This window comes from Gracilibacillus sp. D59, from assembly GCF_052246695.1.
Classification (GTDB): Bacteria; Bacillota; Bacilli; order Bacillales; family Amphibacillaceae; genus Gracilibacillus.
Window position 1 is genome coordinate 1 of the sequence record NZ_JBQQCK010000003.1, and the last position, 57,671, is coordinate 57,671.

Below are 57,671 nucleotides of genomic sequence, written 5' to 3' on the forward strand. Positions count from 1 at the left end.
AGATGAGACTTCCCATCTATTCGATAGAGTAAGATCCCTCAGAGACGATGAGGTAGATAGGTTCGAGGTGGAAGCATGGTGACATGTGCAGCTGACGAATACTAATCGATCGAGGACTTAACTATATGATTTGTTTGATCTTGTTGATTCACTCTTATCTAGTTTTGAAAGTATATTAAATTTTTACTTGATTTTTTGAGAATACATAGTATAATATTCTTTGTCACTAAAAATAACAGTACAAGCCTGGTGGCGATAGCGGAGAGGTCACACCTGTTCCCATGCCGAACACAGTAGTTAAGCTCTCCAGCGCCCATGGTAGTTGGGGCTCGCGCCCCTGCAAGAGTAGGACGTTGCCAGGCACTTTTCTTCCATTCCACAGTAGCTCAGTGGTAGAGCAATCGGCTGTTAACCGATCGGTCGTAGGTTCGAATCCTACCTGTGGAGCCAAATGGAGAGCTGTCCGAGTGGCCGAAGGAGCACGATTGGAAATCGTGTGTGCGGTCAACGCCGTACCGAGGGTTCGAATCCCTCGCTCTCCGCCACTTTTAATATAGGCCCGTTGGTCAAGTGGTTAAGACACCGCCCTTTCACGGCGGTAACACGGGTTCGAATCCCGTACGGGTCACCAACAAGAATAAGTAAAGGAAGACATGTTAAGTTTACAACTTCCTGTATTATGGAGGATTAGCTCAGCTGGGAGAGCACTTGCCTTACAAGCAAGGGGTCGCAGGTTCGAGCCCTGCATCCTCCACCATTCACAAATTAATACATTTCATATTATCGCGGGGTGGAGCAGTCTGGTAGCTCGTCGGGCTCATAACCCGAAGGTCGCAAGTTCAAATCTTGCCCCCGCAACCAAATTTGGTCCGGTAGTTCAGTTGGTTAGAATGCCTGCCTGTCACGCAGGAGGTCGCGGGTTCGAGTCCCGTCCGGACCGCCACTATAAACTTATCAATTCTTGGCTCGGTAGCTCAGTCGGTAGAGCAACGGACTGAAAATCCGTGTGTCGGCGGTTCGATTCCGTCCCGAGCCACCACTTTTAAAGATTTCTCTTTCTTATTTAATAGGTTTTATAATTATGGAGGGATAGCGAAGTTGGCCAAACGCGGCGGACTGTAAATCCGCTCCCATCGGGTTCGTAGGTTCGAGTCCTACTCCCTCCACCATTTTATTAATTTTATATTGTATGATAAACGTAGGGGTATAGTTTAACGGTAGAACAGAGGTCTCCAAAACCTCCAGTGTGGGTTCGATTCCTACTACCCCTGTTTTTTCTCATTATGGCGATCATGGCGAAGTGGTTAACGCACCGGATTGTGGTTCCGGCATGCGTGGGTTCGATCCCCACTGGTCGCCCCATTAAAATATTGGGCTATAGCCAAGCGGTAAGGCAACGGTTTTTGGTACCGTCATGCGCTGGTTCGAATCCAGCTAGCCCAGCCATTCATGCGGAAGTAGTTCAGTGGTAGAACATCACCTTGCCAAGGTGGGGGTCGCGGGTTCGAATCCCGTCTTCCGCTCCATTTGTATTTAACATTTTCATTTAAATATCATATAATATGTATATCGAGGCGGCATAGCCAAGTGGTAAGGCAGAGGTCTGCAAAACCTTTATCACCGGTTCAAATCCGGTTGCCGCCTCCATTATTATTATTAATGCCTGAGTGGTGGAACTGGCATACACGCGGCACTCAAAATGCCGTGCCTTCGGGCTTGTGGGTTCGAATCCCACCTCAGGTATCATCTGAATTCTGACTTTCAACGTTCGTGTTGGAGGTCTTTTTTAGTAGATTAATTCCTATAGTTCTTGTCCCTAAACAGTTGCGGATCAATGTTCAAAGAGCTTGCAGTTGAGGTGCTTTCTAAACGGTTTTATTCTCCTCCTCTATAGCGATAACCTCCCTTGCTGCTTCTATGAAAGACAATATGATTGGTGAAAGCCATTTTTCTTTATGCCAAGCCATATGAGTATATACTTGTAGGTCCGAAAGTTGCCATGGAAGAGCAACAAGATCACCCCGTTCAACTTCTGCTTCCACTGTGATTTCAGGAAGAAAGGCAATACCGATTCCAGAAATTGCACATTGTTTAATGGCTTCGGCATTTTGAAACTCCAAATAAGTAATACTATCAATGCCCTTTTTCTCAAATGATCGGTCAAACATGGTTCGATAGGGACAGCCTTTTTCATTAACCAGTAATACTTCTCCGTGAAAATCTTCCTGTTGCAGTACAGGTTGTTTCGCAAGTGGATGATCAGGAGCAACGAACAAGCGGAAAGTTTCTTCCAGTAACGGTTCTACAGCAAGTCTCGTTGAGAGAATGGTTTCGTCCAGCATAAAGACGACATCCGCGGTTCCATCAAAGAGTGTTTGCTTGAGTTCCTGATTTGGAACAGAGCGGAAAATAAGTCGAACTCCTGGATGGCGGGAACGAAATAGCTTAAAGACAACTGGGAGGCGATAGGCGCAAAGAACCTCGTTGGCGCTTATTGTAAGGGTGCCTCTAATATCTTCGTTGTCATGAACGCTATTGCGAGCTTCGTCTAATTTGTCTAGAACGCTTTGGATATGAGTTAAAAAGCGTTTACCCGCAGTGGTGAGAACGAGCTGCTTGCCCAAGCGGTCAAAGAGAGGAACACCAAGCTCATCCTCCAATGCTTTTATTTGCATCGTAACGTTGGAGGGGACGTAGTTCAGCGCGTCCGCAGCCCGACTAAAATTTAAGGTGGAAGCAACTGTGCGAAACGTTTTCAGTTGGCGCAATTCCATTATACTTTCCCCCTTTTATTTTCAATATTATTGAATGCTGATTTGAATTTTATTCACTTTTATTGAGAGTACCATGGGATTATACTTAGTACAAGAAATACATTCTAGATGTGTTTCATTTTTGAAGGGGGCGACAATAGAATGGATTATGAGATTTTTGATTTGGGTGACGTAACCTTGCAATCAGGAGTAACGTTACCGAACGCATTTCTAGCATATAAGACTTATGGAGAATTGAATGAAAAGAAAGATAATGTGATCGTCTATCCAACTGCTTTTGGCGACCATCATGTTCAGAATGAATGGTTGATTGGAAACGGCATGGCACTAGATCCGAGGAAATATTTCATTATCGTTCCAAATCTGCTGGGAAACGGGTTATCTTCGTCTCCTAGTAATACTCATGCTCCATTCGACAAGGCTAATTTTCCTCAGGTAACCATCTATGATAACGTTAAATTTCAGCATCGACTGGTGACCGAAAAATTCGGCATTCAAAAGATCACTCTGGTAGTTGGATGGTCAATGGGAGGTGTTCAATCATTCCAATGGGGGGCAAGCTATCCCGACATGGTGGAACGAATTGCCCCCTTCTGTGGAGGTGCAAAGACTTGGCCGCAAACTTATATAGTTCTGGACGGAATGAAAGCTGCTCTCATGGCTGCAGTTGGCCATGATTTAAGTAAACTAAACCAATTGATTTCAGCAGACATGCGCGCTGTTGGTCGTGTCTATGCGGGATGGGGCTTATCTCAGACCTTTTACAAAGAGGAACTTTATCGTGAGATGGGATATGATTCATTGGAAAATTTTGTGGCTGGAGTCTGGGAAGATAGCTTTATGAGGATGGATCCACACAATGTCCTAGCTATGTTATGGACTGGACAAAATGGAGATATTAGTGCAAACTCCGTCTATAACGGAGAGTTCGATGTGGCGCTTAACAGCATTAAAGCGCTTGCTATCATCATGCCAAGTATCACGGATCTCTTCTGCACGGCGGATGATAACGAATATGAGGCTAAGCATATCCCTAATGCTGTTTTTAATCCTATCGAGTCGATCTGGGGTCATTTTGCTGGCCGTGGAATCAACAGTGTTGATAATAAATTTATTGATGACAACCTAAAGCGCTTATTGGAAACTTAAATTTGCTTAAAAAGAAACCATTTTAATCAAAGATTCTTCAAAATGGTTTCTTTTTATTTATCGTAAAATATGGGGCTGCTAGGTATTTTGATTAATCTTAAGAAATGACAGTGACTGAGTGGGATGCTTTAGCAAATATAAGTATCCTGCTTCCTCACGTTTAATATATGTATTTGGATCATGGAATTGCGTGAAAGCAGCCTTAGGATTGAGAGGTAACAAAAGAAGATACTCAGAAAAAGAACTAATAAATATTGCAAAAGAGCATAAGAAACATTTTACAAGCAAGAGAAACTGGATAGAGTATGCTCTTGAAAATAACCTGCTAACTGATATTGTTTATATTAATCACTTTGAATTTTGGAACAATGCAAAGAAAGTAATAGATATACCAATTACAAAAGGAACCAATACTAAAAAATATAAGAAAGAGGATATTGAGAAAAATCATAGACAAATAGCAACTGATGTTTAACACGAAAACTCCTTTTTAAACGCGCTAAATTAACTATTTAATTACATAGTAGACGCTTACTGTGCAACAAATGTCTTCAGAATGTCTTTAAGCTAACCAAAACATTAGAGTATACGAAGAGGTGATCCTTCAGTGAAAAATAAAAATCGCCTTGTGGAAGTGATTTGTTAAAAAGGCGATTAATTCTTTTTCACTTGTTTTATTATTTTTAAAATTAAAAATCCTATCAATAAACCTGGTAACGTGAAGAGTATTGGTAAAAACACTGGTCCAAGTAAAATCCCGAATATTTTAATTTTAGAAGAGTAGATTAACCCTATCGTCACGAAATAAGCTGCAAATACGAGAGGAATAAAGCTAAAGGGGGGAATTTTACCTTTAGCATCTTTAATTGCATCCCACATAGCAAAAAAGTATAAGCAAGGATAAAACATAAGCCATTGATAATTGGCGATTTCAATAGCAGTTAAAATATCTCCATGAAAACTAAACATAATAGCTAAGTTGAAATTCGAGTTAACATTTACAATAACCTCCAATATTATAAAGGTAATTCCTTTTATATATTTTCGGTTTAAGAGTTGAGCAAATCCTGGTAGTGCGATTGACCATAGTAATTTTTCTATCTGATCGTTGCTCATTTTATAAGCATCATCTTTCTTCTAGAGTATAAAAGGTATACACATTAATCTTTTGCTAACCTTCTATGATCTGGTATTTGTGGAGGCTGTTCTAACCAAGCATTTTTAATCATTATATCGACACCGTTTTTTGCAAACTGAGCAATCTCTGTTGATAGACGAACGTAAGACGTTGCGATATCTATTCTTAAGCTGGCTGCTGAGGCAGTTGCATAATTTGAAATACTTGAACCAATGAGCAATGATGTATGAAACATAATTAATTTATCTGAAAATGGTGACACTGTTGAATCAGTTACTTCCAAATCCCATGGCATTGGCGAGGGAAGGTCATCATCCGTTAACATAGTAGTAAAGACTTGCACATGTTTTGTTGCTATTTCCTTCCCTTTTAAACAATAGTTTCGAACTTTTTTTGACTTAGCAACCTGGGCAAAACCTGCCATAAGAGCTTTACCTACGGCGTTCGTTTCAACGTTTGCTTCGATATGAGTAATTTCTACAACATTCAAAGGCCGATTATTGTTGTTAAAATTTATCACTCCACCTAAATAGCTCTTTTTGTCAACAAAGTCAATATGATCGGAAGTTGTCACATAAGGGGATCTTACAAATAATCCTTTTGATAATAACACTTCAGCTGTTTTATTATATAACTCTGTTGAAATGTGTATCGCTTGGCTTAAGAATTGACGGACATCAGAGTGTGCAGCAGTTGCTAAAGCTACACCATAAACAGACAATCCAACTTTAGACATATTCTTAAGGTAATATAAATAATATGAATCTGAAAACAAACGTGGGGCGTTTGGACTCACATCTTCATCAGTAAATCCAATTGGCAACGTTTGGTTATCGTTTTGTAGTATTTCTTTAGAACGATTAAAATTTTCAACTGATATATCGAATGCAAATTGTAATACTGACTTTATTTCGGGATTATCAACATTGGCTAAAAAATATTTCAAAATACAAATAGAAAAACTGTTATTTTGATAGCTGCTCCAAACCACTGAAATCTCAGAAGATGTTAACCTTAGATTTTTTTCTTCTCGCATATAGTAATCCTCCATATGTATTGTTGTTAAATATTATCTGCTTATTTAGGACATTTATTCAGTTTTATTAAAAAGTGATAACTTAGCTATCTTCTAATTGGTATTGAATCATAAAGAACAGGGAGGCTTTGAAAAAAGATATAAATAAATTTGTAAATAAAAATACTTAATAAAGTAGAGAGAGCGTATTTTGAAGAGGTACATCTAACAAAACAAAGTCATTTACTGTACAGTACAACGATACTATGACATAGAAAAATGATTTAACCATCAGGGGAATTATGGAATAGTGTAAACAGCTTTGATGTTTAAGTGAATAGGAATATTGAAGAAGTTCTAATTTCCTAAAAAGAGAGCAGGTAATAAATTAAAACCTACTCTACATAATAATATAGTTAATTTACACATTTTTCACACAATACATCTAAAAAATCTTATTAAATCAGCATTTCACCTACTATTTCGACCCCGATCACCGGTATTTTATAAACGTTGAAATAAAGCGATTTGGACGAAAATCCAAGTCGCTTTTTTGCGTTTTTATGCACGTTTTAGACGTGCGAACCAAAATGCGTCAAAGACGTCTATTGTTCGAATATTAATCCGAAAGGGGTTTTTCGAATGGTACGACGTAAGAATAAACTTTCCCCGAAAGTCCTTCAAACATCAAAATCCGAAATTGATTCATTCGAATATCTCTACAATGTCTCAATAACCGTATCAAAAGCATATTGTCAAAATTTACATAATTAACCCTTTTTGATACTCTTATTTCAAGAGAATAATTGAGGAGGAAACTTATGAAGTTTTGGTAGAGATATTTTATCTGAGCGTACTAAAGCAGGGCTTAAAGGTGCAAGAGTCAGATGTCGCTCTGTGGGTAGACCCAAGAAGCCCAGCTCAAAGGTTCAACAAGCATGGGGGTAATCTCACAGATACACAGCGACATTTTTCTCAAACATCCTTATTCAGTTGCTCAAAAGTCCGCAATACTCAAATTTTCCTTAATTGTGCAGATGATAAAAAGTTTAATGCATCTTATACAATATTAATAAAAAGGGACTTTGCATAACCTCGACAATATATTATCATTCTATTGATTATTAAAAGGGGTCAGTTTTGCTCCGCTTTGATCCACTCTCTGTACCAGTCAATATTATATAATTTATGATCGAAATTCTGACGGAGTTTTACCATAATATTTTTTAAAACTTGCACTAAAGTAATATTGATTAGCATAACCCACTAGTTCACTAATATCTTTTATTTTAAGTTGTGGATTTTCTAGTAATTCTTTTGCTCGCTCCATTCTGATTTTCGTAATATATTTTGGAATGTTTGTGTTTGCCGCTCTTTTGAAGATTGAACCAATATACGATGCATTGAGATTTATTTCTTCAGCAATACTATTAAGGTTTAAATTATAATCCATGTAATGGTTATGGATATAGTTTTTAATTTCCTCTGTAACAATCTCTGTCCTGTTTGAAATGGATTGATCAAATTTACTACACAACTTTTCACACAGAATATAAAAATGATTTGTTATTTGTTCAAGTGTTTCCATTTCATGAATATCAACAAAAAACAAAGATACTTGTTGGCTCCATTTATTATCAATAATGTTCGTATCCTGTGAGAATTTCATTATTCTGGAAATTAATTTATAAATATGAGCATGAATAAAATTTTTCGATGCACCTTGATCAGTCCAATGCAATCGCAAGTTATCAATAAATTGTTTGATTTCTTCTAAATTATTGGTTGAAATCAATCGAACTAGTAAATCTTCCTCTTCATCGGTAAAAATGAGCGGAGATTGTTGGCGATCATCTAATTCTTTCGCAATAAAGATATTTGTTTCAGGGTATATGAATTGATGTTCAAGAGCCTGTTCAGCTCTATTAAATGAGATAGAAATGTCCCAAATATCTTTTACAATGACTCCAATTCCAATTTTATAAGAAAGTATTGTTTGAAAAAAGTTTGAAAACTTTTCTAAATCCCGATTTAGTCTCTTATACTGATCTTTCTGTGTTCCAATAATGAAAATAATATTATCTCCTTGTTGAAAAGAGTATATTGAACCCATTGTAATAAAAGAATGATAGAAAGCATTTTTTAATTGAATAAGAGAAATATGACACTGTTCAATATTATGACTTGTCATTAATGTACGCAAATTTTTGATATCAAAAATAATACAAACATATGCTTCATCATTTGTGTTGATTTCCAAAAATCTAGCTTGTTCAGCTAAATAATAGGAAGCATACTTTGGACTGGATTCAATTAAGTCAATAAAGAATTTCTCTGTTAATAGTGGTTTGTTTTCTTTGATTTGATATAAAATATCATTTTCTTCATCAATTTTTTCTACTGTAGAATTTAATAATTTATGAAGATATTCGAAATCTATCGGTTTTTCAATATAATCACATACATCTAACCTTACAGCTTCTTGGGCATAACGAAATTCATCATAGGCACTAATAAAAATTACTTTTATCATAGGGTTTAGCACTAAAGCTTTCTTAGTTAATTCTATGCCATTCATGGAAGGCATATTTATATCAGTAATAATCAAATCAATACTTTGCTTTTGTAGGCAGTTTAAAGCTTCTTCAGGATTGGTGAAAATATCAACAACTTCTATATTTAATTGCTCCCAATTTATTTGACGAAAGATACCTTCGCTTGTTTTATAATTATCATCAACGATTATGATTTTCTTCATGGTTGTCATTCTCCTTCTGAATCTAACTCGTTTTCAGACAGCATGGGATTCATTCTCATTTTTATTGTCGTTCCTTTATGCAAGTGACTGTAAATTTTCAAAGGTTGGTTTTGATTCGTAAATCTTAATAATCGAAAGTTAACATTACTAATACCAAAGAATTTATTGGAATCAACTTCTTTTGTTTTTAAAGCATTTGTTATTTTTTGTAAAATCGCGCACTCTATTCCAACCCCATCATCTTGTATTTGAATAAGTATGTCGTCCTCGTCGTATAGGATATTAATTTGGATATGAAGTGTAGTTTTTCCATTATATAGTCCGTGTTTAATAGAGTTCTCAATTATCGGTTGCAAAACAAACTTTGGTATCAAGAAATTTTCTATCATTTCATCTTTCTTAATATTCCAAGAGAACGTATTTTCCTTATTAATACTCTCTATCTCCAAAAATAATTGGACAATTTCTAATTCATCTTTTATTGGAATTAGCTCCTCTTCTTTACGTAATAATAAACGATAGAATCTAGCTAATCTTGTGATCATTTCATTAGCTTCTGATATGTTTCCTGAACTTTGACAGCTTTTAATCGAGTCTAAAATATTATATAAGAAATGTGGATTTATTTTAGCTTGTTGCAATTCAAACTGCATCTTTTCTTCAATTTCTTTCATTTCAATGATTTGTTCAAAATCTTCCTTCATCTTCTTCGACATATCGTTAAATACTTGTGAAAGCAGGTCAAATTCATCATGGTATTCCGTCTGTTTTGATACTGGAAGATTTATATTGGTAAGAGCAGCCTTACTGCTATTAGATTTGTATCTTTTCAATGTAGACGCTATTTTATTCACTCTTTTACTTAAATTCACAGAAATGAATAAACTACTAATAATAGCTGCAACAATCGTTAAAATAACAGTAATCCATAGTATATTGATTAATATTTGTGTATTATTTCGAATGTATTTATTCGGAACTTCTGTGATCACATTCCACTGAGTGACAGGATTTTTAAGCGTAATAAGGGTAGTATCCCCTCTCTCCAGTACTGTGACGTTTTCTGTTGTGCCTTTCTGTATCGCATCAGTAATAGTGGTTTTATTTACAAAATTGGGGTTGCCTATAATAGTTTTTCCGAATTCATTAGTAATAAATATATTAATCGAGTCTTCAAGTTCTCTTTCTTGTAATACTTTTTTGATTTCATCTGTGGGTATATCTATAAAATAAACATACTCAATCTGATTGCTGTTAGCTAGTTGAAACGCTTTATAGGTAGAGATGTAATTTTGTGGTGTGTTTGAATTATATTTTACAAAAGGTTCTGTTATATCTGACATTACTCGCCAATTGTTTTGGTTCGTCTGTGACTTTAACTGATCTATTGAGAGATTTCTATTTTGTAAATCATCATAGGAAAAGAAAGTAATCCCTTCACTACTAAAGATGTAATTCTCGTTTGTGTATACACTGATATTCCTGAAATTAAATGTACTACTTAAATTAAATAAGCTATTTCGAACATTACTATATGTATTTAATTGACTTGTTAGAGAAGTATTTGGTTGTAATATTAATGAATACATATGATATTCCATTACATCTGCAGCATTTTGCATTTGATTAAACCTTTCTGATAAAGAAGCGTTTAATTGCGTACTTGAATAAGTTACGGAATCAATTATTTTATCTTTGGCAATACTGTAAGCCAATACATAGGAGGATACACCAACTATAATTATAGGGATAACAGCAATAATTAGAAAATTAACCATAATTTTATTTCTGAATTTAGAAAAAAATGATTTTATGTTTATTAGTAGAAACCGCAAATCTATTCACCAACTTTAGTGGATTTGTTATTACTTAATATACTATCTTCTAGGGGAAAATTTAAGTGAACCTAGAATTTTTATAAAGAAAACCTATAAAATTTACATTTTCTATTTCTTGTCGACACTCTATAATGCAAAGTATAGGATCCTTAAATTGATGTAAGCGCTTATAATAAAAGTGGGAGGTTTTCGCAATGTTAAAAAATAAGTTTCGCTCTAGTTTATTGTTAATGGTCGTTGCAATGTTCATGTCATTATTAATAGGTTGTGTTGGTGTAAATAATTCAAGTGAGGATGATCAAGATTCGAATAATGCTGGAGAAACAAATTCAGAAGAAGGGTCTGAAAATGTAGAAGGTGAAACCATTACTTGGATGACAAATGATTCTTCGAGAGAAGGATGGGATGATTTAGAACAAAAAATATTAGATGAAACAGGCGTAGGAATCGATGTAATTGTTACTCCTACTAATCCCGATGATATGGTAGCAAGAATGACAACCATTCTTTCTTCTGGCGATACAGAAGTTGATATTATGCATATTAATGATGAGTTGATGACGGCTTTTTCACGGGCGGGCTATTTAGAGCCACTTGAGAATGATGTAATGACAGAAGATGTTATATCAAATTATGCAGAACAATATATGAATGATATACCTACGTATGAAGGAAGCGTATATTCTGTTCCTAGTTATTTAGAAATATTAGCATTCTGGGTAAACAACCAATTTTTAGATGAAGCTGGAATGGAAGCACCAACTAATAAAGAAGAATTTCTAGAATATGCACGTGCAGTTACTGATGTAGATGAAGGTGTGTATGGATACGGTGGTGCATGGGAAAGAAGTTATGTATTTAATGAAATAGGTACATTTATAAATTTATTTGGTGGAGATTATTTTGACTGGGAAAATCCTAAAACCCAGGAAGCACTACAGTTTTTACATGATCTAGCACATGAAGAAGAAGTAACACCAGTTAGTCAATTGGCGGATATTTATGACCCAATGATTCAGAAATTTATCGATGATAAATATGGTATGTTGTTTATGTATACAGGGGCTATTCCAACGTTTGATGAAGCAGGGGCTTATGGTCCTGATCAGTTAGATATTGCTCCGATGCCTACGTTTGAAACGAATGATGCTTATATTGCTTCTTGGCACCATGTCATTAATGGTTCTTCTGAGAAAAAAGAAGCATCGAAAAAAGTGTTGGAATACTTGGCTTCACCAGAAGGTCAAGTAGCGTATTATGAAATGTCTGGACGTTTACCAGCGAGATTAGATGTGTTAAATGATCCTGATTTTTCTGCTCCAGGCTTAGAGCATGTACAACAATATATTGAACAAAGTACGTTAAGAGGGCGACCTTTAGTTCCACAATCTATGGAGTTTGTAACTGGAATCGGTAGTATATTCCAAAATTATGTATCAGATGAGATTACATTAGATGAAGCTGTTGAACAAGCACAATCCGAAATTGACCGACTAGCTAATCAATAGCATATTACTTATCGGGAGAAGATAATCTTCTTCCGATAATTTTTAAAAGAGAGAGTGATCAAAATGCAAGGAACAATGAAGAAATCAGTAAAGTGGAAAATTGCCTGGTTATTAATTTTACCTGTACTGCTTGTTAGAGGTTTTACTATTGTATATCCCTTGATCGTAACATTTATTAATAGCTTTTTTGAAATTAATATGTTTAAAGGTGGGGAAGCAACGTTTATAGGTCTCGAAAATTTTTTCTATATATTCCAAGACGAAAAAATACAATCTTCTATTAACTTTACCATTATCTTTACTGTAGTCTCTATGGTTTTTCATGTGATTTTAGGCGTATTTTTAGCTTTGATGCTTAATATGAAATTCAAAGGAAAAAAGTTTTTAAGAACGATTACTTTAATTCCTTGGGCAATGCCCATGGTCGTTACTGGTATAGCTGCTAAATGGGCATTTAATGATAGTTATGGATTAATCAATGACTTAGTAAGAAGAATTAATCCTGATTTTCATTTTGATTGGCTTATACACCCATGGTCAGCACAGTTGTCTGTTATATTAGTAGATTTATGGAAGGATATTCCGTTTTTCGCGATTTTAGTGTTAGCAGGTTTACAATTTATTCCTGAAGAAATTTACGAATCAGCAAAGATTGATGGTGCTAATGGATTAAAATCTTTCTTTAAAATAACGCTCCCGATGATAACGCCTACTTTATTAACTTTATGCATCTTCTTTACAATGTGGAGAATAACCATGTATGACTTAGTGTATGCAATGACTTCTGGTGGTCCAGGCGATTCAACTAGTCTATTGGCATACAGGATTGCTGTAGAAGCATTTACAAATTTAAATATTGGTTATGCATCTGCATTAGCTTTAATGTTGTTCTTTATCATGATTGCGTTTAGTGCCATAAATCTATTATTTATTAAAAAGGCACAGTACTAGGAGGGATTTTATGAATGCAAAACAAAAGTATATTTTGCAATTTTTTGTAAGGTGGGGATTAACATTTGGTGTTGCATTTATCATTTTAGTTCCTCTATATTGGATATTTGTTTCTTCAATCACACCTAGAGGAGAGTTATTTTCAACGCCAATTAATTATTTTCCAGAGAATTTTACATTTCAAAATTATGTTGATTTATTTATTGACTTAGATGTAGAAGTAATGGCATGGAACACATTAGTTGTAACAGCGTTATCCTTAATTTCTACAATTATTTTGGGGACAGCTGCAGCCTACGCTTTTGCTAGATTCGAAATATTTAACAGCGTTAGTTGGGCTTTTAGGTTATTATTATTTTCAGCATTAATACCACCTGTCATTACAGCTAGGCCACTGTATGATTTTATGAAGTCATTCAATTTAGTTGATACGTATTTAGGCTTAGTTATTCTCTATACCAGTTTATTATTACCATTTTCAGTTTTGATTTTATATAACTTTGTTAAGCAGATTCCAACATCTTTAGAAGAAGCAGCGCAAATCGATGGTGCTCATTTTGGTCATATTTTATTTAGAATATACTTTCCACTTATGAAGCCCGCGATAGCAACTGTTTCGATTATTAATTTTATTCTTAGTTTAAATGAGTTTTTTACCCCACTATTTTTCACATATAAAATTAAAATGTTAAGTGTGGGAATTACAACAGTACCAAGAGAGAGTAACTTTGAGGTGCCTTGGGATCTAATCAGTGCAATGGGCTGGTTTATCATATTACCTATTATCTTATTTGTACTATTTTTTGAGAAAAACATTATGGAAGGTATTACGCAAGGTGGCGTTAAACAATAATAACAAACTGTTTGAAGGAGTGAGAAGTTATGATGCAAGATATGTTTTTAAATAGTCTATCCACATTACCATTAACGAATAATGTAAAATCTAGAGCTATTACAGCAGAAAATCCTAAAGGAGAGAAAGGTGCTGGTGGCAAAGCGGCGAGTCATTTAGGGCCGTCTCGAAAAGGATCTCCTTGTTTAAGAGATGTACAACCTGGTGAAACAGTCACTTTATGTGATATAGAAGGGCCTGGTGTCATTCAACATATATGGATGACCGTAACAGATCAAACGGATAAAAACTTCTTTGTGTTACGAGATTTAGTATTACGTATGTATTGGGATGACGAAGAACATCCATCGGTAGTAACACCTTTAGGTGACTTTTTCTGTAATGGGTTTGGAAGAGGCTGTCAAGTGAATTCATTACCGATTGCTGTGAACCCTACGCGTGGTTTTAATAGTTACTTTGCTATGCCATTTCATAAAAAGGCGAAAATTACCATTGAAAATCAACATGAGGGACCAATACCTGCTCTGTTTTATCAAATTGATTATGCTCTACATGATGAATTACCGAAAAATACAGCTTATTTCCATGCGAAATGGAATCGCCAAAAAATTACGAATAAAGCAGAAGACTATGTGATTATTGATGGAATTAAAGGAAAAGGACAATATATTGGTACGTATATAGGTCTAGCAACTTTAGAGAGATATTGGTGGGGAGAAGGAGAAGTGAAGATGTATCTGGATGGAGATACCGATTACCCTACTATTTGTGGTACAGGCTTGGAAGACTATTTTGGCGGAGCATGGAGTTTTGCTTCTCAAGAAAATGGGAGAACGGTGGAAAACACGTATTGTACGCCTTACCTAGGTTATCCGTATTATTCACGGCATGATGAAATGGTTCATAATCCTTACCATAATGATGATGTACCACCTATGCGAGGTTTTTATCGTTGGCATATTTTAGATCCTATTCGATTTGAAGAGGAACTTAAAGTAACTGTGCAACAAATCGGTGTCTATAAAAACGGGCTTTTTGAAAGGCAAGATGATGTATGTTCTGTTGCGTATTGGTATCAAACGGAGCCACATCATCCATTTGAACCTATAGTAGATGCGAAAAAGAGATGGCCTAGGTAGTTTATTTGTTTAAAAGCTGTGCTTTTTTAAGCACAGCTTTTGTATAAGTTTTATTATAAAAGTATTTTTGCTGGAAGAAAAAAGTGCAATTTATAATAACTCGTATGATCGTCATATTACCTGCTACTAGATATAGAAACATTAAAGAATGATGGATTATTTTGAAAAAAGTATTGACTTATAAATCAAAAAATATTACAATTTGGTTAATCGATTACGTAAACGATTACAATATAAGATGTTGGATTGGTGAGGGAAATGGAAGGCAATAACTCAAAGAAAAACATTAGAATTAAGGATGTCGCTGAAAGTGCAAATGTTTCTACAGCAACGGTATCACATGTGATTAATGGAACAAGATATGTTTCTCCAGAAGTTACCGAAAGAGTTGTACAAGTAATGGAGGAACTAGATTATCGTCCTAATTCAGCTGCTAGAAGTTTAAGAAGTACGAAGACCAATACAATAGGTTTTTTAATTCCTGTAAAAAAAGATGATACATCTAAATCATTTTTTATGTCAATTGCTGAAGGGATTGAAGCAAATTTAAACAGAAAAGGATATAACTTGATATTAAGTAACTCTAAAGAAGATATGCAAGAAGAAATAAATAGAATAAAAATGTTTAACACCCAATTAGTAGATGGATTAATATTAGCACCAACAAATGATGATTTTGTCCATATCCAGGAAGTATTAGACAATCACTTCCCAATAGTAATGATAGATAGGTTACCGATTAATTATAAAGGTGATTATGTATTGGTTGATAATTTCCAAGGAACATATGACGGTGTGGCGAAATTAGTGACTTCAGGGTATAAGAAAATCGGTTTTATCAGTTCTGAATTAGGTATTACAACAACTAATGAAAGATTTGAAGGATACAAACAAGCACTGAAAGATAATCATATCCAGTTTAACGACAAGTTTATTGAATTAGGACTTTCTTCTTTTCAATCTGGTTATGAATTAACAGAGAAGCTTATTGGTAACAATATTGACTCATTATTTATTGCAAATAATATTATGACGATGGGGGCAGTTAAATGTATACAAGATAATGGTTTGCAAATGCCAGAAGATATTGCAGTGGTTGGATATGATAATTATGATTGGACTAAAATAACTACACCACCATTATCAGTGGTAAACCAACCAGCCTTTGATATCGGATTTAAGGCTGCTGAATGTATTTTAAATCGTATCAATAATAAAAATCAAACAAAAGCTAATCATATCAAATTGAAAGCTCAACTTAAAGTAAGGAAATCTATTTAAAAGATTTTTTTACTTTAATTATTTAATCGATTACGTAATCGATTAAATATCCGAAATGAAATGAAACGGCCTGAACATGTGCTTTGGGATAAATAAAAGGTAGGAAGTCTAAAAATAAAAATATTTTGTGGGAGGTTTATAATATGAATAAGAAATTATTATTTTTAATAACTCTATTATTTGTTGGATTGTTGTTATCCGCATGTGGAGATGATAATGAAGTTGTAGAGGAAAATAACGAAGATAATACATTGACAGTACTAGTTGAGGGTGGAAGTCCTGCAGAGACAGTTGCCGAAGAAACACGTGATTCTTTTAAAGAAGAGACTGGTTATGAAGTAGTAATCGAATCTGTACCATATACAGGTGTGTATGATCGAATGAGAACAGAATTAACAACAGGTGCAGGCGCTTTTGATGTTGCAACCATTGATACAATTTGGCTCCCAGCATTTTATGAAGGGTTAGAACCTATTCAGGATATCGTAACAGATGAAATGAGCGGAGACCTATTTCCCGGATTAATAGATGGATCAACAATTGAAGGTAACGTTTATGGATTACCAACATGGACAAACTCCAAAATATTATTATATAGAAAAGATCTATTTGAAGACGAAAACAATAAAAGTAAATTTGAAGCTGAATTCGGCTATGAATTAGCGCCACCAGTGAATTGGCAACAATATAAAGATGTCGCAAGCTTCTTTGGCAATAATGAAGATTATCCAGAGCTTTACGGAACAACTGTTTTTGGTGCAAGTTCCGGTGACTCAGTGGCAAGTTGGTTAGACCACGTGACACAAGCTGGAGCAGATAATTTGGTATTGGATGATAAAGGAGAAGTGGTTGTTAATGACCAATATCATGTAACGGCATTAAATATGTTAAATGATTTAGTTTCAACGGATGGAATTGTTCCAGAAAATACTATGGAAACGGCTTCAGCAGAAACGGCAGAATTATTTTATAACGGAAACTTAGCAATGATGTTAGCTTGGGGACATTTCTATGTGCCGGCAAATGACCCCAATACGTCTGATGTAGCTGGAAAAGTTGGAGCTGCACCAATGATTGCAGGTGAAGCGGGAATCGGCGTTGTGCCAGGACCTTGGTATCAAGTTATTCCAGCTTCGTCAACTAAGAAGGAAATGGCAAAAGAATATCTTAAGTTTATGTATGAGAAAAATGAGCTTTATACAGATGCGTTAGGTGTAGCCGCAAGACAATCTGTGTTTGAGGAGTATGGACAACAAGATAAGTATTCGCATTTGACGCCATTAGCTACAACATTAAATGCAGCTCAAACACAAAATAGACCATCAACTGCTCAATGGCAAGAAATAGAAAGTGAAGCGTTAATTCCAGCAGTGCAAAAAGTACTTGGTGGAGAGGCAACAGCTCAAGAGGCTTTAGGTGAAGCAAAAGAAATAATCGAAGGTATTGTAAATTAAACACAAAGCTGAAAAAGGATAGGTTTACTTCCTATCCTTTTCTCAATCAAATCATCTTAGAAGGAGAGTGGTTTTATGACAAAAGAATCAAAAATATCCTTTTTGTTTTTCGCACCAGCAGGTATGTTTATGCTTATATTTCTATTTTTTCCTGTAATGCTTTTGATAAAAGATAGTTTCTTTCAAGTAGATATGATCTCGCAAGATTCAGGAACATTTGTAGGTATAAGTAATTATATAGAATCTATTAAATCTGAACGTTTCTTGGGGGCAACAACTAACACACTGATTTATGTTGTAGTTGCAGTTAGTGCTGAACTATTGTTGGGGTTATTTTTCGCTATGCTATTAAATACTGGTTTTAAAGGACATGGATTAGTAAGAACAATTTTGCTGAGTCCATTAATGATAGCACCATTAGTGTCTGGTTTAATATGGAAATTCATGTTGAACAGTCAATTTGGTATTGTTAATCAATTATTGTATGACTTTAATATCACTTCGAGTAGGCATGCTATTCAGTGGTTATCAGATGATAGGACGGCATTACTATCGACTATCATTGCTGATATTTGGTTGACTACACCATTTATGATGCTAGTATTACTTGCTGGTTTACAAGGAATTCCAAATACTTTGTATGAATCAGCTAAAATTGATGGAGCAAATAAATTCAAAACATTTTTTTATATTACACTACCATCATTACTACCAGTAATGGTTGTAGCGATATTAATTCGAACAGTAGATGCAGCAAGAACATTCGATATTGTTTGGGTTTTAACACAAGGTGGTCCTGCTAACTCATCGGAAGTGTTAAGTACCTATATGTATAAAACATTAACTAGATATGGTGAGGTTGGTGAATCAAGCGCTATGGCAGTGCTGTTTATCATTCTTCTATTGTTACTTAGCTCTTACTTCCTTGTAAGTATGTTTAAAGCAAACAAAAAATAGAGAGGAGATGGAAAATGGAATCTTTAAGTAATACAACTCAAGAAAAAAAATCACTGTTTCAATGGATTAGGAAATATAATAAACAGTTTATAGGTTTTATCACGACCATACTAGCACTGTTGTTTATAAGTCCGTATATATTTATTATTTTTACATCTATTAAACCATCTTCAGAAGCAATAAGTAATTCTCCAACGTTTTTTCCAAAAGAACTTTCAATAGAGAATTACATTTCTATGTTTGATCAGATGCCAATATTAAGTTACTTTTTTAATAGTTTTATTACAGCTTTTATTAGTACAGTATTGTCTGTTTTTTTGGGTGCATTAGCGGCATATGGGCTAGCAAGATTTTCATCGAAATTAGGAAATGTATTTCTTTTAATTACTTTATGTATTCGCATGATACCTATGATAAGTATTGCGATTCCAATGTATATTATTATTAATTCAATGGGGTTAATTGATACTCATGCCGCCTTAATTATAACCTATACAAGCATAAATGTTCCTTTTGCAATTTGGTTAATGATGGGTTTTTTTAATAATATTCCGAAAGAATTTGATGAAGCGGCGAGAATAGATGGATGCAATATTTTTACATCTTTTTTAAAAGTAATATTACCAGTATCTTTACCGGGTTTAGCCACTACCTCAATATTTTGCTTTATGCTGGCATGGAATGACTTTTTATTTGCTTTATTATTAACTAGTACAAATGCTAAAACAGCTACTGTTGGAATTTCTGAATTTTTAACAGCATATAACTTAGATTTGGGTCCCATGACAGCTGCAGCAGTTAGTTTTAGTTTACCAGTAATGATATTTTCCATACTAGTGCAAAGATACATTGTTAGTGGAATGACATTAGGGTCTGTTAAAGGATAGAGAAATTTATTGTTACAACAAAGTAAAGGGGACAACTTCATGACACAAAATCATAGTGAACATGTTAATCAAGCAACTAATTATATTAAGCAACAAGAAAATAAAGTAAGAAATACAAAATATCGATTGAATTATCATATGATGCCACCTGTAGGTTGGATGAACGACCCGAATGGACTTGTTCAATATAAAGGTGAATATCATTTGTTTTATCAACACTACCCTTATGCTCCAAAATGGGGACCGATGCATTGGGGGCATGCAAAAAGTAGAGATTTAGTCAATTGGGAACATCTTCCCGTGGCATTAGCACCTTCTGAATATTATGATAATGGTACAATGGATGACCATGGCTGTTTCTCAGGAAGTGCTATAGAAAAAGATAATGAATTGTATTTACTTTATACAGGGCATTCTATTGAACGTGAATCTATGCAAGTACAATGTATAGCGAAAAGTGGAGATGGAATACATTTTATCAAAGAAAATCAAAATCCTGTAATTGACTATTTCCCGGAGGATGGGTCAAAGGATTTTCGTGATCCTAAGGTTTGGCAATATGATAATCAATATTATATGGTAGTAGGTTCTAAAAAAGACGGGAAAGGAAAAGCTCTCTTGTATCAATCATCCGATTTAATAGAATGGGGATATAGAGGAGTAGTAGCTGAAAGTAACGGTAAACAAGGAGATATGTGGGAATGTCCAGACCTATTTCCATTAGAAAAAGAACATGCTCTTATATTATCACCGATGTATGGGGAGAAAAATGAAAAACCTATTATTATTTTTGGTGAGATGGATTACAAAGTCGCAAAATTCTCCCAAGATAGAAGTATACTCTTGGATTATGGTCATGATTTTTATGCCCCCCAAACATTGAAAGATGAAAAAGGAAGACGAATTATGATTGGGTGGATGGATATGTGGTTCTCAAAACGACCATCTGAGGAAGATGGTTGGGTTGGAGCTATGACCATTCCTAGAGAATTAACCTATAATCATAACGGGATTTTTATACAGCAACCAATTGAAGAATTAAAAGCCTTAAGAAATAATCATCATCACATTCAGGATTTTGAAATACATGGAGTGCACAGGTTTCCCAAGTTAGATGGAATTGCAACTGAGTTATGCATTGACTTTGATATCGTTAATTCAGATTCACCTGTATTTGGTCTTCATTTAAGATGCTCTACAGATAGATCAGAAAAAACAATTATTAAAGTAGATACGATTAATAAAGAAATTATAGTGGACCTAACCTCAGCAGGTAAAGGAAAAAGTGGGGTTTACAAGGCACCATATAATTCTAAAACTGATGGAAAATTGAACTTAAGAATATTCCTTGATACTACATCAATGGAGTTATTTGTGAATCATGGTGAGCAAGTTATAACAAACAGGATATATCCTCACTCTTCTAGTAACGAAGTAGATTTATTTGCTGAAGGGGGAAAAGCAAGAGTATTAAAGGCAGATAAATGGTCTTTAAGATCAGTATGGAAATGATAGTTATTTGCAGGTTGCGAAAGAATTACAGGAGAAATATCCGGATATTGGTGGTGTTTTCTCTGTTGATTTAGTAGCAATCGCCTTCTTAAGGGAAGCGATGAAAAAAGGAATAAATGTTCCAAAATTATTGCAACTTGTTGGGTATGATGGTTCTTTTGTTTCTCACATGACGTATCCTTCATTTCCAAGTGTTGTACAACCTTATGAAGGATTGGCGCAACAAGCCGTTAGCGTATTGTATCAACTAATGAATAAGGGAACATTGGCAAGTTAACCTATTAACTGGATGTTTATATGAATGAAAAAAAGTAACGCTCTAAGAGGAGTTTCATAGTAATGAGTGAAAGAAAAGGAGCAAAGTTGTAATGACGGAGAAATTATTAGGCTCGATTGAGGCAGGAGGGACGAAGTTTGTTGTTGCCGTGGCGGATTTCGATTTCAATGTGAAGGAAATAACACAGTTTCCAACGACAAAACCGGAAGAAACGCTGGCAAAGGTGGTCAATTTCTTTAAACAATTTGAGGTAGCGTCTATTGGCATTGGTTCCTTTGGGCCGGTCGATGTGAACGTAGAATCGAAAACTTATGGACATGTGCTGAATACCCCTAAAGCGGATTGGTCTGGATTTGATTTCTTAGGAACCTTGAAAGTCGCCTTTGATATCCCGATGTATTTCACCACGGATGTAAATTCTTCGGCTTACGGAGAGTATACGAAGGGTTCTGCGCGTAGTGCTAATTCGGTGGTTTATTTCACGCTTGGTACGGGTGTCGGTGGTGGCGCTCTCCAAGATGGGCGGTTTATCAGCGGAATCGCCCACGCTGAAATGGGTCATGCGACGGTTATCGCGCACCCTGAAGATACGTATGCGGGAGGTTGTCCTTTCCACAGCAATCATTGCTTTGAAGGCCTTGCTGCTGGTCCAACACTAGAAGGGCGCACGGGGATAATAGGAGAAAAACTCCCTCGAGATCACAAGGTCTTTGATTTTATCTCCTACTATGCAGGACAAATTGCCTTCAATACCTTCGTGAACATGGCACCAGAGAAAATTGTTTTCGGGGGTTCAGTCCTCCATGAATCGGATATGCCAAAGGTTCGCGAGTATTTCAAACAATTTAACAATGGCTACGTTGCCACGCCAGATTTAAAAGAACTCATCGTTCGACCAAGCATTGAAAACAACGGTTCCGCAACAATCGGTAACTTTGGATTGGCCTTGAAGGCGTTAAAAGATAATAAGAATTGAGTGAGCTCATAAAGTCTTTAGGAAAATACTGATTTTTCTTGTAAAGTAATTATCCTTCTGAGCGAAAATAATCAGAAAAGCTGCAGAAAAAGCACGAATTCGTAAGGCTTTACTTCCAGCTATATCAAGGAAAAAGTAGTTTATGGACAAACATACTAAATTGATAGGAGAATTTATTTATGGCTAGTAAAAATTATTACGACGTAACAGAGTGGCCTGTCGGTAATCCTTATGAGGATATTGGTGAGGTAATCAATAGCATTATAGCAGATATTAAAGGTAGGCAAACGGACACTGATGTGAATAAAGGTGGAAAACCGGGTGCAGTTATCTATATACCACCGGGAGATTATCATCTTGTCAGTCAAGTAGTTATAGACATCAGTTATCTTAAAATTATGGGTTCTGGACACGGGTTTACATCTTCGAGTATTCGTTTCAATACACCTGAAAATGAATGGGCGGATTTGCATGAATTGTGGCCGGGAGGAAGTCGCATACTTGTAGATACCCCCCTAGCAGTAAATGACGAGGAATATAAAGGAGCTGCATTTTTTATTGAACGAAGTGGAAACCCCCGAATAAGTTCGGTAGAATTTGCTGACTTTTGTATTGATGGTTTGCATTTTATTGAAGATGGTTCAGGAGAAACAACTCCGGAAAACTCTTACACTAATGGGAAAACGGGTATTTATGTAGCAAGTGCTTGTGACTCATTTCGAATTACAGGCATGGGTTTTGTGTATTTAGAGCATGGAATTACTATTTATCATGCAGATGCACTGACTATACATGATAATTTCATAGCCGAATGTGGTAACTGTATAGAACTACGAGGTTGGGGACAGGCTTCAAAAATAACCGATAACTTGATAGGAGCCGGTTTTAAAGGATATTCAATTTACGCTCAAAATTTTGGTGGACTATTGATTACAGCGAATAATGTTTTTCCACGAGGTGCGAGCAGTATCTATTTTGATGGTGTGACACGTTCTAGTATCACAAATAATAGACTTCATTCATTTTATCCAGGAATGGTGGTATTCAGGGGAAATTGTTCGGAAAACTTGGTTTCTTCAAATCACTTTTTACGTGACCATGAACCTTGGGCACCTTTTCAGGGAACAGACAATGGTTTAGATGATTTGTATGGTCTCCTCTATATCAGTGGCAATAATAATTCTATAATTGCTAATCACTTTTCTAAATTAATTAATACTGAGAACATCAAGCCGGTAGGTGTTACACCTGTAATCATACGGATTGTTTCGGGTAATGGAAATTATATATCTAATAATCATGTTGTTGCCACGGAGGTTCATGCCAAAATAAGTGATTCTTGTTTCTCTGCGCAAGTAGACGCTTTGTTGACTACCGAAGCATCAGAGCGGATTACCGTAACAACAGTATTGGTGGAAAAAGAATCGCTTCAAAATACGATTCTTGATTCGGGAAGTGATGCGCAGGTTGTTATGGACAAGACTGTAAATGCATTCAGAGCCACTCCAACGGCAAGAGCATAAATAATATACTCAACTATATTCTTGTGGTAGTTTTTTGTTCCAAAGTTTCAATTGCAAGTCGGACACTTGAATTAATTCGATTGGCATTTAATTTTTTTGGTGCTTCTAGCGATGGTAGTGCCTCTTTTTATAGTGTTCCCCATATTTTGATAAATGCCAATAAAGTAAGTAGATAGAAAAAAGGAATACTTTTTTAAAAAGACTTCCAGAAAATGTCTCCTTTTAATTTGGGAGAAAGTATGAATTAAACTCTATGTAGAGCTTAGAAGAAACTCAATGTGACAAAGAACGTCACATTGAATCTCTTCCTATTTGCCCGAGGATGATCAAGGCACCCCGAGTTTTTGTTCTTATTTTCTTCTAGTTATGTCCCATCCTGTGTTTAAAAGAGCTTTTTTAGGACAGCCACTTTATATTACGTCCATTGAGCACCCCATAATTTCATTTCTTTAATGATTTTATGTAAGGCATGCCCTTTTTTGGTTAATGAATATTCAACCGTTACAGGTACGGTTGGGTAGGCCTTTCTGATAACGATTTCATTTTTTTCTAAATGACGCAACGTATCTGTTAATGCTTTTGGACTAATGTTATGAATCGCTTTTTGTAATTCTCCAAATCGTTTCGTTCCTTCAAATAATTCTCGTAACACTAGAAATGACCATTTCCCCCCGATAATATTAAGTGCTTTTTCAATGGAACATTCCATGTTTTGTTCTACTACATTTTCCACTTAAATCCCTCCCCCACACTGGTGATAGTTACTATAAATTTTATATTACATAACCTATTTATTATTATATCAAAAATAATTCAGTACTTTAAATGGATAGCTTTACTATTTATACTTAAAATACAAGGTTATTAATTTACTTAATAATCAATAGAATGAATTAGGAGGATAAGAATGAAAAAAGTTGTTGTAACAGGTGGAAGCGGCCTTCTTGGGCCATGGGTAATTAAAGAGTTTTTAGATCATGGTTATGAAGTAGTAAATGCAGACGTTAAACATCCAAAAGAAGCTTTATGTAAGACCGTAATCACAGATTTAACGAACCTTGGTGAAGTATACGGGGTATTAGCGGATGCTGATGCAGTCGTTCACACTGCCGCTATTCCAGTAGCTTATTCTCATCCGAATGAGGTGACATTTCAAAATAATGTGATGTCGACCTATAACATTCTTGAAGCAGCCGGCAATTTAGGAATTAAAAAGGCTGTAATCTCTTCTAGTGAATCCTCCTATGGTATTTGTTTTGCAATAAATGAGCTAGAACCACAATATGTTCCAATGGATGAAGCACATCCTCAATTACCACAGGACAGCTATGGACTGTCTAAGATTGCAAATGAAAAAACTGCTGAAATGATACATAACAGAACTGGAATGCAAGTAGTTTCCATGCGATTAGGAAACGTCATTTCTCCGGAAATGTACGATAACTTCCCTGGGTTCATCCATGATCCAGAACAACGCAAGCGGATCCTTTGGAGCTATATTGATACAAGAGACGCTGCCAGTGCATTTCGTTTAGCTGTTGAAACAGATGGTTTAGGGGCAGTTCCATTAAACATTGCTGCTGATGAAACGAGCATGGATATTGAAAGTAAAGAATTAATGACAAAGGTATTTCCAAATGTAACAGATATTCGTGAAGACCTTGATGGCTTTGTAAGTCTATTAAACAATAAAAAAGCGAAAGAACTACTAAACTGGCAACCTATTCATTCATGGAGAAGCTATGTTCAAGTAGAATCACTTAACACATAAGAAAAGCACAAGCGCTTTAGTCACCCTAGGGCAATAGGACTATCCTATATGGATGCTTTTTGTCACATAGAGAGGATAGGTGCTGGATCTAGACAGCGAAGCATAAATTTTACTTATCTTAAAATAAAAGGAGGATATAAATGAAAAAAATTGGCTTTATCGGTTTAGGTACAATGGGCCTTCCAATGGCAGGGCATTTATTAAACAACGGCTATGAAATTATTGTGTATAATCGTACGAGAAATAAAGCCGACTCCCTTGAAAAAGAAGGAGCAATCATTACATCCTCACCTAAAGAAGTTGCTGAAAAAAGCGACGTTGTTTTCACTATGCTAACTGCGGATCAGGCTGTTGAAGAAGTTATTTTAGGCGAAACAGGCATTATTAAAGGAGCACATGCCGGCTTAATTGTTGTTGATAGCAGTACAATCTCACCGAATACAAGTAAAAAAGTAGCAGCTACCCTTTTGAATGAGGGCATTGAAATGTTAGATGCACCTGTTACAGGTAGTGAACCTCAAGCCATTGAAGGTATATTAACTTTTATGGTTGGAGGAAAGAAAGAAGTTTATGAAAAATGTGAGCCTCTATTTTATGTGATGGGAAAACAAGCATATTATATGGGGGACAATGGGGCAGGTTCCTATACGAAATTAGCTAATAATACAATGGGTGCTATTAATCTACTATCCTTTTCTGAAGCCATCACGATGGCAGCAAAATCTGGGGTTGACCCAGAGCTATTTATAAAAGTCGTCAGTGGCGGTGGTGCTAGAAGCGGGATGATGGATAATAAAGGTCCGAAAGTATTAAGTAGAGATTTTTCTCCTCATTTTATGACTGATCTTATTTATAAAGATCTAGGATTAGCAGCTGATGTTGCAAAAGAACTGGAACTACCGACCACTGTTTTATCCTTAGTAAAAGAAATGTTTCAAATGGCAAGAGCAAAAGGATTTGGGGAAGAAGATATGAGCGCAATAATAAAATGTTATGAAGAATTAGCAGGAATCGAAGTGAAAAAGAAGTAAACTTCTCTAGGATCAAAATTTTTGAAAATAAACTAAAAATCATGACAGGAGTGTCTCAGAATGAAATATCGTCGTTTAGGTAATAGTGGGTTGAAAGTTAGTGAAATTGGACTTGGTAGCTGGCTAACTTATGGAGAAACGATCGGGAACCAAAATGCCATTGATTGTATTCACCAGGCTTATGAACAGGGTATTAATTTTTTCGACACCGCAAACGCATACAATCGTGGCGAATCTGAAAAAGTCGTTGGTGAAGCCCTTAAATCTTTTTCTAGAGAAAGCTATGTGCTTGCTACAAAAGTATTTTTTCCTATGGGAGATGGTCCGAATGATCGAGGCCTTTCACGAAAGCACATCATTGAACAATGCGATGCGAGCTTAAAACGATTAGGTGTTGATTATCTTGATCTTTATCAATGTCACCGATTTGATGAAGAAACACCAACAGAAGAAACATTACGTGCATTAGATGATTTAGTTCAGCAAGGAAAAATCTTATATTACGGTGTTAGTGAATGGACTGCAGCACAGATTACGGATGCTGTACACATAACAAAAGAAAAAAATCTACGACCACTCGTTTCCAATCAACCAATTTATAACATGCTTGTACGCTATATCGAAAAAGAAGTTTTACCTGTTTCTGAAAAAGCAGGGATTGGACAAGTTGTTTTTTCACCTTTAGCCCAAGGAATTCTTACAGGTAAATATAAACCAGGTCAAGAAATCCCTTCCGACACTCGTGCAGCAAATGAAAACATCAATCGTTGGATTAAAAGTTATTTAAATGATGATGTGTTACAACGAGTTGCCCGTTTAGAAGGAATTGCAAGTGATTTAGGTATTAAATTATCCCAATTGGCCGTTGCCTGGATATTAAGACAACCCGGAGTTAGCTCTGCAATTGTTGGAGCAAGCCGCCCTGAACAGGTAACTGAAAATGTGAAAGCCTCTGAAGTTGAACTTTCTAATGATGTATTAACTGAAATTGAATCGATTTTAAAAGAAATTGATGGATTTATACCTATTTGGTAAAAGGACGAACGAACTGGCATTAGGACATAGGGCCAGGAATGGTGTCCCTGGCCTAAAATTAACTATTATACGAGGAGTGGAGAATCAATGGAATATCGTTATCTAGGGAAAACGGGTTTACGAGTAAGTGAGCTTTGTCTTGGTACAATGACATTAGGTCGTGAAACGAGTGAAAAAGATAGTTTTAGCATTTTAGATCGTTATGTTGAAGAAGGCGGGAATTTTATTGATACAGCAGATGTCTATTCACGTGGGGGTTCTGAAGAAATCGTCGGTAAGTGGTTAAAGAATCAAAATCGTGATGACTATGTTGTCGCAACAAAAGTTCGTTTCCCTATGGGAGAAGGACCGAATGATATTGGTCTGAGTAGAAAACATATTATCTCCGGTGTAAAAGAAAGTCTACGCCGCCTTGGAACTGATTATATCGACCTTTATCAGGTTCACGCATGGGATCCTCGAACACCTTTAGAAGAAACGTTAAGCACATTAAATGATCTTGTTCGTGAAGGTCTTGTACGTTACATTGGGGCAAGTAACTTTAAAGGCTGGCAGCTTCAAAAAGCAATAGACATAAGTAAACAAAAAGGCTGGGAACAGTTTGTTTGCCTACAACCTCAATACAATTTGCTATGTCGCGCTACCGAATACGAATTAATTGATGTTTGTGAAAATGAAGGGTTAGGCGTCATCCCATGGAGCCCACTTCGCGGAGGGTGGTTAAGCGGGAAGTTCACACGTGACATGGTTAAGCCACCAGAAAATTCTCGTATATCAGTTGCTGAAGAAAAAGGGTATAGCGAGACATGGAATAAGTACAATAACGATTTTACTTGGAATTTGTTAGATACGTTATATAGCGTTGCAGAAGAAGCGGGTAGGACTCCGGCTCAGGCAGCAATAAACTGGCTTCTGAACAGCCGTGGTGTTACTGCACCAATTATCGGTGCACGTACAATGGAGCAGCTTGAAGCTAACTTAGGTTCTGCTGGATGGTCTTTAACAAATGATCAACTAGATCGCTTAAATAAAGCGAGTGAATTGTTTGTAAGCTATCCTTATGATATAGATGCAATAAATCAGCGTACAAAAGGAAGAGAGTAAAGAGACCATACATGACCAACTACGTATAAACAAAGCTAAACTTAGGCTGATTTTTAAATGATTATTTTGCGTTAGAATGTTGTTATATCAATGTTCTAATGCTTTTTTTGATTTTGGAGTTTACGATAGATAATGATAGCTTCTATGTACAAATAAGGTAATGAGTCGAGAAAAAGGAGTCACAGGCCGTCCCTCGTTAAGGGAGGAAATTGAAGAAAAAGCAGCTGAGAAAGCTGCTTTAAGATGACCTGTCCTTATAAGTTAGGATTTTCCTTTTCAGCTTCATTTACTTTAGGTTATCGATATCCACCAGCAATGTCTGCTCGTTTAAATTCTTTTGCATAAATAACTTCCTGACTATTGTTAAATAAAACCATGCAAAAGATTTTGGCATCGAGACGATCAGCTTATGGTAGGTGGGGAAAGCGAGCTAACTAAAATAGAGAAAGATCCGATGGAAATATTGAAAGCACTTACGGATAATAAATCAAAGCTCTTCACCAAAGCAAAGGCGGATAATCAGGTAGAATTGTCGCTCTCACGGAGATTAACGACGCTTTTTCGTAATATTCGTTCGATTGAAGAGGAGACAGGACTTTATGATCTCTATCTGGGCTACCCAATGATGGAAGGAGCGATGTCGGACGGTACATATGTCAGAGCTCCCTTGTTTTTATATCCGGTTCGATTGGAAAGAAAAAAGCGAAATGGTATGGAATGGCATGTCGAGCCAATAAGTGATCAGGCTCCACAACTGAATCGTACGTTATTTCTGGCCTTACAAAAGTTAAGCAATATTCACGTACCGGAGTCTTTGTTTGAGGAAGCAGAAACAAAGGCAACATCGCTCGATAACGAAGCGTGGAGCAGATGGTTGGCTATCATGACTTAACGATAACAGCGAATCCGTCTATCTGAAAGTGGTGATATGCTCCCCTCAAAGTAGACAGATAAAAAAATAAAATCTGCTACTTTGAAGGAAGTGGCAAATAGGCTATGCTTTTGATTCTAAACGATCAGTAGGGAGGGTAATTGAATTAGATGAAATAAGAAATATTATTGTTCACACCGAAAGGTCACCTTTTAACAAAACACCGATCATTTACCCAACTCACAAGTGATGGGAATATAACATTAACGAATACATCTTTCACTCAATGGACTCATGGGAAATCCACAAAGGAACAGATTGATGAGACAAGATTCAAACAGTGGGCGAAACAACATTTTGGCTTATGAGAAGGTGGTTTTTACTTCCTGCTTGTCTTCAAACTTAAAATATAAATCTTTACTATTCCTTCTAAAACTAATGCTCCAAGAACTGCTAGGGTTATTAGTTTCTTTCTCATGAATACATACCTCCCATTTTTGAGTTATATAAAATCTGCATTAAATGTTGGATTCCAAGTTACAACCTCAATGATACCTTTTGAAATAACAGATGGTAGATAGAGACGTACCAGACCGTACCATGGCCAGCAATTTCTTCGACGTTCACTTTTATATTCGGGTGACTGTCTCTAAATTCTTGAAGTCTTTAATCCCAACAGAGTAAAAATGGATGAGCACCTACAAATTCAGTAAAGACTTGAATGGGAACCCATTCTTATTCATTATTTTTCATCATTTTGTCTACTATATTTCTGAACCGTTCGTATTTCTATCTGTACCATCACTACATGTAGCAAGAATAAGCAACAATAATATAAAAAAACAAATAGTGATCTTAAAAATGTTGTTTCCCAATCAGTAGTGCTACAATCAGGGTGCTGCCTACGATATCTATATAATTAACTTCTTCATTTAAAACCTCCTACTAAAGTGTAACTCACAGTCCTGTAAGTGTTTACATGTATAGTAAGTATCATTGAGAAGAAATAAAATTTACTTAAGTAATAAAAATATTTGTACAAAGTGTGTGAATTGGCAAATAAGTATAAAAATTTTTACTTTTGTTAAAAAATTTGTCCTGTTAGAAGAGGGGTTCATAGACGGTAGGGTAGCTAGAGACTGAGCGGACAAATTAGGGAAAAGGTTTAAAACGATGATAAGCTTCAAAAAAATATAAATGGCAATTGCTATGAGTGTTACACCATTAAATAGTGCGGCTAAAATTTCAAATCGCTTATAACCATAAGTTTTACTGTAACTCGCAACGCGCTCACTTACTGCAAATGCCAATACGCCAACACCAAGCGATACAGCATCACTTAACATGTGGCCTGTGTCCGATATGAGTGCCAAGCTCCAAGCTCTTTCGTTGTTATCTTTAACCTTTGGTGCCTGTCACTTACCCGAATTTTGTCAATCTCGACATATTTCGGGTAGAGACAGGCATTTTGTACAATGATTGAAATAGTTTTTGCTATGGTAGTAATAATGGTTACCATTTTTTATTTTGTTTTAACCATTTAAGTATAAGGTGTGTATGATTAATTTGGTTGGGAGTCTTTGAACACTTATGCAAGAGGATATGGAGTGACTGTCATAACCATTAAAATAGTGAATCTTATTAATGGATGTTGGTTATGCTTTTAGCAGGTTCACAGTAAACGATGCTATATAAAAGTAAAACTAAAGATGATCCAGTCGTTTGACTGAATCACTTTTAGTTATTCATTATTCGAATAAGGCCATAATGATAAAATCTTTCTGATTGAGATGTGGAGTAGTGTAGCCGCTTGGATCTTTACGATTCTAAATATATGCATTGTTGTATGTGATTGAACGGGATAGTGTAATCATTCGTTTAGAATATCAGAGTAGTATTCAGGTGGATATTGATAATGTGGAGAGTATTTTAAACGCTAAGCAAAATGACTTATTTGAAAAGACAACTAAGAATACATACTATTCATTATTAAAAATTGATTCTCCCCAATACGAATAGTATTGAAAGAGCCAGTCTATACAAAAGGTTCTTATGGGAAAACAAGCCTAATCCATTCAGTGGTTTTTAGAGCGGATCAACTGCAGCAATTCTTAGAAGAAATTAAAGGAAGACAAAAGTGCTATGCAAAGAGTGAGGATTAATGCATACCATCGTTTTATTTCGTCACAACATTTATACTTCTATGAAATAATGTACTAAATTCTGCAAAGATATCACAAGGTGCTGTTCCATTATCTTTCCATTAGAAGTGAAAATATTTGACCTTGTTATTTTTGATCAAGCATCCTAATGTACCGTCAAAAATGGGAGGCGTCGATTTACAGAGACAATAAAGTGCCGTAGCGGGGGATGAACAACAGCTTCCACCTTCTTCTTTTTTTAAAGTTTCAGTTGATACAGACGAAGATGAGGGAAAAAGAAAAATTTGAGGAATCACAGAGCCTGCTTAATTTAACAAACGGATATTGCCAAGCAACTTATTAATGGCATTACCGCTCGAAGTCAGATTGCATTATTGATAATTTCATGCGCTGACTGCATCCCGTCCATTTTGATCCATAGGAATACCTTTTCTGTTCATGACCGAAATTATTAGACCGTATTCATAATATGTGGATTTCGTAATGATACCGTTCTCAATAGTTTTAATTATTTCGTAATAGAAAGCAATCAATAAATCGTTGGGCAATTTCTCATAAAAATTCACTGCACTACACCTTCTTCTTTATGTTATCTTAATGATAATATAACATAAATGTGTAAGCGTTTGCAAGTTAATTGTCTTTTTAAAATCCATTATGAAAAAAAGAAAGAGTCTTAAAAGGATAAAAAAGTATCAGCATGCCGAAGCTCAAATGGAAAAGATATTTTCTAAAATGGTCAAAAGAAGATTTCAAACACCAACCTTAGTATCACGCACTCCTACCTATTGTTTAACAATTGAACAGACAGGTTATATGTAAAGTAAGATAGTAAAAAAATTCGATTAATAGTGCTAGGAGGGATTTATTATTCTATTTAAAGCAAGTTCAATAGAGTCATGTAATGTAGAGGCCTCAGACGGTGAATTGGGGAAAGTAAAAGACTTATATTTTGATAGTGAAAAATGGACGGTACGTTATTTGGTTATCGATACACTGAAATGGTTACCCGGAATGAAGGTGCTACTGTCTCCGGTTGCTTTTGATCATGTTGAGCCATCAAATGGTCAAATCTCTGTATTGGCATCAAAGCAGCAAATAAAAGACAGTCCATCAATTGATGAACATCAGCCTGTTTCAAGAAAGAATGAAATAAATCTTCATGCATACTATGGCTGGCAGCCCTATTGGATCGGAAATGGATTATGGGGTCCTGGAGATATTCCAATTGCCTATCAGCCAAGTGAGCTCATGAATGAAAATGAATCCGTTGAAGACGATAATCCTTCTTTAAGAAGTGTAAATGAACTTAAAGGGCATGTTTCTGGTTATACAGTTAAAGCCGCCGATGAGGATATTGGTAATGTCATTGATTTTGTTATCGATGACCATTCATGGGCGATTCATTATTTAATTGTCGATACTGGTGATTGGTTACCTGGGAAAAAAATAGTGATAGTACCAGAATTAATTGATTCAATCGAATGGACCAAGAAGGAATTAACTATTAATCTCAAGTCTGAAGATGTAGAAAAAGAATCAGTTGAAGACGAGTCTATATTAAATGTAGATGAGGTTACAATGGAAAACCTTAGAAAGAGAAACATTTTAAAATAGGATCGAAATAGAACCTCAATAATTAGAAATGGTAGCAGGTTCTCACATGAATAAACCCCTTCTTAATTATAGGAGGGGTTTATTTTACTTATATCTTTCCAATCTAAAAATTAATTATGGATTATTAGGTGGTAAATATACTGGCAAAGTGATACATAATGGATCTCTCTCTTTAATAGATAAAATCGTTCTCTATACGTAAACAACTGTTCTTTTAAGGGTTCAGCCCCCTTTTTCTGTGACTTTAATCACCTTGACACTTAATTTAACCATTAGCGTTTATTCAAACATAAAGAAAAAGCCGTCCTCAAGTAACGGTTTTTCTTTGTAATAACAGTGATGGTGCCAAACCTTCTAAAAGGACAACTCTCTTAGAGCAGGATGAGTGCCCCGTTTTACCAAAGTTCAGTTTTCACATATTGGGATGGGGTGAGGGAGGTCCATTTTTTAAATACTCTACTAAAATAATTCAGGTCATTAAAGCCTAACATAAAGGCGATATCGGTAATAGATATAGAGCCTCTTCGTAAATAAAGTTTTGCTTCTTCTACGCGCTTATGCTGAATAAAATTGGTGACGGTCATTTGGGTTTCTACTTTAAATTTTCGAGATAGATGGGAAGGGTTAACATGTATCTGTTCGGCAATATGTTTTAAGGTTAAGTCTTCCTCTAAGTGTAATTGAATGTAGTCAACGGCCTTTTTGACAATTAGACTGAATTGTCCAGTTGAAAAGGTATTAACCAAGTCACAGTATTCATTTGCCATTAATATAGTAAGCTTTTCTAATTTAGGGAGCGTTGTGGTACGTTCGATTAAAATGGCGAACCGTTCTGATATATTGTGAAGATAAACAGGGTGTACTCCACTTCGTTCTGCTGCCAGTCGGAATAACGTATTAGAAGTAAAGGAAATATTTTTTGCAGAACGAATCGGACTACCGGGAATACGGTCTGAAAAGGTTAAGATAAAGGAATTGGAATGGGTCAAATAATTTACTGCTACCTTATCCCCTTTTGAAATTGCGTTCATCAGCTTGTTCTGGTGTTGATAACGATGTTCAATGATTCTTGTATTTTCTTCAATACCCGTTTTTGAAAATAAACGATTAACGGTTGGTTTTGGTATGGTTGATACGGTCTGTTTTGCCTCGATTAACCCATGTTCACATAGATTGATAATCATCGCGCCGATACTTTCGCACTCTGTAGTACTGAAAACGGGCAAGGATTGGTAAAACTGTTCTAAGTGTTTTCGTTCACTGATTGGCAGTTTATTGTCAGCAATCGCATCTTTGATCAAGTCCAAAATGGAAAAACCAGAGACAAACGGACCGATCAGAAGGCAGCCTTGAAAAGAGTGGTTTTCCCACACACCAACTGCAATATACTCAAGACCAAAGTTATTGACATGGTGATAAGAATGATAAGAAGGTTGCTGCTGCAAGATCTCCATCACCGGTACAAACTCTGACTCAGGAGTGTCTAACACGACAGGGAATAAGTGGTTCACAAATTGAACATGTGTCTTTCTATCTAAATCAAAAAAACGGATATCAAGTTTTATGACCGAGTGGATCATCTGACAAATCTTTTCTACATCTCCAAGTTTCATATGCTTTCCCCTTTCTATCTTTCTTTCAAATGTACGAGAAAATGTGCAATAAAGCAATAATAATGCTAATGAAGCAATAATAATGCGAGAACAGGAGAGCGTTTTCTTTTATACTTCTCGTAAGCACATAGAGAAATGGAGGAAAAATAAATGTTATATCCAATAGATACAGCTAGTCGTGTTGTTTTAGATTTAAGCGGATTATGGAAATTTACCATTGATGAAGAAGTGAATGAAATAGATGTGGACCAGCCGTTACCAACAAGTGAATCGGTGGCAGTTCCTGCTGCGTTTAATGATCAAGCTGTTTCACAAAAAATTCGCGAACACACAGGATTTGTGTGGTATGAGCGTAATTTTACAATCGCAAGAGCATTATGTGATGAAAGGTTAGTATTACGCTTTGGGTCTGCTACACACCAAGCATGGGTGTATATCAACGGAAAACTTGCTACCGAGCATAAAGGTGGATTTACCCCATTTGAAGTGGAAATCAATGACTTCTTAGTACCAGGTGTAAACCGTTTGACCGTTCGTTTAAGTAATATATTAGATCATACAACTTTGCCAGTTGGTAACTATAGTGAAACAAAAGATAAGAATGGAAAAATCGTCCGTAATGTAGATGAAAACTTTGACTTCTTTAATTATGCTGGCCTCCAACGACCAGTTAAAATCTATTCAACACCGCACAACTATATTGATGATGTTGTCATTGTACCAGATGTTGATTTGCAGAAAGGTCAAGCAAATGTAAACGTCTCTATAAAAACAGGAGGTTTGTTTGATGAAGTCCGTGTAACGATTAAAGATGAAGATGGAAATGAAGTAGCTCAAGCTACAGGAACCCAAACAAGCGTAATGATTAATGACATAAAATTATGGCAACCTTTGAATGCGTACCTTTATACAGCAAAAATTGAAGGTATTAAAAACAACAAGGTAGAGGATGTTTATGAGGAAGCATTTGGTGTGCGTAAAATAGAAGTGAAAAATGGCAAATTTCTAATCAACGGTCAATCGTTTTACTTCAAAGGTTTCGGTAAGCATGAAGATACATTTATTCGCGGGCGTGGCCTGGACGAAGCGTATAATGTCCATGATCTTAACTTGATGAAAGATATGGGAGCAAACTCTTTTCGGACCTCTCATTATCCATATTCTGAAGAAATGATGCGTTTATGTGATCGTGAAGGAATAGTTGTAATTGATGAAACACCTGCCGTTGGAATTATGGCAGCCTTCAACTTTGATGTATCTATCCTAGAAAAAGGTGGAGATTTTAACGATGATACATGGGAGCTAATGAACACGTCTGAAGCACATGAACAAGTAATACGGGAATTGATTGACCGTGATAAAAACCATCCATCTGTAGTAATGTGGTCGATTGCCAATGAAGCAGCGACATATTCAACAGGTTCTCGTGAATACTTTGAACCTTTGTTTAACTTAGCCCGAGAATTAGACCCGCAAAATCGTCCATTAACAAATGTGACGATTATGATGGCAACACCTAAGACGGATAAATGTGATGATTTATATGATGTAATTGCATTGAACCGTTACTACGGCTGGTATGTAAAAAATGGTGATTTAGAGACTGCCGAAGAACAGACACGGCAAGAGCTCTTAGAGTGGCAGAAAAAATATCCTGAAAAGCCAATCATGTACACCGAATACGGTGCTGACACGGTAGCTGGATTCCACAGTGCCTATGGTGAACCATTTAGTGAAGAGTTCCAAGAAGAATATTATCGCATGAATCACAAAGTGTTTGATGAAATCCCGAATTTTGTTGGAGAACAATTATGGAACTTCGCTGATTTTCAAACAAAATTTGGTATTATGCGTGTCCAAGGGAATAAAAAAGGCGTATTCACCAGAGCGAGAGAACCAAAAATGGTGGCGCGTTATTTAAGTGAACGCTGGAATGGTATCCCGCATTTAGGATACAAGAAATAAAAATAGTAAGCACGGTGACAGCGTTATCGTGCTTGCTTTTTGCCCAAGTAAGTTATTTTGGTACCTCTCATCTAAAAGCTCAAACCAGCTTGTTTCTATCAATCAAATTTTATATATTTAAATTTGTTAGTAAAACAAACTAAGTAAGTTTTATCATTATGAAATTGTAAACGCTTTTCTTAAAAAGCGTTTGGAACAATTTATTTTAATTAATTCAGTTTATGATATTTTGAAACCAATCAGGAAATTTGGAGGGATTCGCTATGAATCAGCCAGCTGCAAAAGGCCAAGGATCAAAGGTTACATCAAGCTCTATTCCACCTTTTGGCATCAAAGATAAAATAGGTTATCTCTTGGGTGATTTTGGTAATGATTTTTCATTCATACTTGTAACGGCTTTCTTAATGGTGTATTATACAGATGTTTTTGGTATTAGTGCTGCTGCAGTAGGTACACTCTTTTTAGTTGCTCGTTTATGGGATGCGGTGACAGATGTATTATGGGGACGATTTATCGATTCGAGAAAGACAACTCAAAAAGGGAAATTCATACCATGGATTTTTCGAATGTCCTTTCCACTAATTATTTCATGTGTTTTAATGTTTACTTATATTCCGGGTATGGGGGAAGGTTTCTACTTAGCTTATGCTTATGTAACGTATATTTTGTACGGAATGTTATATACCTCCGTTAATATTCCCTATGGTTCAATGGCAGCAGTTATCTCAGGAGATTCCGTTCACCGAACACAACTGTCTGGTTGGAGAACGATGGGCGCAATGATGGCTAACTTATTTATTAACGCTCTTGCACCATTAATTGTGTTTGTTGATAATGAGCTTTCTGCAAACAGGATGTTCATGACAGCTGCTGTGTTTAGTGTTTTAGCCCTTGCTTGCTATATGGGATGTGTGAAGTTATCAAGAGAGAGAATTGTAAATCCTGATAGACAACCAGGTGCGGGAGTTAGCATCGGTCAAACGTTTAAGGCACTCGGAAAAAATAAACCGTTAATAACTATTCTAATCGCGTCGTTATTATTTTTGATGTGTATGTTATTAGTAGGTACGATTAATGTTTATTTATTTAAAGACTACTTTGGCAGCGCATCTACTATGAGTATATTTGGTATTATTCAAGCAGCTGCTGTATTCCTTATGATGCCAGTGTTAAAACCTTTAGTTGGGAAATTTGGGAAGAAGGAAATAGCCGCAAGTGGAATGCTGTTTTCGGGTACCATGTATATTGTACTTTATCTAATATCAAATATTTCTTTAACAATGTTTTTAATTTTAAATGGAATTGGTCTACTAGGTTTCGGTTTGTTTAATTTGGTTATCTGGGCATTTGTTACAGATGCAATTGATTATCAAGAATACTTAACTGGAGAACGTGAAGATGGAACGGTTTATGCAGTGTATTCCTTTGCTCGTAAAGTAGGTCAAGCATTTGCTGGTGGTCTTGGTGGATACGCGCTTGCAATTATCGGATATAAAGAAGGTGCACCATCACAAACCGAAGCAGTACAAGATGGTATCTATACGGTAGCAACTCTTGTACCAGGGATTATGTATATTTTAGTATTTTTACTCGTATTTTTTGTATATCCGTTAAATAAACAACGCACAAATCAACTTGCGGTAGACTTAGCAGAAAAGCGAGAAGAGAAATAGCTTACAAGTGTCTGTCCTCATCAGTAAAAAACCGAATTCGGCAAGTATAGGGACAGGCATTATTTGTTCCCTCACCTTGGCAAAACGATTTTGAGCAACTTAATCGCACGTGAACCGGTGTATTTTTCGCAAAAATGTGGTATACTAAATAATAAGAAAACGTATATTAAAAAAAGACCGCAGTTGGTGCTGCGGTCCCTAGATACCCATTCTTTGAATAGGGGATTGGCGTTATCTAGTTCATGACCAGAAAATAGCCCTTACCCATTTTGCTGAACAGGGGGGCTATTTTTTTGCGTTCAAAATAGCAACAACGACTGCAATCAGCGCGATAATCATCATTGAAAACGAAATCATGATCGTCAAAGCCTGGAACGTCGTCATGGCATCACCCCCTTTCGGGGATAACACCAACCACCCTATCCTTTAGTTAAAGTTGTCGAATGAGTACCTAGCATCTATTATACCAAATAGTTGTGTTTGTTTCTTTAGTTTTTTAATATTAATTACTGTGATAGCAAGGGTTTAGCGCATTCACTACATAAAAATCATGTGCTTAACTATTAACTTCCAACGTCCTAATCACCCACTCCTTTATTCCCCCTACCAACTATAGTATAATAGCACCATCTTACATGTTAAAAATTGGGTGGTAAATAATGAAGAGTAAATTACAGGTATTAAGTGACCGGTTAAATGATATAAGCAGAAGCAACCGTTCGATCCGTTTGCTGAAATTGTACAATAAATGGACGTTTGATTTAAGTGATCTAACCAAAGTAGAAAAAAGTCCGATCGATATATTGAAAGCCCTCACGAATAATAAATCACAACTGATTGCCAAAGAGAAAGCGAATAATCAGGTAGAATTGTCATTCTCACGCAAACTAACAACTCTTTTTCGTAATATTCGTTCTATCGAAGAGGAAACAGGTCTTTACGATCTTTATCTAGGCTATCCGATGATGGAAGGCGCCATATCAGATGGTACATATGTCAGAGCTCCATTGTTTTTATATCCCGTTCGATTGGAAAGAAAGAAGCGAAGTGGTGTGGAATGGCATGTGGAGCCAATAAGTGATCAAGCCCCACAACTGAATCGAACACTATTCCTGGCGTTACAAAAGTTAAGTAATATTCACGTACCAGAGTCTTTGTTTGAGGAAGCAGAAACCGAAGCGACATCAATCAATATCGAAAAGTGGAGCAGATGGTTAGCTGATCATGACTTTACAATAACAGCAAATACGTCTGACCAATTAGCTACAGTCGAAGAGTATACGAAAGATACGATTCCAACATTTAATAAAGGATCATTCCGTCTAAATCAACAAGCAGTAGTTGGGCATTTTCCACAAGGGAATTCAGCTATTTTAAGCGATTATGAAAAGTTTGTCGAAATGCTCGCACAAGGACAAGAAGATTTAGGGGTGGTCTCCGAATTTCTAGATATCAAAGTCCAGGAAACAGGTGAAGAAGTAGATAATCTACCCTCTAATAAAGATCAATCCTTTCAAGAAAAACTAGCACAAGAGAAAAATAAGTATTATGTACTTGATACGGATGCCTCTCAAGAAAAAATACTGGATGCACTTGATCACGAAAAAGGTATGGTTGTCCATGGCCCACCAGGTACAGGGAAATCACAAGTGATCGTTAATATGATCTCCAATGCAATAGCAAAAGGGCAGCGGGTGATGCTTGTTACCCAAAAGCGGGCAGCATTAGATGTCGTCTATCAACGGTTAGATGCACTTAATCTGTCATCCAATGTAGCATTACTCCATGATGAGAAGAACGATCGTAAAACCTTTTATCAAAAATTAAATGTACAACTAAATCGTGATCATTCATACCAAGATCTCCAGCAAGCATTTGATCAATTATCTCAGAAAATTATTAGTACGGAAGATAAACTAGATAAAATAGCGAAAGCATTATTTGAAGTGCAGCCTCATGGCTTTAGAGCTTACGATTTATATGGGTTGAGTAAAACTGCGAAAGAACAAGATAAAATGATCCCGTTAGAAGGTATTTTGGAAGAGCTTAACAAACAAAATCTAGCAGACATTTTAAGAAAAGTGAGTACCTATGGCAGTTATTATGCGACATTTGGAAAAGATAACCCTGTCCAGGACCGGACATCTTTTACTGATATGCAATTAAAGGATCGCATTCAACTCATCGAAATATTGGATGGCGCCCTTAATGAGGCGGAACAGAGTATCAACCATTTAGAGCATTTTGATGATAAAGATATTACACCGGCATATAGTCGCCAAATCGATAAAAAGCTTGAAAAAATCTATGATGACTTACATGCAGAGGACAAAAAGACACTGCAGAAACTACGATTATGGTTATGGACAAGTTTTACCGGTAAAACGATTATTGAAGAATTGCTGGACGGTGAAAAGTTCAGTGGCTTGTCCTCAAAAGAATGGCCCAAATTAAAAGAAAGTTTAACGATTCTTTATGACTTATCCCAAGCAACAGAAGGGTTATTCAAACAATTAGAGAAATTAGATCCGTATTTTTCAGCGGATTCTATTAAAAGTCTAAAAACACGGATATCAAAAGGTGATATTCCGTTAGAAGTGTTAAAAAAGAAACAAACATATATAAAAGAATTCTTTGATGAATTACGTGAAATGGATCGTTTATATGACCATAGTGCTAAGGAAGTGCAACAGTTAATTGATCGATTAATAGAACGCAATTTAACGGACAGTGGAAACCTGGCAGAAGAATGGGCAGAAGTAGCTAAACAATCAGCATACATTCACTGGATCGATCAAATAGAAAGAAAGTATCCGGAGATTGCCATGATCGGGACAGGTAACTTTCAGCATTTAACAGAGGAATTAAAAGAGTTATTACAGAAAAAACAGAGTCTGACGATTGATTTACTGCAAAATCAAATGCATCAAATGATTGCAGAAGTAAAAGCAGAAAATCCGAAAGCTGTAAAAGACATGATTTATCAAACAGGGAAAAAGCGTCAACTCTGGCCGGTTCGTCGTTTAGTAAACGAATTTGCCTTAAAAGGATTACTAGATGTCATTCCCGTCTGGTTAGTATCACCAGAGATCGCTTCCGCCATTTTTCCATTAGAAGAAAAAATATTTGACCTAGTTATTTTTGATGAAGCATCACAGTGTACAGTGGAAAATGGCATGCCATCCATTTATAGAGGTAATAAAGTGGTAGTAGCGGGAGATGAACAACAGCTTCCACCTTCCTCCCTTTTTAAAGGGTCAGTCGATTCAGATGAAGATGAGGAGCAAGAAGAATTTGAAGAATCACAGAGCTTGCTGAATTTAGCCAAACGTATCTTGCCGAGTAGTTTATTAGAATGGCATTACCGTTCGAAATCAGAAGAATTGATAAATTTTTCTAATCACGCATTTTATCATGGCCATATGCAGATTGCTCCAAACGTCAATCACTTGCAAGACCCAGCAGCGATTCAATGGCATGAATCCAATGGAAGATGGATCAATCAGCAAAATACCGTGGAAGCAGAAGATGTTGTAAAGCTGTTGAAACAGAAATTAATTGAAGATGCATCGAAAACGATTGGAATCATTACCTTTAATGCCAAACAACAAGCGGCCATTGAAGATGCCATCGATCGCTTTAGTGAAGAAGATGCAGAATTTGCTGTTATCTATGACCAGGTCATGAGTCGTGACTTAGATGAAAGAATCTTTGTAAAGAATATTGAAAATGTCCAAGGTGATGAACGAGATATCATTATTTTCTCGATCGCCTATGCCAAAAATAAAGAAGGAAAAGTCTATAACCGCTTTGGTACACTTGGACAAGAAGGTGGCGAAAACCGTTTAAATGTTGCGGTAACACGCGCCAAACAAGAAATTCATTTAGTATCCAGTATTGAGCCACATGAACTGAATGTCACCAACGCCAAAAATATTGGGCCGAAACTGTTAAAAGCATATATGGAATACGCACAAGCTGTTTCCGGTTTGAAAAAGAACTCCATTGAAGCCACGTTGACGAATCTAAGTGGGGAAGTCAATACGGTAAAACAAGAGGGAAGCCTGCAATTTGATTCGCCATTTGAAGAAGAAGTATATGAAAAACTAACGGAAATCGGCTACACCGTTGATACACAAGTAGGGATGTCCGGTTATCGGATTGATTTAGCGGTAGTCGATCCAAATGATCCGAGCAAGTATGTGTTAGGAATTGAATGTGATGGGGCGATGTATCATAGTTCGCCGGTAGCAAGAGAACGGGATATTTACAGACAACGGTTTTTAAAGTCGAAAGGGTGGAAGATTGAGAGGGTTTGGAGTCGGAATTGGTGGAAGGATCCGTTTGGGGAGGTTGAGAGGGTTGATCAAATTATTAAAAGGTTGAGTTAATTGAATCACGTATTGCTTTTCATTTATGAAATATACATACTATTGAATTTAATGAGGACTATGTATGCTTTTAGTAACTAATAGGTTGAAAGAAGTAAAGCAAGCAAGATGTGGTTTTATTAGATCTAAAGATTTTACTGTTGTTGAAAGAGGTAATAGTGCCATTCACTTTAGGGTCCTCCTATTTTATGTGCTTACGGTTCAAGCAGGAATAGTCTTACCATTTAGAAATTGATATAAACTAAATGGAAAAGTGAGAAATACACAATATGTTTTTTGAATAAGTTAGCCCAATTAATAATTATATTTGTTCCAAAAAAGTCAATATATTAATGAAAAAACGGCTAACATATTGACAAAATAAACCAATAGGTACAATATAGTAATAAAGTAGGGTTTATTTTGTCTTAGGAAGACTTCATTGGCATAATTATATAATTTTTGATGATTAAGATTTAATTTATAATACTATATTACTGTATAATTTGATATGTTTTCTTAAAGGGTATTTCTTCCGTGAGTCCCGGGTTGTGTAAGAACAGGAATATAAAACTATCCAATATTTTTCTTGAAAGGGGATTTTTGCTTGATACTAAAAAGTTTGTGCAGTAAATTAATAATGATTAATTTATTGGTGTAATAGCAAATACGAACGAAATTAGATACAATAGTTCGTTTTGTTTTTCTAAATATATGCTACGAGAGGGAGATTTCTATATGTTTTAATCTTCTTCTACAACTTTGAGAACGATTACAATAAGTAGGCAAAACTGAGTTTTTTGGTATTCATATTTAGCTTATACAAAAATATCACCGATAAATTTCGATGTTAGATTATTATTCTACTAGGGCGAAATATAGTTATTTTAGAAAATTTGTATATTTATACAAAAATGCAGAGTTGAAACATGAAGATTATGTTCAATGGAATTAAGGGTGAGTTAAACAGTGAGAAATGATAAACCTATACAAGAACAAACTGCTGCTGATAAGAAAGCAATAGGGTTTGATTATCAATATTATTACTTTCTATATGAGTTGTTACAAATGAAAGAGGGACAATCTGTTGGTTATGAAGTGAAAGATGATGTTCATATCGATACCATAGAAGGTAAACAAACATTAATTCAGCTAAAGCATTCTATTGATACTCAATCAAAGGTTACAGAAAAGGATAGCGCTTTGTGGAAGACCATTAGTAATTGGATCGAAATAATATCAGATAATGCCTCTAACAGAGGTAATTATGACGTTCAATTAGAATTTTTAACAAACACAAAATTTTTATTAGTAACAAATAAGTCTAATTCAACAGATAATGAATTTTTTAATAAAGTAAAATTGTTAAAACAAGAAAGTATTTCAATAGACTCTTTTAAAGATTATCTATTTAAATTAAGTACTCCTAGAAAGGGGAAGGAAAAATCTAAAGTAGATAAATATATTAACGCATTGTATTCAAAAAATGATGAGTGGGTAAAGAAATTTATAAAAAATATCGACTTCTTGTTTAGTAGAGATAAGCTATTCGATTTAATTTATATACGATTAAAGGAAAAAAATATTCCTGAAAGAAGAATAGAACATGTATTTCAAGCTATTGATAGCAGTTTAAGAAAGATGATCTACCAAAAAGTGAAATCGGGAAAAAAATTCACACTAAGCTTCGAGGAATACTATAAAAAATTCACAAATTATTTTGAATTAGGTAGAAATAAGAAACTTCCAATCACGTTAAAGCATCCTAGAAAACCAATTCCTGAATCATCGGAAAATTCCCTTTCAATTAGACAATTAGTTGATGCTGAAATTCTGAGTACAGAAGATGATGATTACGAAGATGAGATTATATCTGTCTTCACTTCAAAATTTATACTATTAAACAATATTGAACAATGGCTGCAAGATTCAGAAGTTACGAGTGAGGAAATGGCAAAATTTAATGATGATGCAAAAAGACAATGGGAAATTGTGCATAAAAAACATCATTTAAAATTAAAAAGGAAATTAAGAAAATCTTCTTGGGAAGATTTAGATATTGAAGAGATTCTAGATGCTGCTGCTCAATGCTATTATGAGGTACAGCAGATTAATCTCAATATAGAAGAAACTGAATTAGGTATCGAATTAAGTAATGGAAGATTTTACACCCTATCTGATGAACCAAGTATTGGTTGGATATTAGATTGGAAAGAAAGGTATTCTAAAGATGACTAAAGAATATTTGGATAATCATTTCACATATGATTCAACGAATCTATATAATAACGAAATACTAGGTGCTATTTCAATATTTTATATATTAAAGCATATTGGTAAGATGAGTAGTTCTACATCAATGTTGGTTCTACCCCTGTCTTTTCATAATAGTATTGTTAGTTATTTGAACGATTCAAGAACCGTAGTTAAAAGCCTAGATCAATTTATTATAAAAAGACCTGACCTTTTTTCTAATTTTAATGAAAGGTTTTATTCACTTTTGGAGATATCTGCGAATTCTGTCTTGGTTTTATCTTCTATGAATATTATTTCAATAAGTAATAATGGAGAACTGATTTTAGAACTTGACGATGAAGAATTGCTATTGAATAGTATTGAAAAAAAAGATATTGGGAAAAGAGCTTATAATATTATAAAAGCCTCAAAGGGGATTGCAGAATTATTGGCTGATAGAAAGGAAAATTTGTTTTTACAATTAAGGGTGGAATTATGAAATTTAATATAAACAAAATATTACTCTGGTTGAAAAATGGAAAGAGAAGAGAAATTGATTTTCAAAAAAATAAGGTGAACGTTATTCCTGGCGATAGCGGTACTGGGAAATCAGAAATAATAAGTATTATAGATTATTGTTTCTTTGGGAGTAAAGCTAATATTAGTGAAGAAATAATAAATGAAAATGTAAGTTGGTATGGAATAAATTTTAATATTAATGACAATCTCTATACCCTTGGGAGGAAACAATTGAGTAAGAGGAAGGTATCTAAAGATTATTTTTTTTATGCAGATGGATTCATTCCTAAGCACCCAGAAGTAAATAACACTGAACCAGAAATCAAAGAGGTTATTGATCAAGAATTTAGTATAACTGAGAGAACAGTATTTCCCTTTGGAGGCAAAAGTATTACTTTAGGTAGCAAAATTTCTCCTAGATATTTCTTGATGTTTAATACTCTTTCAGGTGACACTATTGATCATAGTGAAGTGTTTTTCGATAAACAGAACACTGATCGATATAGAGATGCTTTAAGAAACATATTTGATTTAGTAGTTGGAATTGAGACTGAAGAGAATTTGTTGCAAAAAGAAAAACTTAATCTTTTAAAGTCAGAATTAAAGCAATTAAGAAAAAAACAAACAATCATTGACAAACAAGAAGATGGATTTAAAGATAATATAATAGAATTGGCTGATAAATCCAAGAGTTATAACCTGATAGACTATCATATCACAGAGTTTGATACATTAATGGTCAAGCTTAATGAATTAAGCACTACTTATCAAGAGGAAAATATAGATATAAATATAGAAAAAATAAATACCCTTAAATATAAAAAAAATAAACTTATAAGGAAAATAAGGAATTTAAAGAAATTTAAAATGGAGTTTAATCGTTATAAAGCATTAAATAAGAATACACTTGATAGCTTAAAACCAGTAAAGAAACTAAATGATAGTTATAAGTTATTAGAACTACCAGATCTGAACCTACTGATTAGTAGTCTTAATGATGACTTTGAACAAATACAGCAAAATAATATTGGAAAGTCCCCTTTTAACTTCAACGTAGAAAAAAGAATTCAGGAGTATGAAGAAAAAATTAAAAATATCAACTCAGAAATCTATGATGTACCAGTTAATAACAAAACCACGAAAAATGAAATTGATAAGTTGATGTTTATAGGGGAACTAAGAGCAAAGTTGAAGTTGTATAGTGACCAATGGTACGGTTCAGATCATAAGAATAGATTAAACAAAGACATAGAAGATTTGGAGTCTCAAATAGAGGAAATTAAATTGATGGAATATCACGCAAAAAGGGAATCCATTCTAAGGTTATTAGACGAATTAATTGATTCTTATTTAGATAAGTGTGGAGAAGCGTTAGATAATTATAAGGGATATAAGTCTTCATTTAATTATAAAGAAAAAAGCCTTGAATTAAGAAAACCTAAATCACCATATACAAGTAAAGTTGGTAGTAGTTCTAACCATATGTTTCTTCATCTATGTTTGTTTTTAGGACTACACGAATTGATTATAAATCAAAAATCTTCATACGTCCCTCAATGGATAATAATGGACCAACCTAGTAGACCTTACTTTGGTGATGAGTATGAAAGTAAAAAGGCTAAGCTCAGCTGGGAAGAAGTTAAAAAATCTGATAAAGGTAAAATTACAATCGCAATGGAGTTACTTAATTACTTTATTGAGTATATAGTTAAGGAGTTAAATGTCGATTTTCAAATCATATTATTGGAACATATACCAAGGTCTATATGGGAGAATGCAAAACTAGAACATTTTTATCTTGTTGAAGAATTTAAAGATGGTAATGCTTTAATAAGATTTGATAAACACAATGAACCATATTAAGGCGTAATTTGAGTAATAAATTTCTGTATGACCAGAAATGCTATAATTTTAAAAGTAAATTCAAGGATTGCAGATGAATATTTTTGAGAATTGTACAATAAAGTGTAACCGATTCAATAGAAAGGTGGGAAAATGAATGATTGATTTTAGTAAATTAAACGGTGATGATTCAATAGACTCTGTTTTAGATCCGAGAGAAATATTTGATATATTACCAGAGAAAGATGAAAAGTACGAAGAGTACTTAAGAGATGTACAAACCGAGGTACTAAATAAGTGGTTTAATCATTACAAAAATAAAAAAGATGTAATAATCAAGATGAATACAGGTAGTGGTAAGACAGTTGTGGGTTTATTAATGTTAAAAAGTTGCCTTAATGAAAAAATGGGGCCAGCCGTTTATGTAGTTCCAGATCCATATTTAGTTAGACAAGTAAAATCAGAAGCAGAGGCCTTAGGTATTAGTGTTACTGGAAATCCAGCTGATCCATCTTTTAGAAAAGGGGAATCAATTTTAGTAATTAACATTTTTAAATTAATAAATGGAAAATCTATTTTCGGTGTTAACGAAGTAGAGATAAATTTGGGAAGTGTTATAATAGATGACGCACACGCTTGCTTAGATATTGCTGAAAATCAATTCTCAATTAAAATACCTTCACAAACGGATCTATATAAAGAAGTATTATCGATATTTAGAGAAAGTATTAAACAACAATCAGAAATTAGACTTATTGAATTAGAATCTGGCGACCCCAATGCAAATATAGCTGTACCTTTTTGGAGTTGGATTGACAATAAAAGTGATCTTCTTCAATTGCTACATAAAAATAGTGATACCAGCGATACGGAATTAAATTCCCTAAAGTTTGGTTGGCCTTTGATAAAGAATAATATAGAGTTGTGTAATTGTGTTATTGGAAGTGACTCCATTGAAATTTCTCCAAAATTTCTTCCGATAAAAAGTATACCTAGCTTTAATTTTGCTAAAAGAAGAATATTTATGAGTGCTACTCTTTCAGATGATAGTATATTATCTTCTCATTTTGACATTGATTCTGACTCGATTTCTGAATCTATCACTCCAAATAGTTCCAATGATATTGGTGAAAGAATGATAATCATTCCACAAGAATTGAATCCTGAAATAACCGATGATCAATTAAAAAAATTTTATAAGTATTTATCAAAAGAACAAAACGTTGTAATACTAGTTCCATCTAATCATCGTTCTAGTTATTGGATAGATGTTGCAGATAGGATTCTCAATGCACGGAATTTACAAGAAGGTGTAGCTGAATTAAAAAATGGACATGTAGGATTAGTAGTTGTTGTTAATAAATATGATGGAATTGATCTTCCAAAGGATGCTTGTACAGTTTTAGTTATAGACAGACTCCCTGATGTACGAAGAAAAATAGATAAAATTGAAGAAGGAATTTTACAGGGTAGCGATATAATTGCAACTAATAAGATTCAAAAAATCGAACAAGGGATGGGTAGAGGCGTACGATCTAAAGATGACCATTGTGTTGTTTTTCTTATGGGAAGTACTCTTGTTAATCATCTTTATGTGATGGATGCAATCTCTAAATTTACCCCTGCGACAAGAAAACAAATAGAACTTTCTAATCAATTGTCTAGACAAATGCGAGGCAGTGGTTTAAAAGAAATGTATAAAGTAATTAAATATAGCTTAGATAGGGATAAAAATTGGATAAGTACAGCTAGAGGAGCTCTTGTAAAGATTAAATATAACTCAGAAGTTAAATTTGATGATAAAATTATATCTTTGCGCAAAGCATATAATAATGCATTACAAGGAAATTATAACGAAGCTGTGGCCACGATATTAGATTTAATTAATAATGAAGATTCTCTACTTGTCAAAGGCTATTTAAAACAAAAGGCTGCTGAATATTATCATTTTTATGACCCTGTAGAAGCACAACACATTTTAAAGTCTGCCGTAAAGGATAATAATCAAGTAATTCATCCTATAGAAGGAATTCAGTATGACAAATTATTGCCTGGAGATGTTACTCAAGCTGTACAATTAGTTAACTTTATGAACAATGGAAATATGAATCCAAATAAATATGTTTTGTTTGTAACTAAGCTAATTGAGCAACTAATATTTCAACCAAATACTTCAAAGATTTTTGAACAGGCAATTATGGATCTAGCATTCGTTTTAGGCTTCAAAGGGCAAAGACCAGAAAATCAATTTAATAAAGGACCAGATGACTTGTGGTCTGTGGATGTCGGCAAATACTATGTTATAGAGTGTAAGAACGGAGCTACTTCTTCTAAAATTAGTAAGAGTGATTGTAATCAATTAAATGGTTCAATTACATGGTTTGAGAATAATTATGATGATTCTAATATTCAAACACCAATTATGATTCATAAATCAAATGAATTCGAGTATGCAGCTTCTCCGAATCATAATATTAGGATCATCAATGAACCATATCTTGAAAAACTAAAGGAAAACTTAAGAAAGTTTTCACAAGCTGTAACTGCTAATTATACTGATACACTAAAAGTAGAAGAACTACTTAATATCTTCAACTTTAAACCTGAAAAATTCATTGATGAATATACTATATCATTCAAAAAATAAACTTTAAGAAGCATATAATTGGTCTATGGTGTCAGTCCCTCCTTTTGGACAGTTGTCCACGGAGAGGTTTGACACCATATTTGAATTATTTACAGGGAGGAATACATTCAATTTCAATGTCTCGTTATTTAAAAGGGATTAACTGTAAAGACAAGCTCGTTTCTATCTATTTCACCCTGAATTTGATATATTTGTTACATAAACAATGAGAACAACAATAGAAAAGCGAGGAAAATATTATGTCGAATTTAAATGCAAAACTATTTAGTGCCGCAGATAGCTTGCGCAGTAAAATGGATGCATCAGAATACAAAGATTACTTACTAGGATTGATTTTCTATAAGTACTTATCGGATAAGTTATTAGGGAAAGTGGTGGAACTAGCAGACCAATCACCAGAAGAATACAATACACAAGAAAAACAAACTCAATTATATCGGGATTTATTAGCAGATGAAGATGTAAAAGATGACTTAATTGAAACATTAGTCGATACATTAGGTCATCATATGGAGCCTGATTACTTATTTAATGTATTGGCTGATCAAGCGAAACAAAATACCTTTCAATTGAATGATTTAAATAAGGCTTTTATTGATTTGTCCACGAAATACGATCAATTTAGTGGCTTGTTTGATGATGTAGACTTGACTTCCAAAAAACTCGGTTCAGACGATCAACAGCGAAACATTACCGTCTCCGACGTCCTAAAGAAATTAAGTGAGATTGATGTTATCGAACATGACGGTGATGTTATCGGAGATGCTTATGAATATTTAATAGGAGAATTCGCTTCTGAAGCTGGAAAGAAAGCTGGTGAATTCTATACGCCAAGTAAAGTGTCGGACATGATGGCTCAAATTGTAGCAATTGGGCAAGAGGATAGAAAGTTATTTAGTGTTTACGATCCAACGATGGGGTCTGGTTCTTTGATGCTGAATGTACGTAACTATAATAACCATCCGGAGAGTATAAAGTATCACGGACAGGAACTGAATACAACAACATTTAACCTAGCAAAAATGAACTTAATCTTGCATGGTGTAAGAAAAGAAGATATGCGCTTGCGTAATGGAGATACATTAAATAAAGATTGGCCAACGGATGAGCCTTATACGTTTGATTCCGTATTGATGAATCCACCTTATTCTGCAAAATGGTCAGCAGATCAAACATTTTTAGACGATTCCCGTTTTAATCGTTACGGGAAGTTAGCCCCAAAATCAAAAGCAGATTTTTCCTTTTTGTTACATGGGTTCTATCATTTGAAAGATTCAGGGACAATGGCAATCGTCTTACCACATGGTGTATTGTTCCGCGGGGCTGCAGAAGGTGTAATTCGTAAAAAATTACTGGAAGATGGAAGTATTGATGCAGTTATTGGTATGCCAGCTAATCTATTTTTTGGAACATCGATTCCAACAACCGTTATTATCTTAAAGAAAAACCGTAATAATCGTGATGTGTTTTTTATTGATGCCAGTAAAGAGTTTTATAAAAGTGGCAACCAAAATAAGCTAACGAAAGAAAATGTCGATAAGATTGTCGATACGTATAAAAAGAGAGAAAATGTGGAGAAGTATGCTTATTTAGCATCCTTTGAAGAGATCAAAGAAAATGATTTCAATTTGAATATTCCACGCTATGTCGATACGTTTGAAGAAGAAGAGCCAGTGGACATGGCCGCAATTGGTTCATCCATTCAAGACATTAAAAAAGAACAAGCAGAACTCGAAGCTAGCTTATATGAAACCATTTCTTCTTTACAATATGATAAAGAAAACGAAGAATGGATTAAAGGTGCATTAGAGGTGTTTAATCGTGGGGAATAAGCAGATACCAGCAATAAGGTTTACTGGGTTTACTGGGGATTGGGAACGGCAGAAGTTAGGGGAGCTATGTGAGGAGTTTCAAAGTGGCAAGAATATTAAATCAAAGGATATTTTGGATGAAGGTAAATATCCTGTGTTTGGTGGTAATGGATTTCGTGGATACACAAACACTTATAATTACGATGGATTATATGCACTTATCGGAAGGCAAGGAGCCTTATGTGGAAACATGAATATCTCCCATGGAAAGGCATATTTTACTGAACATGCTATTGTGGTAAAAGGTAACAAAAAGAATGAAACAAGGTTTTTGTATTATCTCTTTGGCAAGATGAATCTCGGTCAATATTCAGGTCAATCTGCACAGCCGGGGTTGGCAGTTAACAAACTTAAAGAAATAACTGCTTTTATTCCGACTCTTGCAGAACAAGCTCAAATTAGTGTATTGTTCAAAAAACTCGATGACACCATCGCTCTTCATCAGCAAGAACTAGAAATCCTCAAACAAACAAAACAGGGATTCTTGCAAAAAATGTTTCCAAAAGAAGGAGAATCCGTGCCAGAGATTCGTATTCCGGGGTTTACTGGAGATTGGGAACATCGTAAGGTTTTAGATTTTTCGGAAAATTCCATAGGTGGTGGGACTCCAAGGACTTCAATAAAAAAATACTGGGATGGAGATATACCATGGATTCAAAGTTCTGATTTACAGGAACATCAAGTTTCGGGTATTGTCGCAAAGAAAAGAATAACTGAAACTGGATTAACTAATTCAGCTACTAAATTAGTTCCAAAGAATTCAATTGCTATAGTAACAAGGGTTGGATTTGGCAAAATAGCATTAATGGAATTTGAATACGCAACAAGTCAAGATTTTCTATCATTAGTTAACTTAAAAGTTAATAAGTGGTTTGGAACTTATTCATTATATAACCAATTGCAAAAAAAGTTGAATAATGTACAAGGAACGTCAATAAAAGGTATTACAAAAAAAGAACTTTTAAATATGAAAATTTATATTCCAACTAATATTGACGAACAAACCAAAATCGGTAACTTCTTCAAAAAACTAGACGACACAATCGCCCTACAAGAAAAAGAACTAGAAACCCTAAAACAAACCAAAAAAGCTTTCCTGCAAAAAATGTTTGTCTAACGAACAGAGAGGAGGAGATCCATGACAAAGCTATCTCATAACAATGAAGCTGAAGTCGAACGTCGGCTCATAGAAGTGTTGGGGGAAGGGTATAATCAATGGAATTATCGCCCGGACTTAAAGTCGGAAGAGGACCTCTGGAATAACTTGCGTCAAAAACTAACCCAAAACAATCTTGCTGAAATTGGCGAACACCCGATTACAGATAAAGAGTTTGATATGATTAAAACCGAACTATTGCTGAAAACAAAAACCCCTTTTGATGCTGCTAAATGGCTCAAAGGGGAAAATGGCATTGCTCGTATTACCATTGAAAGAGAAAACACGTCATTAGGACCGATGTTATTGATGTTATATTCGAATCGTGACATTGGGGGTGGGATTTCTACATATGAAGTCGTTCACCAAATATCAAAGCAAAAAACACATGTGGATGATCGTGATCGCCGTTTTGATGTGACGCTCTTAATTAACGGGTTACCAATCGTTCAAATTGAATTAAAACAAGCGAGTGCCAAAGATGGTGTGTTTCAAGCGTTTAATCAAATTAAGAAATACGCAGAAGAAGGGATGTATCGTGGGAACATCTTTTCAACGTTACAACTATTCGTTGTTTCCAATGAACAAACGACACGCTATTTTGCAAATGCCATGCCGAAAAATATGCATAGGAAATTACTATTTAGTTGGCGAACGACGGACAATCAAAAAGTAGAAAATCTCTATGAATTTGTGAAACAGGTCTTAAATATACCGGATGCTCATCGGTTAATTGCTGAATATACAATTGTAAGTGAAGACCAGGATAATAAAACATTAATGGTCTTACAACCTTACCAGATACATGCCATCCAATCCTTATATAAATCTGCTATGCAGCATAAGTCTGGATTTGTTTGGCATGCAACTGGCTCTGGGAAAACATTAACGAGTTTTGTATCAACCAAATTATTGGCTCAAAAACCAGGTATCGATCGGACGATTATGCTTATCGACCGTAAAGATTTAGATAATCAAACGACCTCAGAATTTACAAAGTTTGCTTCGGAATATAATACAGGTATCTCCTCTGGTAACGCAAGGTCTAACAGTTTAATTATTGGTACTGGCAGCGCAAAAGAGTTAAGTAGTACGTTACTATCTGATGCCAATACAAATGCAGTCATCATTACGACGCGTCAAAAGTTAGAGTCTGCATTACGTCACGCACAAAAGGCAGAAGAGAATAAAGGTACACAGCGCTTTAAAAAGCTACTAGGACAACATATCGTTTTTATCGTGGATGAATGTCACCGTGCTTTAAGTGCAGAAGGAATGGAAAAGATGAAAGATTTCTTTCCTAATTCCACTTGGTTTGGCTTTACAGGAACACCCATTTTTAATGTTAATAAAAAGCAGGCGCAAGGGCAATTAGCACGTACGACTCGTGACCAATATGGAGATGTTTTACATACCTATACCATTAAAAATGCGTTAGAAGACCATGCGGTTTTAGGCTTCCAAGTAGAGCATGAGGATACCATTGAACCGATATCCTTAAAAAATCATATTTATGATCAACTCCGTCAAAGTGAAAAGTATGCGAATGCAACAGATATAAAAGTAAATGATGTGATTGATCAAATGAATGGAATCGAGAAGGAAAAGTATATCGACAATGCCTCTTTTGAAAGAGATGACCATATTCAAAAAGTGATTAGCAAGATATTCCGTCCAGATAACGCTTATATGAAGTTCGATTTTCAAAATGGTCGACCACAGAAATCTGCTATTCTAACAACAAGTTCTATTGATATGGCGAAACGTTATTACCATGCCATTAAAGAAATGACGAAAGATCCAGATTGGCTGCGGGATGAATTTCCTGATCACCCGATAAGAAAAGGTCGTACCATTGAGGATCCTGATTTTCCACGAATTGCGATCACGTATTCATTAGAAGAAAATGAAGGTCATGCTACAGAGAATCAAGCCGAAATGAAACAAATTATGAAGGACTATAATGAATATTATAAAACAGCTTGGTCCCTGGAAAGTGTGGAACGTTATAATGGCGATATTAATAACCGATTAGCTCGAAAGAAAGCAGAGTTTAAAGAGTTTGGTAAACAAATTGATCTTGTTATTGTTGTTGAACGTTTATTAACAGGCTTTGATGCTCCCACTGTTCAAACACTTTTTGTTGATCGGAATTTGAGTTATGCCAATTTGATTCAGGCTTTTTCCCGAACAAATCGGACATACCCCGAAAAGACAAAGGGGTTAATCGTTACCTTCAGGAAACCATACACAATGGAACAAAATGTACAAAAAGCAACAAAGGTCTATTCAGATGAAAGCGCAGAATCTACGTTGATTTATCCAACGTACGAGGATTCAAAGAAACGGTTCAAAAAGGCGCATGAAGAATTACAAGCGATTACAGCTAATATAGAAAATATAAATGAACACACCCCAATTGAAACTCGCGTTGAATTTGTAAAGGCCTTTCAAGAATTAAATAATTCTTATGACGCGCTCGTAACGTATAATGAATACAACGATGATATGGAATATTCAAATACACTGAAAGGTCAAGTCATGACAATAGAAGAATCTGTAGGCGTATATAACACGGTAAAGGGATCATTAATGGATGATGAGGAATCAGGTGAACCAGATGTTGATTTCTCTGATATTGAGTTCCATGGTGAAAATTCTGCTAAGATTTACGATATCGATGCAACGTATATTGATAAGTTACTCGAAACGTACTCAGCTAATAATAAGAATATCCGTGACGATATTGAAAAAGCACTCCAAAAACTAGAAAAGGCAGAAATCGTGAAGAATGTGTATCGCGCCATTTTAAATGCGATAGATAATAAAGAAGTAGATGAAGAGGAAGATATTTTTATCGTAAAAAGAGCATTCTTTACGGAGGAAAAAAATAATGCGGTAGAAGATTTTGCAAACACATGGTTTGTAGAAAAAGATGCACTGCATTTATCCGCCATTCAATATGTGATTGGAATGGATCCTATTCCAAATATCAGTGATATCCTTAACAGTAGGGATTTTGATAAGTATAAAGTGGCAAACCCGGAGGCTAAACCGTTGAAATACGGGCCAGAAATGAAGCGTCAGTGGAGAATGGTATTGGATCAAGTGATTATACCACTGGATGATGAATTGAGATAGAAGTGCTCTTTATCACAGCGCTAACCGTCTGTAATACCTTAAACGAAGAAAGTAAGTGGGGGATAACAGACGCTAAGCATCCTGATAGAGCTATGGGGTCACCTTTATCCATGTAATGAAAGGGGAGTTTATATGGTAAACGATTGGGATATAGCAATGAATTCTCTTTCCAAAATTACAGTTATTTCAAATCCAAATAACGAGCCTGTAACCATAAGTGGAGATGCTGATGACCTGAAATGTACAGGTGTGGGGACAGATGCGGCTGTGTTTCAATCTTTAATTGCTCCAACTTTTGCGTTTAAAAAATATGCGGAGGACAAAATAGCCAAAGTAAAAGTTGAAGCAAATGTTTACCGGCTATTAGGGGATTCACCTTTTTTTTCAACATGCTTTGCTGCTTATGACGAATACCTTGTTTTAAGCTATGAGGAAGGAAAGACTCTCTTTGACTGCATTTTACAAGGGATTCATATTCCAGAACAAGTTATAAATGACGTAGAAGATGCAAGAGAATATGTTCGTACTAAGGGGCTTAACCCACGTGATATCCATTTAAAAAATATTTTACTTCAAAACGGAAGAGCAAAGATACTTGATGTTTCTGAATACATACTACCAGGTAATGATTTCAGATGGGAACATCTAAAAAAAGGATATCAACAATACTATCATTTAATTGATGGAAATTCTGTACCGTTTTGGTTAGTAGAAACGATTCGAAAGTGGTATAATCAGCGGAATAAATCTTCTTCATATGAGGAGTTCATAAAATTTATTGGGAATTTTTTGTATAAAAAATAGAAGAACAGCCTCCTTCACTCGGGCTATGGTGCCAGGCACTCCGTATTGACAATTGTCTGCGGAGAGCTGACACCATTATTCAAGAAATGCAGCAGAAACTGAATAAGTAACTTAGAGCAAGCTCTGTTCCTAATAAACAAGTCCAACAAGTGGCGAGACCACTGGTGGACCTGGCCGAGATACATTATATAGCTTAACAATTCATAACTAGCGGCATAACATCAGTAGAAGGTGCTATGCCTTTTATAAATTTT

The 57,671-nt window shown here is 35.2% G+C and carries 42 protein-coding genes, 14 tRNA genes and 2 rRNA genes; 47 read left to right on the top strand and 11 right to left on the bottom strand.

Going from position 1 to position 57,671, the window contains the following annotated elements:
• From ACTWP4_RS06345 to ACTWP4_RS06420, 16 genes are all read left to right on the top strand, one after another.
• Window positions 1-125 (top strand): 23S ribosomal RNA (locus tag ACTWP4_RS06345); the annotation flags it as partial.
• A 120-nt stretch (window positions 126-245) separates the two neighbouring features.
• Window positions 246-362 (top strand): 5S ribosomal RNA (gene rrf / locus ACTWP4_RS06350).
• Between the two features lie 13 nt (window positions 363-375).
• Window positions 376-450 (top strand) — tRNA-Asn (locus tag ACTWP4_RS06355).
• Between the two features lie 3 nt (window positions 451-453).
• Window positions 454-545: transfer RNA gene (locus ACTWP4_RS06360), tRNA-Ser, on the top strand.
• Between the two features lie 11 nt (window positions 546-556).
• Window positions 557-631, top strand: a tRNA-Glu gene (locus ACTWP4_RS06365).
• Window positions 632-681: 50 nt separating this feature from the next.
• Window positions 682-757 (top strand) — tRNA-Val (locus ACTWP4_RS06370).
• A 27-nt stretch (window positions 758-784) separates the two neighbouring features.
• Window positions 785-861 (top strand) — tRNA-Met (locus tag ACTWP4_RS06375).
• 5 nt (window positions 862-866) lie between these two features.
• Window positions 867-943 (top strand) — tRNA-Asp (locus tag ACTWP4_RS06380).
• Window positions 944-963: 20 nt separating this feature from the next.
• A tRNA-Phe gene (locus tag ACTWP4_RS06385) sits at window positions 964-1,039 on the top strand.
• Window positions 1,040-1,083: 44 nt separating this feature from the next.
• Window positions 1,084-1,169 (top strand) — tRNA-Tyr (locus tag ACTWP4_RS06390).
• 31 nt (window positions 1,170-1,200) lie between these two features.
• Window positions 1,201-1,271 (top strand) — tRNA-Trp (locus ACTWP4_RS06395).
• Window positions 1,272-1,286: 15 nt separating this feature from the next.
• Window positions 1,287-1,362, top strand: a tRNA-His gene (locus ACTWP4_RS06400).
• 9 nt (window positions 1,363-1,371) lie between these two features.
• Window positions 1,372-1,446 (top strand) — tRNA-Gln (locus ACTWP4_RS06405).
• Between the two features lie 5 nt (window positions 1,447-1,451).
• Window positions 1,452-1,526: transfer RNA gene (locus ACTWP4_RS06410), tRNA-Gly, on the top strand.
• Between the two features lie 47 nt (window positions 1,527-1,573).
• Window positions 1,574-1,647, top strand: a tRNA-Cys gene (locus ACTWP4_RS06415).
• 14 nt (window positions 1,648-1,661) lie between these two features.
• Window positions 1,662-1,743 (top strand) — tRNA-Leu (locus ACTWP4_RS06420).
• A 122-nt stretch (window positions 1,744-1,865) separates the two neighbouring features.
• Here ACTWP4_RS06420 and ACTWP4_RS06425 read toward each other — a convergent pair.
• A complete protein-coding gene (locus tag ACTWP4_RS06425) occupies window positions 1,866-2,774 on the bottom strand; it encodes a LysR family transcriptional regulator (protein ID WP_443127940.1) in 909 nt (302 codons plus the stop codon).
• A 141-nt stretch (window positions 2,775-2,915) separates the two neighbouring features.
• On the opposite strand from ACTWP4_RS06425, the gene ACTWP4_RS06430 reads away from it, so the two are divergent.
• A complete protein-coding gene (locus ACTWP4_RS06430) occupies window positions 2,916-3,923 on the top strand; it encodes an alpha/beta fold hydrolase (protein WP_443127941.1) in 1,008 nt (335 codons plus the stop codon).
• A 190-nt stretch (window positions 3,924-4,113) separates the two neighbouring features.
• Window positions 4,114-4,398 carry a hypothetical protein gene (locus ACTWP4_RS06435; RefSeq protein WP_443127942.1) on the top strand — a complete coding sequence of 95 codons (285 nt, stop codon included), beginning with the start codon at window positions 4,114-4,116 and terminating at the stop codon, window positions 4,396-4,398.
• A gap of 179 nt (window positions 4,399-4,577) precedes the next feature.
• On the opposite strand, the gene ACTWP4_RS06440 is transcribed toward ACTWP4_RS06435, so the two are convergent.
• The 4 genes from ACTWP4_RS06440 to ACTWP4_RS06455 form a co-directional block, all read right to left on the bottom strand.
• The gene (locus ACTWP4_RS06440; RefSeq protein ID WP_443127943.1) at window positions 4,578-5,039 is read right to left on the bottom strand and encodes a hypothetical protein; all 462 of its coding nucleotides are present in this window, start codon (window positions 5,037-5,039) and stop codon (window positions 4,578-4,580) included.
• A 44-nt stretch (window positions 5,040-5,083) separates the two neighbouring features.
• On the bottom strand, window positions 5,084-6,097 hold the full coding sequence (locus ACTWP4_RS06445) for a DUF3231 family protein (protein ID WP_443127944.1): 1,014 nt from the start codon (window positions 6,095-6,097) through the stop codon (window positions 5,084-5,086).
• 1,165 nt (window positions 6,098-7,262) lie between these two features.
• Window positions 7,263-8,834, bottom strand: coding sequence for a response regulator (locus ACTWP4_RS06450; RefSeq protein ID WP_443127945.1), 1,572 nt, complete (start codon window positions 8,832-8,834; stop codon window positions 7,263-7,265).
• A gap of 5 nt (window positions 8,835-8,839) precedes the next feature.
• A complete protein-coding gene (locus ACTWP4_RS06455; RefSeq protein WP_443127946.1) occupies window positions 8,840-10,549 on the bottom strand; it encodes a sensor histidine kinase in 1,710 nt (569 codons plus the stop codon).
• A 317-nt stretch (window positions 10,550-10,866) separates the two neighbouring features.
• Here ACTWP4_RS06455 and ACTWP4_RS06460 point away from each other — a divergent pair, with 317 nt between their 5' ends.
• From ACTWP4_RS06460 to ACTWP4_RS06515, 12 genes are all read left to right on the top strand, one after another.
• A complete protein-coding gene (locus ACTWP4_RS06460) occupies window positions 10,867-12,180 on the top strand; it encodes an ABC transporter substrate-binding protein (protein WP_443127947.1) in 1,314 nt (437 codons plus the stop codon).
• A 63-nt stretch (window positions 12,181-12,243) separates the two neighbouring features.
• Window positions 12,244-13,131, top strand: a complete 888-nt coding sequence (locus tag ACTWP4_RS06465; protein ID WP_058306003.1) for a carbohydrate ABC transporter permease — start codon at window positions 12,244-12,246, stop codon at window positions 13,129-13,131.
• A 10-nt stretch (window positions 13,132-13,141) separates the two neighbouring features.
• Entirely contained in the window at window positions 13,142-13,984 is an 843-nt protein-coding gene (locus ACTWP4_RS06470) for a carbohydrate ABC transporter permease (protein WP_443127948.1), read from the top strand.
• A 29-nt stretch (window positions 13,985-14,013) separates the two neighbouring features.
• Window positions 14,014-15,123 carry a glycoside hydrolase family 172 protein gene (locus tag ACTWP4_RS06475; RefSeq protein WP_443127949.1) on the top strand — a complete coding sequence of 370 codons (1,110 nt, stop codon included), beginning with the start codon at window positions 14,014-14,016 and terminating at the stop codon, window positions 15,121-15,123.
• A 258-nt stretch (window positions 15,124-15,381) separates the two neighbouring features.
• A complete protein-coding gene (locus ACTWP4_RS06480) occupies window positions 15,382-16,404 on the top strand; it encodes a LacI family DNA-binding transcriptional regulator (protein WP_443127950.1) in 1,023 nt (340 codons plus the stop codon).
• A 143-nt stretch (window positions 16,405-16,547) separates the two neighbouring features.
• Window positions 16,548-17,858 (top strand): extracellular solute-binding protein, encoded by a 1,311-nt coding sequence (locus ACTWP4_RS06485; RefSeq protein ID WP_443127951.1) that lies wholly within the window; start codon window positions 16,548-16,550, stop codon window positions 17,856-17,858.
• A gap of 75 nt (window positions 17,859-17,933) precedes the next feature.
• Complete coding sequence (locus ACTWP4_RS06490; protein ID WP_443127952.1) at window positions 17,934-18,815, top strand: carbohydrate ABC transporter permease; 882 nt, start codon at window positions 17,934-17,936, stop codon at window positions 18,813-18,815.
• A 14-nt stretch (window positions 18,816-18,829) separates the two neighbouring features.
• Complete coding sequence (locus tag ACTWP4_RS06495) at window positions 18,830-19,702, top strand: carbohydrate ABC transporter permease (RefSeq protein WP_443127953.1); 873 nt, start codon at window positions 18,830-18,832, stop codon at window positions 19,700-19,702.
• Window positions 19,703-19,741: 39 nt separating this feature from the next.
• The gene (locus tag ACTWP4_RS06500; RefSeq protein WP_443127954.1) at window positions 19,742-21,214 is read left to right on the top strand and encodes a glycoside hydrolase family 32 protein; all 1,473 of its coding nucleotides are present in this window, start codon (window positions 19,742-19,744) and stop codon (window positions 21,212-21,214) included.
• Window positions 21,215-21,221: 7 nt separating this feature from the next.
• Complete coding sequence (locus tag ACTWP4_RS06505; RefSeq protein WP_443127955.1) at window positions 21,222-21,491, top strand: substrate-binding domain-containing protein; 270 nt, start codon at window positions 21,222-21,224, stop codon at window positions 21,489-21,491.
• A gap of 91 nt (window positions 21,492-21,582) precedes the next feature.
• The gene (locus ACTWP4_RS06510; RefSeq protein WP_443127956.1) at window positions 21,583-22,467 is read left to right on the top strand and encodes an ROK family protein; all 885 of its coding nucleotides are present in this window, start codon (window positions 21,583-21,585) and stop codon (window positions 22,465-22,467) included.
• Between the two features lie 179 nt (window positions 22,468-22,646).
• Window positions 22,647-23,990 carry a NosD domain-containing protein gene (locus ACTWP4_RS06515; protein ID WP_443127957.1) on the top strand — a complete coding sequence of 448 codons (1,344 nt, stop codon included), beginning with the start codon at window positions 22,647-22,649 and terminating at the stop codon, window positions 23,988-23,990.
• A gap of 415 nt (window positions 23,991-24,405) precedes the next feature.
• Here ACTWP4_RS06515 and ACTWP4_RS06520 read toward each other — a convergent pair whose 3' ends face one another.
• Window positions 24,406-24,699, bottom strand: coding sequence for a winged helix-turn-helix transcriptional regulator (locus tag ACTWP4_RS06520; protein ID WP_443128285.1), 294 nt, complete (start codon window positions 24,697-24,699; stop codon window positions 24,406-24,408).
• Window positions 24,700-24,897: 198 nt separating this feature from the next.
• Between ACTWP4_RS06520 and ACTWP4_RS06525 the strand changes: the two genes are divergently transcribed.
• From ACTWP4_RS06525 to ACTWP4_RS06540, 4 genes are all read left to right on the top strand, one after another.
• Window positions 24,898-25,761 carry an NAD-dependent epimerase/dehydratase family protein gene (locus ACTWP4_RS06525; protein WP_443127958.1) on the top strand — a complete coding sequence of 288 codons (864 nt, stop codon included), beginning with the start codon at window positions 24,898-24,900 and terminating at the stop codon, window positions 25,759-25,761.
• 140 nt (window positions 25,762-25,901) lie between these two features.
• Window positions 25,902-26,792 carry an NAD(P)-dependent oxidoreductase gene (locus ACTWP4_RS06530; protein ID WP_443127959.1) on the top strand — a complete coding sequence of 297 codons (891 nt, stop codon included), beginning with the start codon at window positions 25,902-25,904 and terminating at the stop codon, window positions 26,790-26,792.
• A gap of 60 nt (window positions 26,793-26,852) precedes the next feature.
• Window positions 26,853-27,827: an aldo/keto reductase family protein gene (locus ACTWP4_RS06535; protein ID WP_443127960.1), complete on the top strand. Its 975-nt coding sequence runs from the start codon at window positions 26,853-26,855 to the stop codon at window positions 27,825-27,827.
• A gap of 87 nt (window positions 27,828-27,914) precedes the next feature.
• Window positions 27,915-28,931 (top strand): aldo/keto reductase, encoded by a 1,017-nt coding sequence (locus ACTWP4_RS06540; RefSeq protein ID WP_443127961.1) that lies wholly within the window; start codon window positions 27,915-27,917, stop codon window positions 28,929-28,931.
• Between the two features lie 296 nt (window positions 28,932-29,227).
• Here the strand turns inward: ACTWP4_RS06540 and ACTWP4_RS06545 are convergent, their stop codons facing one another.
• Complete coding sequence (locus tag ACTWP4_RS06545) at window positions 29,228-29,308, bottom strand: YfhE family protein (protein WP_443128286.1); 81 nt, start codon at window positions 29,306-29,308, stop codon at window positions 29,228-29,230.
• Between the two features lie 77 nt (window positions 29,309-29,385).
• Between ACTWP4_RS06545 and ACTWP4_RS06550 the strand changes: the two genes are divergently transcribed.
• Window positions 29,386-29,823 (top strand): DUF4011 domain-containing protein, encoded by a 438-nt coding sequence (locus ACTWP4_RS06550; RefSeq protein ID WP_443127962.1) that lies wholly within the window; start codon window positions 29,386-29,388, stop codon window positions 29,821-29,823.
• Window positions 29,824-30,815: 992 nt separating this feature from the next.
• Here ACTWP4_RS06550 and ACTWP4_RS06555 read toward each other — a convergent pair.
• Window positions 30,816-31,148: a cation transporter gene (locus ACTWP4_RS06555; RefSeq protein WP_443127963.1), complete on the bottom strand. Its 333-nt coding sequence runs from the start codon at window positions 31,146-31,148 to the stop codon at window positions 30,816-30,818.
• Window positions 31,149-32,347: 1,199 nt separating this feature from the next.
• The gene (locus ACTWP4_RS06560; RefSeq protein WP_443127964.1) at window positions 32,348-32,530 is read right to left on the bottom strand and encodes a hypothetical protein; all 183 of its coding nucleotides are present in this window, start codon (window positions 32,528-32,530) and stop codon (window positions 32,348-32,350) included.
• A gap of 304 nt (window positions 32,531-32,834) precedes the next feature.
• Between ACTWP4_RS06560 and ACTWP4_RS06565 the strand changes: the two genes are divergently transcribed.
• Window positions 32,835-33,581: a PRC-barrel domain-containing protein gene (locus ACTWP4_RS06565; RefSeq protein ID WP_443128287.1), complete on the top strand. Its 747-nt coding sequence runs from the start codon at window positions 32,835-32,837 to the stop codon at window positions 33,579-33,581.
• Between the two features lie 395 nt (window positions 33,582-33,976).
• Here the strand turns inward: ACTWP4_RS06565 and ACTWP4_RS06570 are convergent, their stop codons facing one another.
• Window positions 33,977-35,194: a helix-turn-helix domain-containing protein gene (locus tag ACTWP4_RS06570; RefSeq protein WP_443127965.1), complete on the bottom strand. Its 1,218-nt coding sequence runs from the start codon at window positions 35,192-35,194 to the stop codon at window positions 33,977-33,979.
• A gap of 150 nt (window positions 35,195-35,344) precedes the next feature.
• Between ACTWP4_RS06570 and uidA the strand changes: the two genes are divergently transcribed.
• Window positions 35,345-37,159, top strand: a complete 1,815-nt coding sequence (uidA, locus tag ACTWP4_RS06575) for a beta-glucuronidase (RefSeq protein ID WP_443127966.1) — start codon at window positions 35,345-35,347, stop codon at window positions 37,157-37,159.
• Between the two features lie 263 nt (window positions 37,160-37,422).
• Complete coding sequence (locus tag ACTWP4_RS06580; RefSeq protein WP_443127967.1) at window positions 37,423-38,832, top strand: MFS transporter; 1,410 nt, start codon at window positions 37,423-37,425, stop codon at window positions 38,830-38,832.
• Between the two features lie 285 nt (window positions 38,833-39,117).
• Here ACTWP4_RS06580 and ACTWP4_RS06585 read toward each other — a convergent pair whose 3' ends face one another.
• Entirely contained in the window at window positions 39,118-39,216 is a 99-nt protein-coding gene (locus tag ACTWP4_RS06585; protein WP_443127968.1) for a putative holin-like toxin, read from the bottom strand.
• Window positions 39,217-39,491: 275 nt separating this feature from the next.
• On the opposite strand from ACTWP4_RS06585, the gene ACTWP4_RS06590 reads away from it, so the two are divergent.
• The 9 genes from ACTWP4_RS06590 (at window position 39,492) to ACTWP4_RS06630 (ending at window position 57,417) form a co-directional block, all read left to right on the top strand.
• A complete protein-coding gene (locus ACTWP4_RS06590; protein ID WP_443127969.1) occupies window positions 39,492-43,223 on the top strand; it encodes an AAA domain-containing protein in 3,732 nt (1,243 codons plus the stop codon).
• Between the two features lie 948 nt (window positions 43,224-44,171).
• A complete protein-coding gene (locus ACTWP4_RS06595; protein WP_443127970.1) occupies window positions 44,172-45,440 on the top strand; it encodes a hypothetical protein in 1,269 nt (422 codons plus the stop codon).
• Window positions 45,433-45,936 carry a three component ABC system middle component gene (locus tag ACTWP4_RS06600; protein WP_443127971.1) on the top strand — a complete coding sequence of 168 codons (504 nt, stop codon included), beginning with the start codon at window positions 45,433-45,435 and terminating at the stop codon, window positions 45,934-45,936. The genes ACTWP4_RS06595 and ACTWP4_RS06600 overlap by 8 nt, the downstream gene beginning before the upstream one ends.
• Complete coding sequence (locus ACTWP4_RS06605; protein WP_443127972.1) at window positions 45,933-47,819, top strand: DUF3732 domain-containing protein; 1,887 nt, start codon at window positions 45,933-45,935, stop codon at window positions 47,817-47,819. The genes ACTWP4_RS06600 and ACTWP4_RS06605 overlap by 4 nt, the downstream gene beginning before the upstream one ends.
• Window positions 47,820-47,955: 136 nt before the next feature.
• Window positions 47,956-50,445 carry a DEAD/DEAH box helicase family protein gene (locus ACTWP4_RS06610; RefSeq protein WP_443127973.1) on the top strand — a complete coding sequence of 830 codons (2,490 nt, stop codon included), beginning with the start codon at window positions 47,956-47,958 and terminating at the stop codon, window positions 50,443-50,445.
• Between the two features lie 239 nt (window positions 50,446-50,684).
• Window positions 50,685-52,277, top strand: a complete 1,593-nt coding sequence (locus ACTWP4_RS06615) for a type I restriction-modification system subunit M (RefSeq protein ID WP_443127974.1) — start codon at window positions 50,685-50,687, stop codon at window positions 52,275-52,277.
• On the top strand, window positions 52,267-53,433 hold the full coding sequence (locus tag ACTWP4_RS06620) for a restriction endonuclease subunit S (RefSeq protein ID WP_443127975.1): 1,167 nt from the start codon (window positions 52,267-52,269) through the stop codon (window positions 53,431-53,433). The genes ACTWP4_RS06615 and ACTWP4_RS06620 overlap by 11 nt, the downstream gene beginning before the upstream one ends.
• A gap of 21 nt (window positions 53,434-53,454) precedes the next feature.
• On the top strand, window positions 53,455-56,613 hold the full coding sequence (locus ACTWP4_RS06625) for a type I restriction endonuclease subunit R (protein WP_443127976.1): 3,159 nt from the start codon (window positions 53,455-53,457) through the stop codon (window positions 56,611-56,613).
• A 132-nt stretch (window positions 56,614-56,745) separates the two neighbouring features.
• Window positions 56,746-57,417 (top strand): serine/threonine protein kinase, encoded by a 672-nt coding sequence (locus ACTWP4_RS06630; protein WP_443127977.1) that lies wholly within the window; start codon window positions 56,746-56,748, stop codon window positions 57,415-57,417.
• Window positions 57,418-57,671: the final 254 nt, after the last annotated feature.

What these genes read in the sequence shown, in the direction of transcription:
- ACTWP4_RS06525 (WP_443127958.1), top strand. Translation starts at nt 24,898, where the DNA reads ATGAAAAAAGTTGTTGTAACAGGTGGAAGCGGCCTTCTTGGGCCATGG.
- uidA (WP_443127966.1), top strand. Translation starts at nt 35,345, where the DNA reads ATGTTATATCCAATAGATACAGCTAGTCGTGTTGTTTTAGATTTAAGC.
- ACTWP4_RS06480 (WP_443127950.1), top strand. Translation starts at nt 15,382, where the DNA reads ATGGAAGGCAATAACTCAAAGAAAAACATTAGAATTAAGGATGTCGCT.
- ACTWP4_RS06605 (WP_443127972.1), top strand. Translation starts at nt 45,933, where the DNA reads ATGAAATTTAATATAAACAAAATATTACTCTGGTTGAAAAATGGAAAG.
- ACTWP4_RS06590 (WP_443127969.1), top strand. Translation starts at nt 39,492, where the DNA reads ATGAAGAGTAAATTACAGGTATTAAGTGACCGGTTAAATGATATAAGC.
- ACTWP4_RS06430 (WP_443127941.1), top strand. Translation starts at nt 2,916, where the DNA reads ATGGATTATGAGATTTTTGATTTGGGTGACGTAACCTTGCAATCAGGA.
- ACTWP4_RS06530 (WP_443127959.1), top strand. Translation starts at nt 25,902, where the DNA reads ATGAAAAAAATTGGCTTTATCGGTTTAGGTACAATGGGCCTTCCAATG.
- ACTWP4_RS06545 (WP_443128286.1), bottom strand. Translation starts at nt 29,308, where the DNA reads ATGGTTTTATTTAACAATAGTCAGGAAGTTATTTATGCAAAAGAATTT.
- ACTWP4_RS06470 (WP_443127948.1), top strand. Translation starts at nt 13,142, where the DNA reads ATGAATGCAAAACAAAAGTATATTTTGCAATTTTTTGTAAGGTGGGGA.
- ACTWP4_RS06485 (WP_443127951.1), top strand. Translation starts at nt 16,548, where the DNA reads ATGAATAAGAAATTATTATTTTTAATAACTCTATTATTTGTTGGATTG.
- ACTWP4_RS06515 (WP_443127957.1), top strand. Translation starts at nt 22,647, where the DNA reads ATGGCTAGTAAAAATTATTACGACGTAACAGAGTGGCCTGTCGGTAAT.
- ACTWP4_RS06440 (WP_443127943.1), bottom strand. Translation starts at nt 5,039, where the DNA reads ATGAGCAACGATCAGATAGAAAAATTACTATGGTCAATCGCACTACCA.
- ACTWP4_RS06600 (WP_443127971.1), top strand. Translation starts at nt 45,433, where the DNA reads ATGACTAAAGAATATTTGGATAATCATTTCACATATGATTCAACGAAT.
- ACTWP4_RS06450 (WP_443127945.1), bottom strand. Translation starts at nt 8,834, where the DNA reads ATGAAGAAAATCATAATCGTTGATGATAATTATAAAACAAGCGAAGGT.
- ACTWP4_RS06615 (WP_443127974.1), top strand. Translation starts at nt 50,685, where the DNA reads ATGTCGAATTTAAATGCAAAACTATTTAGTGCCGCAGATAGCTTGCGC.
- ACTWP4_RS06550 (WP_443127962.1), top strand. Translation starts at nt 29,386, where the DNA reads ATGGAAATATTGAAAGCACTTACGGATAATAAATCAAAGCTCTTCACC.
- ACTWP4_RS06580 (WP_443127967.1), top strand. Translation starts at nt 37,423, where the DNA reads ATGAATCAGCCAGCTGCAAAAGGCCAAGGATCAAAGGTTACATCAAGC.
- ACTWP4_RS06520 (WP_443128285.1), bottom strand. Translation starts at nt 24,699, where the DNA reads ATGGAATGTTCCATTGAAAAAGCACTTAATATTATCGGGGGGAAATGG.
- ACTWP4_RS06630 (WP_443127977.1), top strand. Translation starts at nt 56,746, where the DNA reads ATGGTAAACGATTGGGATATAGCAATGAATTCTCTTTCCAAAATTACA.
- ACTWP4_RS06535 (WP_443127960.1), top strand. Translation starts at nt 26,853, where the DNA reads ATGAAATATCGTCGTTTAGGTAATAGTGGGTTGAAAGTTAGTGAAATT.
- ACTWP4_RS06625 (WP_443127976.1), top strand. Translation starts at nt 53,455, where the DNA reads ATGACAAAGCTATCTCATAACAATGAAGCTGAAGTCGAACGTCGGCTC.
- ACTWP4_RS06475 (WP_443127949.1), top strand. Translation starts at nt 14,014, where the DNA reads ATGATGCAAGATATGTTTTTAAATAGTCTATCCACATTACCATTAACG.
- ACTWP4_RS06465 (WP_058306003.1), top strand. Translation starts at nt 12,244, where the DNA reads ATGCAAGGAACAATGAAGAAATCAGTAAAGTGGAAAATTGCCTGGTTA.
- ACTWP4_RS06610 (WP_443127973.1), top strand. Translation starts at nt 47,956, where the DNA reads ATGATTGATTTTAGTAAATTAAACGGTGATGATTCAATAGACTCTGTT.
- ACTWP4_RS06500 (WP_443127954.1), top strand. Translation starts at nt 19,742, where the DNA reads ATGACACAAAATCATAGTGAACATGTTAATCAAGCAACTAATTATATT.
- ACTWP4_RS06555 (WP_443127963.1), bottom strand. Translation starts at nt 31,148, where the DNA reads ATGTTAAGTGATGCTGTATCGCTTGGTGTTGGCGTATTGGCATTTGCA.
- ACTWP4_RS06425 (WP_443127940.1), bottom strand. Translation starts at nt 2,774, where the DNA reads ATGGAATTGCGCCAACTGAAAACGTTTCGCACAGTTGCTTCCACCTTA.
- ACTWP4_RS06495 (WP_443127953.1), top strand. Translation starts at nt 18,830, where the DNA reads ATGGAATCTTTAAGTAATACAACTCAAGAAAAAAAATCACTGTTTCAA.
- ACTWP4_RS06460 (WP_443127947.1), top strand. Translation starts at nt 10,867, where the DNA reads ATGTTAAAAAATAAGTTTCGCTCTAGTTTATTGTTAATGGTCGTTGCA.
- ACTWP4_RS06490 (WP_443127952.1), top strand. Translation starts at nt 17,934, where the DNA reads ATGACAAAAGAATCAAAAATATCCTTTTTGTTTTTCGCACCAGCAGGT.
- ACTWP4_RS06570 (WP_443127965.1), bottom strand. Translation starts at nt 35,194, where the DNA reads ATGAAACTTGGAGATGTAGAAAAGATTTGTCAGATGATCCACTCGGTC.
- ACTWP4_RS06585 (WP_443127968.1), bottom strand. Translation starts at nt 39,216, where the DNA reads ATGACGACGTTCCAGGCTTTGACGATCATGATTTCGTTTTCAATGATG.
- ACTWP4_RS06540 (WP_443127961.1), top strand. Translation starts at nt 27,915, where the DNA reads ATGGAATATCGTTATCTAGGGAAAACGGGTTTACGAGTAAGTGAGCTT.
- ACTWP4_RS06445 (WP_443127944.1), bottom strand. Translation starts at nt 6,097, where the DNA reads ATGCGAGAAGAAAAAAATCTAAGGTTAACATCTTCTGAGATTTCAGTG.
- ACTWP4_RS06510 (WP_443127956.1), top strand. Translation starts at nt 21,583, where the DNA reads ATGACGGAGAAATTATTAGGCTCGATTGAGGCAGGAGGGACGAAGTTT.